At 40.5% G+C, this 57671-nt stretch carries 56 protein-coding genes, 1 tRNA gene, 1 pseudogene and 1 other annotated feature (2 of these 59 cut by a window edge); of the genes and pseudogenes, 23 read left to right on the forward strand and 35 right to left on the reverse strand.

The features are described from left to right. From DVW06_RS07450 to rplU, 11 genes are all read right to left on the reverse strand, one after another. Positions 1-2166, reverse strand: partial view of a sigma-54-dependent transcriptional regulator gene (locus DVW06_RS07450; protein ID WP_005471136.1) — the 5' portion only. The gene continues 660 nt to the left of window position 1, outside the view; the window shows 2166 of its 2826 coding nt (coding positions 1-2166); the start codon lies at positions 2164-2166; its stop codon lies off the left edge, out of view. Positions 2167-2397: 231 nt separating this feature from the next. Further along, positions 2398-2934, reverse strand: coding sequence for a GNAT family N-acetyltransferase (locus DVW06_RS07455; RefSeq protein ID WP_005471134.1), 537 nt, complete (start codon positions 2932-2934; stop codon positions 2398-2400). A gap of 95 nt (positions 2935-3029) precedes the next feature. Beyond that, positions 3030-3938 (reverse strand): diacylglycerol/lipid kinase family protein, encoded by a 909-nt coding sequence (locus DVW06_RS07460; RefSeq protein ID WP_003126187.1) that lies wholly within the window; start codon positions 3936-3938, stop codon positions 3030-3032. A 151-nt stretch (positions 3939-4089) separates the two neighbouring features. Beyond that, positions 4090-4875, reverse strand: a complete 786-nt coding sequence (phnE, locus tag DVW06_RS07465; RefSeq protein WP_003126186.1) for a phosphonate ABC transporter, permease protein PhnE — start codon at positions 4873-4875, stop codon at positions 4090-4092. Then, positions 4872-5654, reverse strand: a complete 783-nt coding sequence (phnE, locus tag DVW06_RS07470; protein ID WP_003126185.1) for a phosphonate ABC transporter, permease protein PhnE — start codon at positions 5652-5654, stop codon at positions 4872-4874. Before phnE (DVW06_RS07470) ends, phnE (DVW06_RS07465) begins: the two co-directional genes overlap by 4 nt. After that, complete coding sequence (phnC, locus tag DVW06_RS07475; protein ID WP_005471132.1) at positions 5651-6439, reverse strand: phosphonate ABC transporter ATP-binding protein; 789 nt, start codon at positions 6437-6439, stop codon at positions 5651-5653. The genes phnE (DVW06_RS07470) and phnC overlap by 4 nt, the downstream gene beginning before the upstream one ends. Positions 6440-6520: 81 nt before the next feature. Further along, positions 6521-7447, reverse strand: coding sequence for a phosphate/phosphite/phosphonate ABC transporter substrate-binding protein (locus DVW06_RS07480; RefSeq protein ID WP_003126183.1), 927 nt, complete (start codon positions 7445-7447; stop codon positions 6521-6523). A gap of 524 nt (positions 7448-7971) precedes the next feature. Further along, complete coding sequence (locus DVW06_RS07485) at positions 7972-8424, reverse strand: GNAT family N-acetyltransferase (RefSeq protein ID WP_003126182.1); 453 nt, start codon at positions 8422-8424, stop codon at positions 7972-7974. Positions 8425-8514: 90 nt separating this feature from the next. Further along, positions 8515-8808 (reverse strand): 50S ribosomal protein L27, encoded by a 294-nt coding sequence (gene rpmA / locus DVW06_RS07490; RefSeq protein ID WP_003126181.1) that lies wholly within the window; start codon positions 8806-8808, stop codon positions 8515-8517. Between the two features lie 12 nt (positions 8809-8820). Further along, entirely contained in the window at positions 8821-9165 is a 345-nt protein-coding gene (locus DVW06_RS07495) for a ribosomal-processing cysteine protease Prp (protein WP_003126178.1), read from the reverse strand. A gap of 26 nt (positions 9166-9191) precedes the next feature. Beyond that, positions 9192-9500 (reverse strand): 50S ribosomal protein L21, encoded by a 309-nt coding sequence (gene rplU / locus DVW06_RS07500; RefSeq protein WP_003126177.1) that lies wholly within the window; start codon positions 9498-9500, stop codon positions 9192-9194. Between the two features lie 19 nt (positions 9501-9519). Continuing rightward, positions 9520-9591 (reverse strand) — a sequence feature (ribosomal protein L21 leader region). Between the two features lie 145 nt (positions 9592-9736). Between rplU and DVW06_RS07505 the strand changes: the two genes are divergently transcribed. Beyond that, positions 9737-10384 (forward strand): uracil-DNA glycosylase, encoded by a 648-nt coding sequence (locus DVW06_RS07505; RefSeq protein ID WP_003126176.1) that lies wholly within the window; start codon positions 9737-9739, stop codon positions 10382-10384. A gap of 19 nt (positions 10385-10403) precedes the next feature. On the opposite strand, the gene leuD is transcribed toward DVW06_RS07505, so the two are convergent. From leuD to DVW06_RS07525, 4 genes are read right to left on the reverse strand one after another with little or no spacing between them, the layout of a single operon-like run. Beyond that, positions 10404-10994, reverse strand: coding sequence for a 3-isopropylmalate dehydratase small subunit (leuD, locus tag DVW06_RS07510; protein ID WP_005471126.1), 591 nt, complete (start codon positions 10992-10994; stop codon positions 10404-10406). Beyond that, positions 10994-12373: a 3-isopropylmalate dehydratase large subunit gene (leuC, locus tag DVW06_RS07515; protein WP_003126173.1), complete on the reverse strand. Its 1380-nt coding sequence runs from the start codon at positions 12371-12373 to the stop codon at positions 10994-10996. Before leuC ends, leuD begins: the two co-directional genes overlap by 1 nt. Next, entirely contained in the window at positions 12374-13411 is a 1038-nt protein-coding gene (leuB, locus tag DVW06_RS07520; RefSeq protein ID WP_005471123.1) for a 3-isopropylmalate dehydrogenase, read from the reverse strand. It abuts the gene before it with no gap. Beyond that, a complete protein-coding gene (locus DVW06_RS07525; RefSeq protein WP_137264530.1) occupies positions 13408-14928 on the reverse strand; it encodes a 2-isopropylmalate synthase in 1521 nt (506 codons plus the stop codon). The genes leuB and DVW06_RS07525 overlap by 4 nt, the downstream gene beginning before the upstream one ends. Before the next feature lie 618 nt (positions 14929-15546). Here DVW06_RS07525 and DVW06_RS07530 point away from each other — a divergent pair. The 4 genes from DVW06_RS07530 to DVW06_RS07545 all read left to right on the forward strand — a co-directional run bounded on the left by DVW06_RS07530 (position 15547) and on the right by DVW06_RS07545 (position 18655). Continuing rightward, positions 15547-16242 (forward strand): O-methyltransferase, encoded by a 696-nt coding sequence (locus tag DVW06_RS07530; RefSeq protein ID WP_003126170.1) that lies wholly within the window; start codon positions 15547-15549, stop codon positions 16240-16242. Between the two features lie 89 nt (positions 16243-16331). After that, positions 16332-16405, forward strand: a tRNA-Arg gene (locus DVW06_RS07535). 213 nt (positions 16406-16618) lie between these two features. Further along, positions 16619-17221: a hypothetical protein gene (locus DVW06_RS07540; protein WP_005471120.1), complete on the forward strand. Its 603-nt coding sequence runs from the start codon at positions 16619-16621 to the stop codon at positions 17219-17221. 153 nt (positions 17222-17374) lie between these two features. Beyond that, positions 17375-18655, forward strand: coding sequence for a Y-family DNA polymerase (locus tag DVW06_RS07545; RefSeq protein WP_005471119.1), 1281 nt, complete (start codon positions 17375-17377; stop codon positions 18653-18655). Between the two features lie 693 nt (positions 18656-19348). Here the strand turns inward: DVW06_RS07545 and bsh are convergent. Beyond that, positions 19349-20323, reverse strand: a complete 975-nt coding sequence (gene bsh / locus DVW06_RS07555; RefSeq protein WP_003126166.1) for a choloylglycine hydrolase — start codon at positions 20321-20323, stop codon at positions 19349-19351. A gap of 269 nt (positions 20324-20592) precedes the next feature. On the opposite strand from bsh, the gene DVW06_RS07560 reads away from it, so the two are divergent. Both DVW06_RS07560 and DVW06_RS07565 read left to right on the forward strand, forming a co-directional pair. After that, entirely contained in the window at positions 20593-21465 is an 873-nt protein-coding gene (locus DVW06_RS07560; protein WP_005471117.1) for a helix-turn-helix domain-containing protein, read from the forward strand. 204 nt (positions 21466-21669) lie between these two features. Then, positions 21670-23124: a helix-turn-helix domain-containing protein gene (locus DVW06_RS07565; protein WP_021149954.1), complete on the forward strand. Its 1455-nt coding sequence runs from the start codon at positions 21670-21672 to the stop codon at positions 23122-23124. A 1-nt stretch (position 23125) separates the two neighbouring features. On the opposite strand, the gene DVW06_RS07570 is transcribed toward DVW06_RS07565, so the two are convergent. Continuing rightward, positions 23126-25690, reverse strand: a complete 2565-nt coding sequence (locus tag DVW06_RS07570; RefSeq protein WP_137264531.1) for an HAD-IC family P-type ATPase — start codon at positions 25688-25690, stop codon at positions 23126-23128. A gap of 123 nt (positions 25691-25813) precedes the next feature. After that, entirely contained in the window at positions 25814-26974 is a 1161-nt protein-coding gene (locus DVW06_RS07575) for a glycerate kinase family protein (protein ID WP_003126161.1), read from the reverse strand. Positions 26975-27158: 184 nt separating this feature from the next. Here DVW06_RS07575 and DVW06_RS07580 point away from each other — a divergent pair, with 184 nt between their 5' ends. From DVW06_RS07580 to DVW06_RS07595, 4 genes are read left to right on the forward strand one after another with little or no spacing between them, the layout of a single operon-like run. Further along, positions 27159-28352 carry a helix-turn-helix domain-containing protein gene (locus DVW06_RS07580; protein ID WP_041119647.1) on the forward strand — a complete coding sequence of 398 codons (1194 nt, stop codon included), beginning with the start codon at positions 27159-27161 and terminating at the stop codon, positions 28350-28352. Then, the gene (locus DVW06_RS07585) at positions 28349-28570 is read left to right on the forward strand and encodes a PLD nuclease N-terminal domain-containing protein (protein ID WP_003126159.1); all 222 of its coding nucleotides are present in this window, start codon (positions 28349-28351) and stop codon (positions 28568-28570) included. Before DVW06_RS07580 ends, DVW06_RS07585 begins: the two co-directional genes overlap by 4 nt. Continuing rightward, on the forward strand, positions 28567-29475 hold the full coding sequence (locus DVW06_RS07590) for an ABC transporter ATP-binding protein (protein WP_029486674.1): 909 nt from the start codon (positions 28567-28569) through the stop codon (positions 29473-29475). Before DVW06_RS07585 ends, DVW06_RS07590 begins: the two co-directional genes overlap by 4 nt. Beyond that, the gene (locus tag DVW06_RS07595; RefSeq protein ID WP_003126156.1) at positions 29472-30236 is read left to right on the forward strand and encodes an ABC transporter permease subunit; all 765 of its coding nucleotides are present in this window, start codon (positions 29472-29474) and stop codon (positions 30234-30236) included. The genes DVW06_RS07590 and DVW06_RS07595 overlap by 4 nt, the downstream gene beginning before the upstream one ends. A gap of 163 nt (positions 30237-30399) precedes the next feature. Here DVW06_RS07595 and DVW06_RS07600 read toward each other — a convergent pair whose 3' ends face one another. The 5 genes from DVW06_RS07600 to DVW06_RS07620 all read right to left on the reverse strand — a co-directional run bounded on the left by DVW06_RS07600 (position 30400) and on the right by DVW06_RS07620 (position 34245). Then, the gene (locus tag DVW06_RS07600) at positions 30400-31041 is read right to left on the reverse strand and encodes a YitT family protein (protein ID WP_003126154.1); all 642 of its coding nucleotides are present in this window, start codon (positions 31039-31041) and stop codon (positions 30400-30402) included. 316 nt (positions 31042-31357) lie between these two features. Then, complete coding sequence (locus DVW06_RS07605) at positions 31358-31714, reverse strand: hypothetical protein (RefSeq protein ID WP_161569478.1); 357 nt, start codon at positions 31712-31714, stop codon at positions 31358-31360. Between the two features lie 145 nt (positions 31715-31859). After that, a complete protein-coding gene (locus tag DVW06_RS07610; protein WP_021149964.1) occupies positions 31860-32252 on the reverse strand; it encodes a MerR family transcriptional regulator in 393 nt (130 codons plus the stop codon). Between the two features lie 42 nt (positions 32253-32294). Then, positions 32295-33275, reverse strand: a complete 981-nt coding sequence (locus tag DVW06_RS07615) for an aldo/keto reductase (RefSeq protein WP_003126150.1) — start codon at positions 33273-33275, stop codon at positions 32295-32297. Positions 33276-33342: 67 nt separating this feature from the next. Further along, positions 33343-34245 (reverse strand): Rgg/GadR/MutR family transcriptional regulator, encoded by a 903-nt coding sequence (locus DVW06_RS07620; RefSeq protein WP_003126149.1) that lies wholly within the window; start codon positions 34243-34245, stop codon positions 33343-33345. Positions 34246-34346: 101 nt separating this feature from the next. Here DVW06_RS07620 and DVW06_RS07625 point away from each other — a divergent pair, with 101 nt between their 5' ends. Together DVW06_RS07625 and DVW06_RS07630 are read left to right on the forward strand one after the other, a co-directional pair. After that, positions 34347-35960, forward strand: coding sequence for an ABC transporter ATP-binding protein (locus DVW06_RS07625; protein WP_003126148.1), 1614 nt, complete (start codon positions 34347-34349; stop codon positions 35958-35960). Between the two features lie 160 nt (positions 35961-36120). After that, positions 36121-36756: an HD domain-containing protein gene (locus tag DVW06_RS07630; protein WP_096710638.1), complete on the forward strand. Its 636-nt coding sequence runs from the start codon at positions 36121-36123 to the stop codon at positions 36754-36756. A 27-nt stretch (positions 36757-36783) separates the two neighbouring features. Here the strand turns inward: DVW06_RS07630 and DVW06_RS07635 are convergent, their stop codons facing one another. Then, entirely contained in the window at positions 36784-37230 is a 447-nt protein-coding gene (locus DVW06_RS07635) for a DUF305 domain-containing protein (RefSeq protein WP_137264532.1), read from the reverse strand. 310 nt (positions 37231-37540) lie between these two features. Between DVW06_RS07635 and DVW06_RS07640 the strand changes: the two genes are divergently transcribed. The 7 genes and pseudogenes from DVW06_RS07640 (at position 37541) to DVW06_RS07670 (ending at position 43320) form a co-directional block, all read left to right on the forward strand. Beyond that, positions 37541-38605, forward strand: a complete 1065-nt coding sequence (locus DVW06_RS07640) for an ABC transporter permease (RefSeq protein WP_029486668.1) — start codon at positions 37541-37543, stop codon at positions 38603-38605. 10 nt (positions 38606-38615) lie between these two features. Then, positions 38616-39305, forward strand: coding sequence for an ABC transporter ATP-binding protein (locus DVW06_RS07645; RefSeq protein ID WP_029486667.1), 690 nt, complete (start codon positions 38616-38618; stop codon positions 39303-39305). Between the two features lie 34 nt (positions 39306-39339). Next, the gene (locus DVW06_RS07650) at positions 39340-40827 is read left to right on the forward strand and encodes a phytoene desaturase family protein (protein ID WP_137264533.1); all 1488 of its coding nucleotides are present in this window, start codon (positions 39340-39342) and stop codon (positions 40825-40827) included. Then, on the forward strand, positions 40817-41707 hold the full coding sequence (locus DVW06_RS07655; protein ID WP_096710641.1) for a phytoene/squalene synthase family protein: 891 nt from the start codon (positions 40817-40819) through the stop codon (positions 41705-41707). The genes DVW06_RS07650 and DVW06_RS07655 overlap by 11 nt, the downstream gene beginning before the upstream one ends. Further along, positions 41697-42245, forward strand: coding sequence for a TetR/AcrR family transcriptional regulator (locus tag DVW06_RS07660; protein WP_137264534.1), 549 nt, complete (start codon positions 41697-41699; stop codon positions 42243-42245). Before DVW06_RS07655 ends, DVW06_RS07660 begins: the two co-directional genes overlap by 11 nt. Before the next feature lie 46 nt (positions 42246-42291). Continuing rightward, positions 42292-42540 carry a hypothetical protein gene (locus DVW06_RS07665; protein WP_005471087.1) on the forward strand — a complete coding sequence of 83 codons (249 nt, stop codon included), beginning with the start codon at positions 42292-42294 and terminating at the stop codon, positions 42538-42540. Between the two features lie 201 nt (positions 42541-42741). Continuing rightward, positions 42742-43320: pseudogene (locus DVW06_RS07670) on the forward strand (TMEM175 family protein). Between the two features lie 194 nt (positions 43321-43514). Here the strand turns inward: DVW06_RS07670 and DVW06_RS07675 are convergent. The 8 genes from DVW06_RS07675 to DVW06_RS07710 all read right to left on the reverse strand — a co-directional run bounded on the left by DVW06_RS07675 (position 43515) and on the right by DVW06_RS07710 (position 51031). Further along, positions 43515-44528, reverse strand: a complete 1014-nt coding sequence (locus tag DVW06_RS07675; RefSeq protein ID WP_034704280.1) for a sugar kinase — start codon at positions 44526-44528, stop codon at positions 43515-43517. Between the two features lie 16 nt (positions 44529-44544). Continuing rightward, entirely contained in the window at positions 44545-45285 is a 741-nt protein-coding gene (dagF, locus tag DVW06_RS07680) for a 2-dehydro-3-deoxy-phosphogluconate aldolase (RefSeq protein ID WP_021149981.1), read from the reverse strand. Beyond that, the gene (locus DVW06_RS07685) at positions 45282-46394 is read right to left on the reverse strand and encodes a DgaE family pyridoxal phosphate-dependent ammonia lyase (protein WP_117474395.1); all 1113 of its coding nucleotides are present in this window, start codon (positions 46392-46394) and stop codon (positions 45282-45284) included. The genes dagF and DVW06_RS07685 overlap by 4 nt, the downstream gene beginning before the upstream one ends. After that, a complete protein-coding gene (locus tag DVW06_RS07690; protein ID WP_137264535.1) occupies positions 46375-47490 on the reverse strand; it encodes an amidohydrolase/deacetylase family metallohydrolase in 1116 nt (371 codons plus the stop codon). The genes DVW06_RS07685 and DVW06_RS07690 overlap by 20 nt, the downstream gene beginning before the upstream one ends. A gap of 1 nt (position 47491) precedes the next feature. Continuing rightward, a complete protein-coding gene (locus DVW06_RS07695) occupies positions 47492-48586 on the reverse strand; it encodes a DUF871 domain-containing protein (protein WP_137264536.1) in 1095 nt (364 codons plus the stop codon). Then, positions 48583-48834, reverse strand: coding sequence for a hypothetical protein (locus DVW06_RS07700; protein WP_205943876.1), 252 nt, complete (start codon positions 48832-48834; stop codon positions 48583-48585). Before DVW06_RS07700 ends, DVW06_RS07695 begins: the two co-directional genes overlap by 4 nt. A gap of 271 nt (positions 48835-49105) precedes the next feature. Next, positions 49106-50404 (reverse strand): PTS sugar transporter subunit IIC, encoded by a 1299-nt coding sequence (locus DVW06_RS07705; protein WP_003126130.1) that lies wholly within the window; start codon positions 50402-50404, stop codon positions 49106-49108. A gap of 135 nt (positions 50405-50539) precedes the next feature. Then, positions 50540-51031, reverse strand: coding sequence for a GNAT family N-acetyltransferase (locus DVW06_RS07710; RefSeq protein WP_005471077.1), 492 nt, complete (start codon positions 51029-51031; stop codon positions 50540-50542). Positions 51032-51470: 439 nt separating this feature from the next. Here DVW06_RS07710 and DVW06_RS07715 point away from each other — a divergent pair, with 439 nt between their 5' ends. Next, positions 51471-51791 (forward strand): DMT family transporter, encoded by a 321-nt coding sequence (locus DVW06_RS07715; RefSeq protein ID WP_029486660.1) that lies wholly within the window; start codon positions 51471-51473, stop codon positions 51789-51791. A gap of 251 nt (positions 51792-52042) precedes the next feature. Here DVW06_RS07715 and DVW06_RS17195 read toward each other — a convergent pair whose 3' ends face one another. Beyond that, complete coding sequence (locus DVW06_RS17195) at positions 52043-52207, reverse strand: hypothetical protein (protein WP_003126127.1); 165 nt, start codon at positions 52205-52207, stop codon at positions 52043-52045. Between the two features lie 152 nt (positions 52208-52359). Beyond that, positions 52360-53229: a cation diffusion facilitator family transporter gene (locus DVW06_RS07720; RefSeq protein WP_003126126.1), complete on the reverse strand. Its 870-nt coding sequence runs from the start codon at positions 53227-53229 to the stop codon at positions 52360-52362. 663 nt (positions 53230-53892) lie between these two features. On the opposite strand from DVW06_RS07720, the gene DVW06_RS07725 reads away from it, so the two are divergent. Then, the gene (locus DVW06_RS07725) at positions 53893-54618 is read left to right on the forward strand and encodes an alpha/beta fold hydrolase (protein ID WP_003126124.1); all 726 of its coding nucleotides are present in this window, start codon (positions 53893-53895) and stop codon (positions 54616-54618) included. Between the two features lies 1 nt (position 54619). Beyond that, a complete protein-coding gene (gene mprF, locus DVW06_RS07730) occupies positions 54620-57166 on the forward strand; it encodes a bifunctional lysylphosphatidylglycerol flippase/synthetase MprF (protein ID WP_137264537.1) in 2547 nt (848 codons plus the stop codon). 146 nt (positions 57167-57312) lie between these two features. Here the strand turns inward: mprF and DVW06_RS07735 are convergent, their stop codons facing one another. Continuing rightward, positions 57313-57671 carry the 3' portion of an SPFH domain-containing protein gene (locus DVW06_RS07735; protein ID WP_029486658.1) on the reverse strand. The gene runs 598 nt beyond the window's last position, so only the last 359 of its 957 coding nucleotides appear in the window; the start codon falls outside the window, past its right edge; the stop codon is at positions 57313-57315.

Consider the following 57671-nt stretch of genomic DNA (forward strand, 5'->3'; position numbering starts at 1 on the left):
TCCTTTACCCGAGGCACAGATGGCTAAGATGGCTTTGCGATGATGATTGCTTAAGTGACCCTCCGGCTGTTCAACGGAACCATAGCCGCGAAATTTTCTAAGCGATTCATACAAACTATCGATGTCCGTGCCGATAACTGAGGCTTTTCGGACTGTTTCCAAAACGATTGATGTCGTCACCATATCGACAGTCCGTACAATCACACCTGTTTCCCTCTGAATCTCATTGTTGAAGGTAGCTAAAGATCCCATATCTACTAATAAAATCACGCCGCTACCATCATTAACTGCTTGAACACTTTCTTCGATCTTTTTCAATGCAACGGTAGGCGGCATGTCCAAAGGCATGTCTACTGCTGCCACTTGATCCACTTCTAAAAGTTGTTGAACCACTTGAACCATACTGCTTGCCGTGCTGTTCCCATGGGCTGCTACAACTACACCAATTTTTCCAGAGGAATGGGCAGTCCGCAAAGATACGAGTAAAACAGCCAAATAATAGGTTTCACTTTCAGGAATCGATACTTTGAAACTATCACCAATAAATGTACGAATTTCTTTAGCAACTTCAAACTCTTTCGGATAGTCGGCGACCATTTGACGAATATTGTCATTGGTATGCCGTTCTTCTCCCAGATGAATTTTTTTCAAAAAAGAACTAATGTGTAAGCTCATCGCATACACAAAATTTTGCTGAAATTCATAGTTCAGCCTTGTGCGTACCAGATCATAAATACGATTTGTCACTGTGATCACTTTTTGATCCACAAACTCGCTCAATTTGTTTTCTGAATTGAAAGAAAAGCCGTGATCTTTGTAAAATGATTTCAAATGAACATTGATATCTGTAGATATGAAATGATTGATGGCTTCTTGATCCAGCCCATCCGCTTTTAATAAAGCAGCTTTATCGCCGATAATATCGTAAAGATTATACGGTAATTCATAAGAATCGGATTGAATATTATTAAGATTTTGGTTTGGTTGAACACGCACAGTCGGCTCAAGAATTTTGGACAGCTCTGCTAACTCATCTCGGCGATTCCCCAAGACCATTAATCCTGAGCGGATTCCTTCGGGAAGTTCGTCCAAATCAATCTCGATTTCATCTTGTTGCATATGATTCAAGAACCCTCGTGCACAGACCAACTGAACGTTGGACTTCAATTGACCAATATTTCCGAAGCTGACACTGCCAATCAACGCTTTAACGACATCTTCAGTCAATGTGATCGTGCGTTGGATTCGTGTTGCTTCTTGTCCTACAAGTACCCGAACAAGATCCACTTTTTCTGAGGCAGGTCGTTTTTCAAAAAACGGCAGTTGGATATTGATCGGAATTCTCCGAGTAAAAGTGTCCAACAATGTCGAATTGGGATCCTCAGTAGTTGCTCCGACGATGCGAACATTGGCTTGATGATTTTTACCAGTCTCACCTAATCGACTAAAGGTTCCATGATCCATAAAGTAAAAAATCATTTCTTGTCCTTCAGGCGGCAATCGATGTATTTCATCTAGAAATAGCATACTTTCATCCGCCTGATCAATGATTCCGGTTTTCTCCTGATCCGCTCCGGTAAAAGCACCGCGAACATAACCGAACAAATGGCTCATAAGCAACTCTGGATTATTGGCATAATCGGCACAGTTGAAAACGATCAACTCTTTTTCCTCTTCGATCACCTGATTGCTTTTCGCAAACTGAAACATGGCGTGAGCAAAATACGTCTTCCCTGAACCTGTTGGTCCAGTGATCAAACAATTTAGCCCCTTAGGAGGATACAGAATTGCCGCTTTGGCTTGTTCGACAGCATTTTTCATGCTGCCGTTCACACCAATGATCGTTGAAAAAATATCACGGTTTCCCAATTTGACATCCACTCGCTGCGGCGTAGCTTTCTCTCTTTGGGGGCGGTTCTCTTTATAACTTGGAACATATTTCTCAGGCCCAGACCGTGCATCTTGAGCTACCCAATACCTCACTGGCCGGGTATCACTCTTTTGAACGCGGCCTTCTTTGACAAGTTGATTCAAATCTTTGCTGGCATTGCTTCGTTGGATCATCAATTGATCAGCGACCTCTGATGTCGTCGTTCCCTTTTCATTCAAGCCATTTTCTGTATTTTCCAATAAAAATTGATAAATACGCTCAATCCGTTTCCCCAACAGCTCCGCCTCCTTGAAAGTTTTATCCTTGAATACTTTAATGGGTTTGAATAAAAATTGCAAATCTTTTCTGAATACTTTCCCTACTCAAACCAGCCAATAACCTAGCCACCCTTAAACACGCCCCTTGAAAAATCTTGCAGCATACAGCACTAACCATTTTTTCATAGCACCTTTTGATTAACTTAAGAATAAAGCATTTAGCAAAAAAAAGACAATCTAATGCTATGATTATTGTGTCAATGGGTAGGGAATAAATTTTGGCACGTCACCATCAAACTGCTGCAACTCTTTTTGCATCCATAAAACATCGTGCCACTGCTCAAACTTATAGCCAATTTGTGGGAAATATGCAACTTCTTTGTAACCAAATTTTTGATGGAACCTCACACTGCTTTTATTCCCAGCCGTGATACAAGCGGTCAAATTTACGATATTTTGTTTTTTCAACTCTGACTCCAAATGATGATAAAGCATCGTTCCTATCCCTTTTGCTTTTACTTCTCGATCGATGTAAACCGTCACTTCCGCCGTCCAGTCATAGGCAGCTCGTGTTTTGTAAGCGGTGGCATAAGCATAGCCAAGAATGACACCATTTTCTTCAGCAATCAAGTATGGATAATGCTGAAGCGTTTGAGTGATCCGGTGCGCAAACTCTTCCTCAGTTGGTATCTCTGTTTCAAAAGTAATAGCCGTATGATCTACATAAGGCGCATAAATTTTTAACAATGATTTGGTATCTGCAACAGCAGCCTTTCGAATGTTCATATATTCCCTTCTTTCTTCAAATTTTTATCAGTATACCTTTCTAATAAAAAAAGACAATCCTTGTCTAAAAACAAGGATCATCTTTACCCACTAGCTTACGCTTGATTTTTTTCTTGCCCGCAAAACACAGTAATATGTTGTGGTAATACTTGGATCTCAACCGGCAGACTTGGACCAGGGTCTCCATCGACATTGGTTTCGATCGTTGTATCATCCAGTAGTTTGATCTGCGCTTTCTCAAACGTTAGATATCCAAGGGATTCGTTGGATTCCGTTACTCCTTTTAGCAGTTCGGGAATACTCTTGATGGTTTCCCAAAGATTGCTGTCTTTAATGTAGATAAGATGCAATTTCCCATCATTCGTACTCGCTTCTGGTAACAGCGATTCAAAACCACCGATCGTATTCGACGATCCTACGATCAGTGTGCTGCTTTCAATTTTGGTTTCTGTTGCTTCCTGACCACTAGTGATAATTTCAAATTGATGACTTTCATTTTTGCGTACTTCCCGCAACCCGGAAAGGAAATAAGCCATTTTTCCAAGTTTCGTTTTTTCTTCAACTTCAACATTGTTGATAGCTGCTGGAATGATGCCGATCGCCACTACATTCATGAAATAGTCGTCATTGATTTTCCCAATGTCGATTTTGCGAGAATGATTCAACGAAAATGATTCGATTGCTTCTTCAGGATCAAGAGGAATGGCCAATGCACGAGCCAAATCATTGACTGTACCTAGAGGGAAAAAGCCAAAACGCGGACGCTCCTCATGACTAGCAATTCCGCTGATCGCCTCATTAACTGTACCATCACCTCCCATTGCAAACACGCTATCCACGGAGCCGACAGCTTCAGATGCGAACCGCTCGGCATCACCCGCTTTTTCTGTGTGTGCAACAGCCACTTCATCAAATAGTTCCTGCAATTTTTTTGTTGCTAATTCCTCGTATCCTGCAGCTTTTTCGCCTCCTGAACTAGGATTGACGATCAATAGTGCTTTCATCTCCTCTGCCTCCTTAATGCTACTTCGTTTCACATTTTAGTATAACAAAGAGCCACCAGATTTGTCTTTTGTGCAAACCACCGCGAATAACTCTGACCGAATCTCCAATTGAATCGAATAGAGCTGTGTGTAATTGCCCTATTTCTTATTCTTAGACCAATCGTTTGCGTAAACGCCCCGAAATAAAATCAATACAGGTAACTGTCAAAATAATACCAAGCAAAATGATGCCCACACGACTCCAAGATCGTGCATTGATAGCAAAAATCATCGGTGTACCAATCCCTCCTGCTCCCACTATTCCCAGAATCGATGCAGAGCGAACAGCTAATTCAAAACGATATAAAGTAAACGACAAAAACTCTGGAATCAACTGCGGTAAAGTCGCAAATCCTAAAACCGCCCAGCGATTTCCGCCAGCACTCACAACAGATTCAGAAGGTCCCTGATCCATATTTTCGATCGCTTCACTATATAACTTGGCCAACATACCTATGGAATGGACACTGACGGCTAAAACGCCCGCAAAAGATCCTGGACCAACAGTTTTAATAAACATGATGGCTAGAACAATCTCAGGAAACGTGCGAATCGCTGTTAAGACGACTTTTCCTGTGCCCGACAAGAATCTAGGTGTATTTTTGCTTCGAGCTGCCCAAAACGCAAAAGGAATACTTAATAAAGAAGAAATAAATGTACCAACAAAAGCGATGGCTACCGTTTCAATCATTAAACTGAACAAATCTTCGCCATCCCCGGTATAGACATAACTCCAATCCGGATGGATCAATCCGTAGAAAATTGCCCCTAAGATTTGACCAACGTTTTCTTTGATAGTAGCTAAGGGGATTCCTGCAAATGCCCAAATATAAATAGCAACCAGAACGAGCACGAAAAGCCATTTTCTTTTTTTCTGGGGTTCCGTTGGCAACATCATAGCAATCGCTCCCTTACTCTATTACTGATGGTATCTATAAGAAGAACAACGATAAAAATCGCCAAAACGATAATTGCCGTTTGGTCGTAGCGAAATTGACTCAATGATCGTTGCAAAAAGACACCGATTCCTCCCGCGCCGATATACCCTAAGATCGTTGAGGCGCGAACATTGATTTCAAAGGCATACAAAAGATAACTTAAAAAATGACTCGTTACCTGCGGAAGTACCGCGTAACGGATAATCGCCAGTTTTGATCCCCCTGAAGCGGTGACAGCCTCGATCGGTCCCGCTTCAATTGTTTCGATCGACTCATAAAATAATTTCGTAATCATCCCAAAAGAAAAGATGGAAATTGAAGTCACACCAGCTACCGGACCAATACCGACAACTGCTACGAACAGCGCCGCCAACATCAAATCAGGAATCGTTCGTACGATATTCAAAAGAAAGCGAAAAATCCCCGATAACCAAGGAATTGTTAGGATATTTCTGGCTGCCAGCAAAGAAAAAGGCAAAGCAATGAGCGCCCCAAACGTTGTTCCGACAATTGCCATTTGAATGGTTTGAAGAAGAGGCTCCACAATGATCGTACTATACGACCAATCTGGTCGCAGCATTTTTATCAGTATCACGTTCATTTGATCCGCATTTTCAAAAAAACGGCGAAGATCGACTCCCGTAATCGATCCACTCAAAATCAAGACGAGCAAAAAAAGCACCAACCAAAGAATATTCTTCCATAGTCCGCTTCGTTTAGGCAACAATTGAGTGGTCATTTTTCTGTGCCTCCTTGCTCTTCGATAATCTCACTGCCGTAGATTTCTTTTAATTTTCGGTCAGTGGCTTCGCTAACTGGTCCATCAAAAACAAGGCAACCATCACGTAACCCAATGATCCGTGTACCATACTCTCGCGCTAATTGCACGGAATGCAAATTGACAACGATCGTAATACCTAACTCTTGATTGATCCGCTTTAAATCACTCATGACCTTCTCCGTTGTCATAGGATCCAGAGAAGCTACCGGCTCATCCGCTAAAATGATTTTTGGTTCCTGAGTCAATGCCCGTGCAATCGAGACCCGTTGTTGCTGCCCACCAGACAATTGATCGGCTCTTGAATAAACTTTTTCGGCTAGATTCACTCTTTGTAGCGATTGATAAGCTAGTTCCTTATCCGCTTGTGGAAACAATCCCAAAAGCATCTGAAGAGTGGGGTGATAAGCGACTCTTCCAGTGAGAACATTCCTTAAGACACTCGAACGTTTTACCAAATTGAAGCTTTGGAAAATCATGCCAATGTCTCGGCGAATCAAACGTAATTCTTTGCCCTTTGCCTTTGTAATGGAGCGATTATCGATCAAAATTTCGCCACTGGTGATTTCGTGCAAGCGGTTGATGGAACGCAGCATGGTTGATTTCCCCGCACCAGACAACCCAACAACGATCACAAACTCCCCTTGATCGATGTCAATATTCAAATCTTTTAACCCCAGCACACCGTTTGGATATTCTTTTGTCACATTTCTAAACGAAATGATCTTTTTATTTGCTAACGCCATGGTTCTCCTACTTTCTCTCATTAAACTACTTTTATAAAATTGAAAAGGGTATCTGTTGATACGATACCCTTTCTCTGCCGCTTATTGTCCTACTTGTTCTGCATATTCACGAACGATATCAAAATTACTGTCTTGGGAGACTACATAGCCTTCATGAGAGTAGATATCTGAAATGATTTGATGACCTTCTTCATCTTTACCAATTTCGATAAAGGCATCTTGGATTTTTTTGTCCCATTCCTCACTCATATCACTGCGAACACTAATGGTGTCATTCGGGATTGGTTCTGTGAAATACATAGGTTCCACGTCATTCATGATTTTAGGATAATCTTTTTTCACTGTATTTCGCGCATCTTCAAAAACGAAAGCCGCATCTACATCTCCGTTCAAGACAGCCAAAACTGCTTGGTCATGACCTTTGACTTGAACTGTCGTTACATCTTTATTGATGTCTATCCCTTCTTTTTGAAGTTCCGCAACTGGCCAAACATACCCAGCCGAAGAGGTTACATCTTGTGTAGCGATCGTTTTCCCTTTCAAATCAGCTAATTCCTTGATATCGCTGCCGCTCTTGACCACAACCATTGATCGATAGCTATCCACCAATTCATCTGTCGCTTCACCACCAGGCTGCTTGATTCCATATCGCTGTGCCTGCAGTAATACTTTTACATTGCTTTGTTCATGAGCCAAAACATAAGCATTTGGAGGCAAAAAGCCCACATCCACTTGCTTAGAAGCCATTGCTTCGACGATCGTATTGTAATCTGTTGAAACACTTACGGTAACTGGAATTCCTAATTTATCACTTAGCAGCTTTTCAAGCGGTTTCGCTTTAGCCTCTAACGTTTCTGCTGCTTGCGAGGGCACAAATTGAACTGTCAACTTTTCTGGAACATATTGTTCCTCTGCACTCGAACTAGATTCTCCCGCTCCGCAAGCTGCTAATGCCAATCCAGTTGCTAACCCTAATCCAACGATTCCTACCTTTTTCCAAAGCTTCATTCTTCTTCTCCTTTGTGTTAAAAATCAGAACAACCAATTAACGAACTTTACCTTTTTGATTATAGAAAAACGTACATTTAATTACAACTATTTTTTCACTATAAATGGATATTTTTTAGTAAAACCAATCTAATCACGAACATTAACTTGTGTACCTTTTCTCAATCAAAGAGTATTTCACAGTCTGTCAATTGCTTTGCTCTACTTTAAAAAGAGTACCAAAGCAATTTATTGTTTGTATTTACAACACGTAAAGTTTCTGTTAATCCTCTCGAAGATAGTTGTGATCTATTGGACATGTCATCAATCAGGAAATTCTCTACTTTTGAGGCTATAATTCTCTCTTCACATCTACCGGTAACTAGTTTGACCAAGATTACCAAAACAAAAGTTTGAAGAGACAGATCGAAAAGACGATCGCCTATTCTTCCCCGGACTTACAACAGCAGTCTTTCAAGTGCAAAAAAACTCATGGCTGTCGGCTCCTCACATCCAACACCACCATGAGTTTATTTTCAACCAGATTATCTCCATTCTTTCAACAACACGGTCTCATCATTTACAAACTCTCCAGTTGCAACAAATCCAAAACCTTCGTACATTTGTTTAGCGATCGTATTTTCTTTAACGGAAGAAATTCGTAGTTCTTTTGCTTGGATCGCCTGCCGGAACCATTCAATCGCTGCTTCCATTGCCTGTGATCCATATCCTTTTTGCTGAAAGCGATGATCAATCATAAAACGCTCGATCCACCATGATTCTTTTGCATAATCTTCATCCGCTTCGTAATAACTAAACAATAAGAAACCGATCATTTCTTCTTGATGATAAATCGCAAAAGCCTGCCGAGCTTCTTCATATACAGCTTCCAGCAAAGAATACCAATTAGGCGCAACAAATTTTTCTTGTTCTTTGGTTGTTTTTAGTTCAATACAGCCACGATAATTCTCTTTTGTGATTGGTTTTAGCCGGATCATTTCAGACCTCCTCTAATTAAATCGCTTTCAAACAAACCGAATAAAAAAAGATGACTTACTAAGGATATAGTAAATCATCTAACTGTATTATTAAGCTTCTTGCGCTACTGGGTATACAGAAACTTGCTTTTTGTCGCGGCCTTTACGTTCGAAACGAACAACACCGTCAACTTTTGCAAATAATGTATCATCTCCACCGATACCTACGTTTACTCCTGGGTAAATTTTAGTACCGCGTTGGCGATAAAGGATTGATCCACCTGAAACAGTTTGACCATCAGCACGTTTAGCACCTAAACGTTTTGATTGAGAGTCGCGTCCGTTAGAAGTAGAACCGCCACCTTTTTTGTGAGCGAAGAATTGCAAATTCATTTTCATCAACATGAGATGCACCTCCTAGTTTTCTTTGATTGTTTTAATTTGGATATAATCGCTGTATTCTTCTTGAACAGATTGCAGACCAATCAATAGATTCTCTAAAAGAATCTGAGAGATATTCGACTGCTCTTGGGTCAAACGAGGAACAAGTTTAACAAGAAGGTAGCCACCTTCTTCATTGTTCGCTTCAACGATTGGTGTTACACCAGCCAAAGCATCGATCCCATTTACCGCACTGATCGCTAATGCTGAAGCAGCTGCGCAGACGATGTCTTTGCCATATTCTCCTGCTTGCGCGTGACCGGTAAGTTCAAAAGAAACAATCCGACCAGAGTCATTACGCTTGAATGTCCCTTTGATCATATTCGTTACCCTACTTTTCGTAAGAATTATGCATTGATTGCGTCAATAACAACTTTTGTGTAAGGTTGACGGTGACCTTGTTTGCGGTGTGAATGTTTTTTAGGTTTGTATTTGAAAGTTACGACTTTCTTTTGTTTGCCGTGTTTTTCTACAGTTCCTTCAACAGTTGCACCAGCAATGATTGGGGCACCTACTTTTGTTGATTCGCCACCTACTAAGATCACTTCATCAAAAGTAACTTTTTGTCCAGCTTCTACATCTAATTTTTCAACATAGATTGCTTGACCCACTTCAACTTTTACTTGTTTACCACCAGTTTTGATAATTGCGTACATGCTCTAAAGCACCTCCTTCTATTATACTTAGACTCGCCATCCCAAGTGACTTTCGTACTTAATAACTTGTTCTGTGCGGTTGTAGCTGTGGAGTCCACAATTACAACAGATTAACTTTATCAAAATGTTTCCGTAAAGTCAATGAAAAATAATGATTTATTTTTGTCATGCCGCTTTACTATTTTTTTTAAGTAAGTTGTTTTACTATAGAAGAAAGAAACAAATGAGGTGTTAAAATGAACTACCCAAAAAAACTAGCTGAGCCAATCATTGAACAATCAAAAGCCTATCAGCTTGAAGGTTTTGTTCCTGGTCAAGGACCGCTTCATCCCAAATTAATGATCGTTGGTGAAGCACCTGGACGGACCGAAATCGAGAATTTTATTCCTTTCAGTGGCCAAGCAGGCAAAGAACTGATGGCCTCTTTGGCGTTAGTCGGACTGACACGTGAAGAGGTATATATCACGAGTGCAGTACGGAGCCGTCCCTATTCGATCAAAGAACGAATCAACAAACGAAGTGGCGCACATGAAGTAGTGCACCCCAATCGAACGCCAACAAAAAAAGAAGTCTTGTTGCATGCGCCTTTATTGGATTACGAAATCCAAAAGGTGGATCCGCCTTTGATTGCTACGGTTGGAAACATCGGGTTACAAAGATTATTAGGCAATCGCTATTCCATTACAAATGTTCATGGGCAGCCAATCAGAAGTGCGATCCAACAGTTGAATGCTGAAAAAAATGGTTATACGTGGTCTGACAAACAATACCTGATTGTTCCAATGTATCATCCCGCTGCCATTTTTTATAATCGAACATTGGCTGAACGGATCCATCAAGATTGGTCTGGCTTGAATCGCATCAGAGAGCATGGCTTGCACTAGCATCTCGCAATTCTGTCTTTTAGTTGCGGCGATAATGAGGGATTGTTTTTTCATAAGCAGTGATTTTTTCTTCTTCTTGCAACGTGATGCCAATCTCATCTAATCCATTGACCAGTTTATGCTTCCATGTTGCATCGATCTCAAAAGGATAGACCGTTTGTTTGACAGTTACGTGCTGTTTGGGAAGATCAATAGCGATCCTCTCATCAGGAGCCAATGCTGCCAATACTTGACGAGCAGAAAGCGATAAAACGATAGGCAGCAAGCCGTTTTTCGTTGCATTCATATAAAAAATATCGCTAAAACTGCCGGCAATCACTGCACGAAAGCCGTAGTCCATCAGCGCCCAAGCCGCATGTTCACGCGAAGAACCAGAACCAAAATTATCTCCAGAAATGAGGATAGATGCTTCTTTGTATTCTGGAAAGTTCAAAATAAATTCAGGATTTGAACGGCGATTTGATAAATAGCGCCAGTCATCAAAAAGGTATTGACCAAATCCTGTCTTTTCAACCCGTTTTAAATAATTTTTCGGTAAAATTTGATCCGTATCAATATTATCATTCATTAATGGGATCGTTTTCCCTTGATAGTAAGTGAAGGCTTCCATTAATTTTTCCTCCCGACGATTTCTCGAACATCTACAAAGCGTCCATAAACAGCGGCAGCCGCAGCCATTGCTGGACTGCATAAATGGGTACGGGCATTCTTACCTTGACGTCCAACGAAGTTCCGATTTGATGTAGAAGCACAATGGACGCCCGCTGGTACTTTATCTGGATTCATGCCTAGGCACATGGAACAACCAGGCTCTCGCCATTCGAAACCTGCATCTTTAAAGATCTGATCTAACCCCAGTTTTTCTGCCGCTTTTCTAACTGGACGTGATCCTGGAACCACGATGCCTGTGACCCCATCTTTGATTTTTTTTCCTTCCAAAATAGTTGCGGCTTCTTGCAAGTCAGAGAGTCGACCATTTGTGCAGGAACCGATAAAAATATATTCAATTGGAATATCTTCGGCTCGCTGTCCAGGGTGCAATGCCATATATTGATAAGCTTGTTCATCATTATGGTCACGAATTTCAGGAAAGACTCCACTGATAGGCACTCCCATCTCAGGATTGGTTCCCCACGTAATATAAGGTTCCAGCTGAGAGGCATCAAGAGTCAGTTGGGTATCAAAAACAGCATCTTCGTCGGTTTTTAGCGTTTGCCAGTCTGCAATTGCGTCAGCGAGCTCTTTGGGTGCATATTCCCGACCCGCGACATAAGCAAAGGTTGTTTCATCAGGGGCAATCAGCCCTATCTTCGCCCCACCTTCAATCGACATATTACAAATCGTCATGCGCTCCTCCATTGACAGATTCCGGATTGTTTCTCCATAAAATTCAATGGCATGACCTACTCCAAAATCCGTACCGTGAGTGGCGATCAGGGCAAGAATGATATCTTTAGCGTAGACGCCTGGTTGCAAAGTTCCCTTGATCTCAATCCCCATACGTTTTGGTTTCGTTTGCCAAATCGTTTGAGTTGCAAAAACATGCTCCACCTCACTTGTGCCAATACCAAAAGCGATAGCTCCAAACGCGCCATGTGTGGCTGTATGTGAGTCTCCACAAACGATCGTCTTCCCCGGTTGTGTCAGACCGGTTTCCGGGCCAACCATGTGTACGATTCCTTGTCGGGCTGAGCCATTGTCACATAACTGTATCCCAAATGCTTGGCAGTTGTTGCGCAGTGTATCTATCTGTTTCTTTGCAACCAAATCCGTGATCGTAAAAATATCTTTAGTCGGGACATTGTGGTCCATCGTTGCAAAGGTCTTTTCAGGGCAACGAACACGCCGGCCAGCTTGCCTCAGTCCTTCAAAAGCTTGAGGAGAAGTCACTTCATGGATCAGATGCAGATCGATATATAACAGCTGTGCCTCACCTTCTTCCAGCACTACATGACGTTCCCAGAGTTTGTCAAATAATGTTTTCCCCATTCAGTAGCCCCCTAATTTTTTGATTACCGCATTCGTAAATTCTGTTGTAGTAGTATTCCCTCCAAGATCACAAGTCACGACCCCATCTTCCATCACTTGATAGCACGCCTGCTCCATCTGATCAGCAATTGATTTCATCCCAAAAGAAGTTAGCATCATCCCCACAGACAGAATCATTGAAATGGGATTAGCAATATCTTTGCCGGCAATATCCGGTGCTGAACCGTGAATCGGTTCATACAGTGAAACCCCAGAAAGACTATGACTTGCACTAGCCAAAACACCTAATGATCCTGGTAGGACTGACGCCTCATCGCTGAGAATATCGCCAAAAAGATTTTCAGTCACAATCACATCGAATACAGTTGGCTGTTGCAAGATCTTCATAGCGGCAGAATCAACATATTGATGTGTTAACTGACAATCGGGAAATTCTTGCGCTACTTCATTCGCCACCTTTCGCCATAATTTGCTTGTTGCCAAAACATTGGCCTTGTCCACGGACACTACTCGCCGTTGTCTAGTTCGTGCGATCTGAAACGCCTTTCGTAAGATACGGCGAATCTCTTCCCTATGGTAATAATTCAGATCCGAAGCCTCTGTTGTCGATAGCTTTTTTTCTCCAAAATAAATGCCGCTCGTCAATTCTCTTACCAGTACCAGATCGGTTCCTTTAACGATCTGCTCTTTCAAAGGAGAAAAGGGTAAAAAAGCATCCGTTACTTTGATGGGGCGAATGTTGGCATAAAGATCAAGCGCGCGCCGCAAGTCCAATAAACCTTTTTCCGGTGTATAAGCTGCATTTTCCCACTTGGGATCCCCAATGGCTCCGAGCAAAATGGCATCCGCTTGCTGACAAGCTTGCAATGTTTTTTTTGGCAGTGGTGTGCCATACTGCTCAATGGCTTGTCCGCCAAATGCATAAGACTCAAAAGAGAAATACGGGTTGCTTGGCAAACACGCCTTTACAATTTGCAATGCACTGGTCATGATCTCCGGTCCGATGCCATCACCAGCAAGAACGACGATTTTCTTCATTTATTCTCGCCTCGATTCTTCAAAGCAGCGCTGGCTTGTACATAGGCTTTTGCAGAAGCTTGCAACACATCAAAATCAACACCGATCCCACTGATTTGTCGGTTTGTCTCTGCGCATTCGATAGCTACATGAACTTCTGCTTGCGCATCTTCTCCACTCGTAAGAGCCGTGATTTCATAATTTAGCAGTCGCGGTTGCTGATCAAAAATCTGGTCGATCGAATTATAGATTGCTTGAATGCTCCCAGCGCCAATTGCTGAGGCAACATAAGATTGATGATCTTTTGTGATCGATACCACGGCACCTTGATGACCATTGGAGACATATTGTAGCTGAACAGCCTCTAATTCAACGCCCTCTGTTTGCGTGCGACCTTGATCCGCTGCTAACGCCAGCAAATCCTGCTCCGTTACTTGTTTCTTTTTGTCTGCCAGTTCTTTGAATCGTTTGAACAATGCATTTGTTTCCTCAGAGTCAAACTGATAGCCTAATTGATTCATCTTTTCTATAAACGCATGCCGACCAGATAATTTTCCCAGCGGTAGCGAATTTGTTTGAACACCGACTAATTGCGGCGTAATGATCTCGTATGTCTCAGGATTCTTCAAGACGCCGTCTTGATGGATGCCCGATTCATGTGCATAGGCGTTTCCTCCAACGATCGCTTTATTCTTAGGAACAGCGATCCCTGATAGTCGAGCGACTAGGTCACTGGTTCGTTTGGTTTCGCCTAACTGGATATTCGTTGTGCAGTCATAGAAATCTTGACGCACATGCAATGCTAATGCCACCTCTTCCAACGCCGTGTTTCCGGCCCGTTCACCAATGCCATTGATCGTTCCTTCCACACGAGTGGCTCCGTTCTCAATAGCTGCCAGAGCATTCGCCGTTGCCATTCCCAGATCATCGTGACAGTGGGAGGAAAACATAATCGGTTCCTTGCTTTTGGTATTGGCAATCAAATAGGCAAATAATTCGCCATAGGCAGTGGGATTACTATAGCCAACGGTATCTGGAATATTGATGATGGTCGCCCCGGCATCGATCGCTGTTTGAACCGCTTCTAACAGAAAATCTTTTTCTGTGCGGGTCGCATCTTCTGGAGAAAATTGAACCTTGTCAAATAAGGTTCTAGCATAGGTAACATGTTCTTTGATTGCTCGGATTACTTCTTCTTTAGTCATGGCTAATTTATAACGGCGATGGACTTCACTGGTTGCCAAAAACACATGGATCTGGGGACTTACTGCTTGCTTTAATGCCTCATAAGCGCGATCAATATCTTTAATTTGACAGCGTGCCAGACCTGCCACTGTCATCGTGGCTACAGCAGTTGCGATTGCTTGAACCGCTGCAAAGTCTCCTTCCGAAGCAATTGGAAAACCTGCCTCAATTGTATCAATTCCCCATTTTTCCAGCTGTAAAGCAAGCTGTACCTTTTCTTTCGTATTGAAATTCACTCCTGGAGTCTGTTCTCCATCTCGAAGGGTGGTGTCAAAAAACTGGATCTGTCTCAAACTGATTCCTCCTCTGGCTCATTTGTTCTTTTAGGGTATAAAAAAAGCACTCCATAAAGGTCTTCCCTTTATGCAATGCAAATAGGACTCTTCTGTTTCACGTCATCAGATCATGAAATACAAAAAAGAGTCCTCACGGTAATAATAAGTTGCTAGTGTTCATCGGCCTATTTCTATTCATTTTATTCACCTGTCACTTTCTGCTTCTCGTTACCTTATATAAGAAGATACCGAAAGACACTGCATCTGTCAATGCTTTTAATTGAATTTTCTGAATATTTAGATAGATAATATTAGAGAAAAAGAAATAAAAGTGTCCTTTTCTCTCTTCATATCTCTTAGAAGTAAGAAATTATTTTGAAATACGTTCCTTTAAAACAGATTTTTTTCAGCGAATACTGGTTATATCTTCACAGACTCTTAACACAATTTAAACATTGCTCTGTTAGTATCATTGTATACCAAAAATTATTTTTCAACCTTTCTCCCCTACCAGTCATTCGACTGGTTTTTTTGTCTTACTGAGCAAAAGATCTGTTCTTTTCCCAAGTAGAAAGGATTGAACTCAAAGAGAGTTATCCGTATAATAAGTAACAGAAATTATTTAGGAGGATCAGGATGCGTAACGAAATGATGCATCGTCCAGTAGTAAAAAAAGAACTAGTGGCGTTTATGCGGGAAAAACAAAAGCAATTAACTGGGAAATTAGGTCAAATCGAACAGGCAGCTCATGAAAAAGAAGTTCCTATTATTCCGCATGAGACAGTGGTGTTCCTGCAATTTTTATTAGGACAAATGAAGCCCAAGCAAATATTAGAAATCGGTACAGCAATCGGCTTTTCTTCAAGTTTGATGGCACAGTATGTAGGTGATGGTCACGTAACTACCATCGATCGCTATGATGTCATGATCAAAAAAGCCAGAGAAACTTACAAACAATTGGGCCTTGAGGATAAAGTCACTCTTTTAGAGGGACAGGCAGCAGACGTTTTGCCGACACTTGATGGCCCTTACGATTTTATTTTCATGGATAGTGCAAAGTCTAAATACATCGAATTTTTACCGGAATGCTTACGACTTTTACGTAAAGGCGGCGTGTTAATGGTCGATGACGTCTTTCAGGCAGGAACGATTTTAGATCCTATAGAAGACATTCCACGAGGACAACGGGCCATCCACCGTAAACTAAACCTTTTCCTCAATACAGTGATGGATCATCCCCAACTGACTTCTAGCTTAATTCCCTTAGGAGATGGCGTTATCCTTATTACGAAAGAAGCAGATCATGTGGACGTGGCTACAACTAGCGAGTAACGAGTCATTTTAAAGAAAGTTGGCAAAAATAGCGAAAAGCGATTGACATTAGGCGCTCCTTTTTCTATAATGTTATTTGTTGCTGACTTGTCATAGTAGCTCAGCTGGATAGAGCATCCGCCTTCTAAGCGGACGGTCGGGGGTTCGAATCCCTCCTGTGACGTTATTTAACCGTCGAGAACCCTTGTTCTTGGCGGTTTTTGTTTGTTCTTGTGCCAAATGTGTGCCAAATTGATTTAGTTTTTTTGAAATTAGGCTAACTAGAAAGTTGAATTATATATATAAGCGCCAAATAAGTTATAGATTCTTTACCTCTTTTTCTGATACAATTAAGAAAAAAGAAGAGGAGTTTATAACGAACATGAAAAAAGTTTAATTGGGTGTTTTTATTGGTATCAATTTATTATTCTTATCGGCTTGCTCAAGTCCCGAAGATAAGAAAACAGTTACTCAAGGTTCTGCCACTGCTCAAACCGAATCAATTGTTGAATCTTCTGCTGAAAATACTACTGAAAGTAGCACCGTAGAAAGCAATAGTGCCACCGTGGACCGTGCCGAATATTCAGCGAATTTTTCAGAAGATTGGAATGGCCTGACCACGAACATCAATAAAGTAGTGATTGTAGAACTATCCGATGATGAGATTGAAATGCAAGGTCTAGAAAATAAATACGCTGTTCAAGTATATTTCGAAATTACCAACAATTCGGACATGGATTTTGATACTTATCCAGACCAAGCAACAATGGTTGTGGAAGGTCAGCAAATCGAAGCTGAGATGTTTTTAAGTGATAGTATTGGTGGAGAAATCTTAAGCGGTGTAACAAAAGAAGGAATTGTGACATTTTCAGTACCTAAAATAGAAGATGTTAGCAACGTTTCTAATATTCGATTGAAATGGTCTGCTAGCTACGACACCGAAAATTATGACGAGGATAATTATAAAGATTTTGATGTTACATTCGATTTAACTAAATAATCGATGAGTGGCAGAACTTATACTAAGGTTGTTTGATATGAATAAAATCATTAAAATTGCTCCTACCTTATTTGGTAGAGAGCTTTTTTTATTTTCTGTTCGCTTTACAAAACGAACGTAAGTTCGTATACTTTCCGTAAGGAGTGAGCTATTATGGGAAGTTTTCGATACGAACTTGAGCCCAAACGTGACATTCTTTTTATTGATGTAAAATCATTTTATGCTTCAGTTGAATGTGTTCAACGTGGATTTCACCCAATGAAGACCATGTTGGTTGTCATGTCCCAATCTGATAATACAGGAAACGGACTGGTTCTTGCTGCTTCTCCATTGGCAAAAAAGAAATTGGGAATCTCAAACGTTACTCGTGCTGATAATTTACCGAACCATCCGCTCCTATTCAAGGTCCCTCCACGCATGAACTTATATATAAAAGAAAATCTGAAAGTAAACAATGTATTTAGAAAATATGTAGCCGATGAGGATCTACTCCTCTACTCTATTGATGAATCAATGATGGACGTAACTAAATCGCTGAACTTGTTTGTGCCAGACAAAAGCTTGTCTCGAAGCGAAAGACGATGGCGACTAGCTAAGATGATTCAACGTGATGTCTATGACACGACAAAGCTATACGTGACGGTTGGGATTGGAGACAATCCTCTTTTGGCCAAACTAGCATTAGACAACGAATCGAAGCATAATAAATCACTTATTGCGGAATGGACCTATCAAGACGTGGAAAGCAAGGTTTGGAACATCTCTCCTATCACAGAATTTTGGGGCATTGGATCACGCACACAAAAACGACTTGAGCGAATGGGTATAGAAACGATTGAGCAACTTGCGAAGGCTAATCCTGATTTGTTGCGAAGTCGAATGGGAATTATTGGTGAGCAGTTATATCATCACGCTAATGGAATTGATCGAACAATAATCTCTGAGCCAGCTCCTCAGACGAGAGACAAGAGTTATGGTAATAGCCAAGTACTAAACAGAAATTATTATCTCCAAGATGAAATCGAGATTGTTGTTAAAGAGATGGCTGAACAGGTTGCTGCACGTATTCGTAGACATCACTGCCAAACTTCTTGTGTTTCCATTTACATTGGTGTTGCTTTTGGAGAAACACAAAAAGGGTTCTCACGACAGATGACGGTCCCACCTACTGATAACACAAAGAAGCTAGTTGAACATTGCCTTTTTTTATTTCGTAAATATTATACTGGTCAAGTCGTCCGTCATGTAGGTATCACCTATTCAAAGTTAATTTACACATCAAGTATTCAGCTTGATTTATTTGCTGATGCTGAGGAGCAGATAAAGCAGATTAAACTGGATAAAATCATCGATAAAATACGTGAAAAGTACGGATTTACTTCTAGTTTTGATAACTTCTCATTTTTTGTTAACCCATCACCAATATCTAAATAATGTAAAATTCCTTGTTGTTTTTTCGATGTATCTTTAACCAAAATAACTATTGTTACTCCCGTCATGATATCAAAAATATTTCCTCCTTCAATTTTTGATTGTTCTTTAGTTTTCCCTCTAATGGCTCCTTTTAGGTTCAAAATATAAATAGCAGAAAATTCGTCTATCAAAGATTTACGCATTCCATCCATGGCATTTCCATCTATAAATGAATTATTAGTAATGAAACCAATAACCCCATTTTCTTTGATTTGGTTGCTAGCCCAACGAATTGCACGAATATACGAATCAATTATCCAGAAGGATAAAACTCATGAACTTCCTTAATTGAAATTACTTAGGTGAACCCGTATTCAAAAAACGTTGTTTTACCGCTAAGGACCCTTGGCCTTAGCGGTTTTTGTTTTGCTTTGTGCCCAATATAAATCAAAGATGCACTCTTTGTTCAACCAAAAAGTGCATCTTATCAAACTAGCAAGTTCTTTTATTTTTTCATCTCACGAATGTCCGAGTTATCACGAAAAAACTGTAACACACGGATTCATAAATCAATTATCTAAAGACGTTGGTCATTGCTGCTAGTCATCAATCATCTTCTGTCGTATTTCTTAGCAATAAAAACCAACTTCTCTTTCGATCACGTCATCCAAGCGATACGTACGCTACCGTTGTTCTCTGAAAGTTATTTACCGATTAATTAGCAACGTGTATTTGCTGTTGTTCAACTAACGGATAACTAATCAGTTTTTCACTGTCTAGGTCTTCTTTATGCATATCTACGGCGACGATTTGACTATTTTCATAGGTCCGATAGTAATAAATCCCTTTGTCGACATTGCAGCAAGAAGAATAAATGGTATATTCATATTTCCCGTCTCCCACATCACATAATCCTTTTTGCTGTTCGACAGACCCTAAAATATGGAAAAATTGGCTGATACTTTCTGATTCTGAATCACCAGATACAGAATTCAGTTTTGTGAATGCAGCCTTCACAAATCGAGACATCGAGGACAAATCCCCAGGCAACCCAATTCCGCCCATTCCTCGACTATACTCATTCAATTCGATTGCATCTGAGAAGGTATTGGTTGGCGTTTTACTAGATAAAGAACGATAGTTATTTAAATTAAACAAATGATAGTCAAAAGAAGGATTGTTCGTTAGGACACCAACAGGATTATCATAGATATGAAGTCCGTCTTTCATACTTTCTACAACGATTGAAGACTCTTTATCCGCTAATAACCAGTGTAAAGGCGACAGCGGAAGATTTTCGCTAAAATTGATATTAACCAAATTGATTTTATTCAACAATTCTTTTGCTTCAGCTACTGTGCTGCATTGCCCTAATATCCAGGGAATGAATTCAAATGGTGTGACATTGTCTTTATTCTCAACCGGTTCTTTGTAATCTGCAAAACCAGCAAAATTTAACCCAGCCATGCTTAAACCTTTTTCATTGGTAGCATCATAATACAGCGGATAATCCGCTATACCAGCAGCAATCCCGATCATCGCATAATGCTGTGATAACTCACCAACTTTTCGAAAAGACAGCTTATAGTTCCTAGGAGTAATCGTGACTACTTCTTCATAAGACAGCTCATAATCAAAGTTTCTACCAAAATAGTGATCTCGCGTTGAATAAGTAATTGATGTACACATATTTTTTCCTCCTAATGTTCTTTTTTTCACTTATATTTTACTCCTATTCACTTTTTTTTCAAAAGAAATGATTGTGTCTCGAACTCAGTTCTTTTATTGGTTATAATCATCTCTAGGAAAATGAACGTTAACAAGTACTCTATTCGTACTTTTCAATAAAACTTATCGTTGTTACACTAGATTTCATACCTATCGTAAAAAAGCATTAATTATCAAAAAACCTTCCAATAAAAGATGTATTCTACATACAAGGAGGCAGTGAGGTGATTATGGATTATACAAAAGACATTCAACTGGCATTACTCTACATTGAAAATAATTTGACTGGCGATCTCTCCTCAAAAGAAATTGCAAAAAAAGCCGGCATGTCAGAATTTCATTTTCAGCGTGTATTTAAAAAACAACTGGGCATGGGAGTATATAAATATCTTCAAAAAAGACGTATGGCCCATGCTTCCCTACTACTTTTGAAGAGCGAATTGAAGATTATCGAAATTGCTCTGATCAGCGGTTTTTCCTCACAAGAGGCGTTTTCCAGAGTTTTTAAGTCCTATTATCAACTCCCTCCTCGACAATATAGAATCCAATTTAAAAACTTTTTTAGGGGGAATCAAAAAATGTGTGAGACAAAAATAAATGGCTGGTTGCTTTCTGGAAATAATTTTGACAAATATGAAGTGACAATTGATCAAATGAATTTTCATAGTGGAAATCAGTCAGTAAAAATGAGCCAAACAGAGAGCTTATACACAGAGAATTTTGCAACTGTTATGCAACAAGTGAGTGCAAAAAATTACATTAATCAACGTGTGCGATTAAGCGCATACCTAAAATCAGAATCAATTGAAGGTTGGGGAGGAATTTGGTTGAGAATTGATGGCAAAAATTTTGAACAATTAGCGTTCGATAATATGCAGAATCGTCCAGTAACAGGCACAAATGATTGGAATTATTATTCTTCTGTCTTAGATGTCTCACAGGAAGCTGAAGTTTTAAATTTTGGGTTTTTGTTGCAGGGAAAAGGCACTTTGTGGGCTGATGATTTTTGTTTAGAAATCGTTCCCAATGATATTCAAACAACCGAATTTAATAGTGAACAGTATTACCCAACGGAACCCCAAAACTTGTCGTTTTCGGAATAAGAATAGTTAATAAATGAGCTACAGTAGAATTCAAGATGCCACAAGACCTTATGGAATACTACTGTGCTTGAAGGATCCAAGCAAAAATCCTGCTCCCCTCCTTTTCTTATACGAAAAAGAAATAGCATTCTGAATCAATGCGAGGTAAAATAAAAGAAAACTTTTTACCAATCAGCTTATTCTGAATCGGAGAGGAAGCTTTCTATGGATACAATGATGAAAAGTATCATTACAGAAAAAGATTTATTACGGCAGATCCTGCTTCTCGAAGAGTTATCCAATCACAAAACGATTACGGCAAAGGCATTGGCTGCTTCGATTCAAACTACAGAGCGGACTGTCTTTACAGATATTCAGTATATTCGAGAGCATTTGCCTGACGGATGGGAAATCGAAGCGACAAGTAATGGCTTTTCTTTACTTAAAAAAGATTCCCAACTAACCAATCAATTATGGGAAAGCTTCTTGCCGCTTTCAATTGGCGCTATGTTGATCAAACAGTTATTCTTTGCAAAAGGAATCTCAACACAATCTTTCTTGCATGACAGTGGTATCTCTTTTGAAACATTGAAACGTCATGTTACAAAAATCAACCGTGGCATTAAACCATACAATATTCGAATTCAGTTGAACGCCAAGCAAGTCAAACTGTCAGGTAGTGAGATCAGCATTCGAGTTTTCTTCCATCGTCTGCTGCTGCCTTTTACCCACAATAATTATTTCTTTGAAGATTATGCTATTCATGAATCACATTATCTTATCTTTTTACAGTCACTGAAACGTCAAGAGTTGGACGTTCTTTCTGAAGAAATTTTTGGCACTTGCTGGTTCTTCATCAATACAATCCGAATCAAAGCCAATTGTCGGGTCAATGCACTCGCTTTTGATCCTTTAGATCCGCTTTTTTTACAATATCATCAGTCGCTCCAGCAAGTTTATCAAAAAGAAGGCGTCTATTTGAATCAGGAGGAGTGTTTCTTTAGTTTCTATTGTTTTCTGGAAAGTTGGAATTACAACAATCAGTGGACAAGCAAAATTGCTGTCACACTAGATGCCTATCAGGAAATCAAACAATCCGTCCAGCGATTTGTTCAAGAACTTGGGCAAGAATTGGCGATTCCCCTACTTTCTGAAACCCAGTTAGCGGACAATTTGCTGCTTTTGGTCTTAAAATTCAATGAATCCGCAAAACTGTCTGAACAATTTCAATTAGAGTATCAAGAAATGATGCACATTCGTCAACACAACTATCAAGCAATTTTTGAACGATTACGGAAATTTATCTTAGATCCAAAATTTGCCATTGTAACCGATGAACCTAAGTATATCTTGAATATGGCTTCACTCCTCGTACAACAAGCTGTGCTTCAGGCACGACCAGTAACGACCCGAGCTTTCTTCTTCTTTCAAGGAGAACCAGCATGGAAAGTTTTCTTGCAACAGGAAATAAGTGATTATTTGGGTTCTAGGATCGAATTAGTCCCAGTCGAACCAGCTGAATTCGCAGGGATGACTACTCGAAATGACGACTTCATTATTTCGAACGTCCCTTTGGATGATCCCAAATTACCAGTCTTCTATCTTTCAATGCTGCCAACTAAAAATGAGCTCAATCAATTGACTGAGCTCATCCAAACCTATTATCTGATCAACCAATGACTTAGCTTAATTCATTGGTTGTTTTTGTATTTTGCCGATTGGCGCGCCGCTTCATTAGATGCTTTTCAACTTCAACCACCGCAAAGAGTAAGAAGCCATTTACCGCGATACTAAGATGCTGTACAAGCGTCAATGTAGTTGTCCCAATCAGTTGCTGCGCAACTGGCAACACCAGAACCATTCCTTGCAAGATCACCAAGATTCCTAGAGAAATGAACAGTGCCCGATTTTGGAACATACTCTTGTTCAATGCTGGCTCTAAAAGCTCCCGACAATTCAACATGTATACTGCTTGTCCTAATACGATGTTCTGCAGGAGAATCGTTTGCTGGACTGCTTGCCCTTCAAATTGCATGGACAAAAAGTAAGCAGGAATCATGATCAGTAGAGAAACATAGACGATTCGGAACATGCTGTACATGGAAAGAATTCCTTCATTGACTGGACGTGGCGGCCGATCCATCACATCTTTACTCGCTTTTTCGAATCCTAGTGCATAAGACAATGTAATTGTTGTTACCATATTGACCCAGAGGATCTGAACTGGAGTCAAAGGTAATGGGCGATTTAACAAGAGAGCAAAAATGACAATCAATCCTTGCGCTAATGCTGTTGGCAAAAAGAAGTTGATGGTTTTTTTCAGATTGTCAAAGATCCGTCGCCCTTCTTTGACTGCATTCGCGATTGTATGGAAGTTATCATCTGCCAAAACCATATCGGCTGCTTGCTTGCTTACTTCACTTCCTTTGATCCCCATAGCGATCCCGATATCTGCTTTTTTCAAGGCGGGAGCATCATTGACACCGTCTCCGGTCATACCTACGATCTCACCATTATTTTGTAGAGCGGTCACAATTCGTAGCTTGTGCTCTGGCGTCGTCCGAGCAAAAACATCCACGTGATTGACTTGCTGTGCCAACTCCTCATCGGTCATTTGGTCGATATCTAATCCTTCAAGAACTTTCTTCGTATGTTTCAACCCGACTTGCTCGCCGATGGCTTGCGCCGTTTCTTTGTGGTCTCCTGTGATCATTTTGACTCTGATCCCCGCTTGTAAGGACTCTCTCACTGCTTTGATTGCACTGTCTTTTGGCGGATCAATGATTCCTGCAAGACCTATGAAGACTAAATCAGTGACTTCTTCATGAGCAACTTGACTGGATGCTGGAACTGTCTTGTATGCGAACCCTAAGACCCGCTGTCCTTTCTGTGCTAGCTCAGAAGCCGCTTGCTGCCAATAGGATACTTGATCTTCTGATAGCTGACTTTTATTTAGCAAAACTTCTGGAGCGCCTTTTACATATAAGATTGATTGATCCTCTTGCAAAGGATGCAAAGTTGCCATGTACTTGTAAGTAGAGCTAAAAGGAATTTTTGCTGCAACTTGTTGCAAGGGTAATTCCTGAGTCTCCACAAACTGCAGCAGCGCCCGCTCAGTAGGATTACCTTGCAAATCTGCTGCCCGCTGAGAACTATCTTGTTTCAGATCTTGACAATTTGCCATGATATCGTACATGAGCGCTTGCTCTTTTTCGGTTACAGTGACAGTATCTACAACGGTCATTTCATTTTTTGTCAACGTTCCTGTTTTGTCCGAACAAATGACTGTCATTGCACCAAGCGTTTCCACCGACGGCATCGTCTTGATGATTGCTTGCTGATCTGCCATTTCTTTGACACCCATTGACAAAATCATGGTTAAAACAGCTGGTAATCCTTCCGGAACCATTGCTACGATTAACGCGATCACTGAGGAAAACAACACGTTTAGTTCTAGACCATACCGGAATGCGGTAAAGAAAATTAAGAAGAGAATCAGCGCGACAATACCGCGAAAAATCTGCTTGTTCAACTGATGCATTTTCTTTACCAACGGTGTCTCTTGTGATTTCACTGACTGCAAAGCTTGATTGATCTTACCGATTTCTGTCTCGTCGCCAGTTGCTACTACCACACCGATAGCTGACCCACTTTGAACACGTGTACCAGAGAAGACCATGTTCTTTTGATCTCCAATAATACTGTTTTCTGTGATGACGTGTTCTGTTTTCTTGACTGGCTCAGATTCTCCAGTTAAGATCGACTCTTCTACGACCAATCCATGATTTTCGATCAATCGCATATCCGCTGGTACGACATCGCCCGCCTTCAATGAGACTAAATCTCCTTGAACGATCGACTCTGCGGCAACAGTTTGCTGCAGTCCTTCCACAATGACTACGGCTTCTTGGCCCATCATTTGTTTTAAGCCGTCCAAAGATTCTTCCGCTTTTCGTTCCTGCCAGTAACCCACAATGCCGTTGATGATAACAACTAGAAGAATGATACCACTTTCTACATAATCACCTGTAACAGCCTTTAAAGCTGCAGCAACCATCAACACGATCATCAACAAATCCGTAAAATGTTTTGCGATTTTTTGCCAAGTTTTGATTTGAACTTTTTCTGCAATGCGATTTGCATCATCTGCTTCTAACCGTGCCTGACGTTCTTTATTTGAAAGTCCCTGACGATCGGACTGTAGCTGCTTCATCAATTGTTCTTTTGAAATTTGATACCACTTCATTGTCATTCCCCCTAATGTCTTTTTAGCTTTCGCTTGTCTATAAGTATAGGGGGGATTCTTAAAAATAAACGGTCGATTATTTCAGTCTAATATGAAAAAAATGCCCATTAAAAAAATGCTCTATTAGAAAGATCCATTTCCTCCACCATCACCATGATTCGCTCTTGTGATTTTTTCATGAAACATCGCGATAGCCTGTGCGGTTTCTGCCATATTTGCGAGCGTTACACTTTTTTTCATTGCTTCATCAAGAAGAAGTGGGCCTGGTTGAATACTGAAAATACCAGCAAAATACTGACCGATCTCTCCTAGATCAGGCTCCCTTTGCCCACACAATGCAACAACTGGAATAGCATGGGGCTGTGCGATTTTGGCCACACCTAATGGCACTTTTCCGGCTGCAGTTTGACGGTCAAAACGGCCTTCACCGGTGATGATCAACGTAGCATCACTGATTCTAGTCTCTAATTTCAACAGTTTCGCAATGGTCATAAATCCAGGACAGATCTGTCCCCCTAGTAAGACCGTCGCACCGCCGATACCTCCAGCAGCACCCGTTCCAGCGATCCCATTTAAATCAATTTGGTATTCTTGCTGCACGAAATACGCTACTTTTTTTGCTTGCTGCTCCAATACCTGTACCGTTTGAGGTAAAGCACCTTTCTGAGGTCCGAAAGTAGTTGCAAATCCTTCAGCTCCAGTATAAGGATTAGTTACATCTGCTAAAACCAACAGTTCGATACCAGAAAGCAGTTTCTGCACTGCTGTTATCGAAAAATAATTTATGGTCAACAAAGGATTGCGCGCATCTGCCGCAGGTTGATACATTAGTTCCGCACCTAATGCTTCCAGTAAACCCAGTCCGCCATCTGTTGTTGCACTGCCACCTAACGTTACATAGATCTGTGCTACTTTTTCATTGATTGCATCTGCGATCAAAAGACCTAGCCCGTAGGAACTAGCCTGTCTGGTTGTTTGATCTGAAGGATCAAGTAATTGGATACCGATGATTGCTGCACATTCAATAATCGCTATTCGCTTTTGATTGATTGTTGTCAGTAAATACGAAACTACTCGTTCTTCTCCTAGGGGACCGACACTTGTTACGGATTTATACTGTCCTCCATAGGCAGCAAATAACGCAGCCATTGTTCCTTCTCCACCATCTGCGATGGGGATTGATTCTTTTTCCCATTGTACTGGAAACCCTTTAAGTGCTGCCTGATTTAATTCTTCCGAGGTAGCACTCCCTTTAAATGAGTCAATCATTGCTATCACTTTCATATCGAACCCTCACCTCGTTTTCTTTCATTAAACACTGAAATACGTCTTACAACAAGAAAAAAGAGTGTTGCTACTCTTTATCAACCCATGGTTAACTTTATCAATCAAAAGTTAACTTGTTCTCCATTGTGCTCCTCTCTTTCCTGTTCTACAATAAAGTTAGCCAATTCAATGGAGGTGCGTCATGGAATTACCAATTGGACAGGAAATAGCTAAGAGAAGAAAGGACAAACAAATCACTCAAACAGAGCTAGCTGATTTTATGAGTGTTTCTAAGGCCTCGGTTTCTAAATGGGAGACGGGCCAATCTTATCCAGATATTACATTGTTGCCACTCTTGGCTGCTTTCTTTGATTGCAGCGTCGATGATCTTTTAGTGATCAATTCTCAGCTAACAACTCAAGAAATCAAGCGGATTTACCAGTTGTTGAAAGACTCGTTTGAAACTAAATCCGCTGATGACGTGTTACTTATGCTGAGAGGATTCATTCGCCGTTATTATTCCTGCTATCCATTTCTGATGCAGATGGGACTTTTTTATCTGAATCATTGGGATCTGTTGCCTATTCCAGCTCAAGTTACTAGGACAGAACAAGTACCAAATAATGAGAAAACTGTTGAGGATCAACGAAAGTATTACTTACAAGAGGCGGTTAAATTATTTGAATTAGTCAAAACTAACGGTTCCGCTGACCTCCTGCAACAAGCTAGCTATTATGAAGCCTATTCAATGCTTATGCTTGGTCAGGCAGAGGACATTTTAGGTGTATTAGGAAATAAGACACCCGTTTTCTTGCCAGTGGAATCTTTGATTGCAGCTGCGCACCAACAAATGGCAGATGGCTCAGCCGCAGAAACTGTTCTTCAAAGTGCCATTTATCAATATGTCACAGTTTTACTCAGTCTGTTGACTAACTACACGCTTTTGCTGACCAAAAAACCCCAAGCTATGGAAGCAACTTACCAACGAGGGCTGGCCTTTTGTGAAACATTTGACTTATCCAGACTACATCCAGTCATTATGCTCAATTTTTTGGCTGCCTGTTTGACCACTTTTGCTGTACAAGGCAATAGTGCCCGCTTGCTTTGCGCTTTGACTCGTTATGTCTCATTGCTGGAAAAAACAGAAGATCCTTATCTCCTTCATGGTGATGCGTACTTTGATCAGATCGAAAGTTGGATTGATGAGTTGGAACTTGGAAATCAGATGCCCCGTAGTTCTAATATGGTAAAAAAACAATTGACAGGGCTGATTCTTGAATCACCCCTATTGCAGCCCTTCAAAGATCAACAATCATTTACAGAATTATTCCAGCGCTTGCAAGCAGTAGCCGCCCATACTGCAGATGACACTCATGGAAAGGAGGAAACACGATGATGACCACGAGCATTCCAGAAAATATTGGTGACTATCTACCCATTCTGATCCCATTAGCACTTTTGCAATTCGGGTTGATACTTGTTGCTGTTTTAGATATCGTTAAACAGAAACACTTTAAATTCGGCAACCGCACGTTATGGATACTTGTTTCTTGTTTGATTAGTATTATTGGACCAATTTTGTATTTCACTTTTGGGAAAGGAGAAAAAGAATGAACGTCATTGAGATCAATCAATTATCTAAGTCTTTTGGCGAAAGAAAAATTCTAGATGCCATTTCTTTTGTCGTTCCCAAAGGGAGTGTTGTCGGCTTTGTCGGGGAAAATGGTGCTGGTAAAACAACAACGATGAAGCTGATTTTAGGCTTGCTAAAGTCAGATAGTGGGCAGATCACGGTCTGCGATGAGCCAGTTGTCTATGGAAATGCTCAAACAAACCGTAAGATAGGCTACTTACCGGATGTTCCCCAATTCTATTCTTTCATGACCGCAACAGAATACCTGAATTTTTGCGGAAAAATAAGCGGTCTTGGCAAACAGCTGACTAGCCGAATCGATGAGATTCTTCAGCTGGTCAATCTTGAAAAAAACACCAAAAAAATCAGCAGCTACTCACGGGGGATGAGGCAACGGCTGGGTCTTGCACAAGCTTTATTGTCAAAACCAGAAATATTGATTTGTGATGAGCCGACTTCTGCGCTGGACCCGCTGGGACGCAAAGCCTTTCTAGATCTTTTACTTGCCATCAAACAAGAAACGACAGTTCTTTTTTCTTCACATATTTTATCGGATGTTGAACAAATTTCGGATTACGTGGCGATTTTACATCAGGGAAAGATCAAACTCTTTGGTGAAATGGAAGAATTAAAGACACAATTTCGCCAAGAAGATTATCTTCTTCAATTTGCCAGCTCACAAGAAACAGAGCACTTCTGTCAGCTCGCGAAAGGTGCGGCGATTAATTGGACGAGGGAAAAACATCAACTGATTATTCCAGAAAATCAAACTTTTCAACAAGGCCAAAAAGTGCTGCAACTCATGGCTGAAAATGAATTGGTCCCCTTACTCTTCCAAAAAAATGAATCCTCGCTAGAAAAAATCTATTTGGAGGTAGTTAAATGACGCAGCTAACAGTTTTTTTAAGAAAAGAAGTATTAGGCGGCTGGCGGAATAAAAAGATCATCATTTGTGGAGTGATTTTTCTGATGGTGGGCATGCTCTCGCCTTTTCTGGCAAAAATAATGCCGGATATCTTTTCTTCCATGGTGACAGATGGGATCCAAATCACTGTTTCCACGCCGACATCTGTCGATTCGTGGATGCAATTTTATGGCAATATCGGTTCATTGGGTCTCTTGGTTTTTGTGATACTCTTTGCGGATACGATTTGTGCGGAAATTGAGCAAGGAACTCTGATCAATCTAATCACAAAGGGATTGCCAAGACAAACGATTCTTTTAGCAAAAACACTTTATCTTTATTTCCTTTGGACACTTTTCTATGCTGCCGCTTTTCTCATTTGTCTTCTTTATACAAGAATTTATTTCAATGACTCTTTGACCCATCATCTTATCAGTGCGGGTTTTAGTTATTGGTTATTTGGGCTATTGTCAATCAGCTTACTGCTGTTAAGCTCCGCATTTGCTAAAAATGTTTACCAAGTCTTACTCTTTTTAGCTGCTTTTTATGGTATTGGCGTATTGGGCAGTCTCTTTGAATCTCTCCAAAAGATCAATCCTTATTCATTGTCCAGCCAGACAATTGCTTATATTCAAGGAAATTCAGAGCTGATGGACTTCTTACCAGCTGTTCTGATAGCTGTAGTCGGATCGTTTTTGTCATTAATCATTAGTCGTTCGATTTTTCAAAAAAGAAAGCTTTAGACTAATTTGATTATTTCTGGGAAGTAGTAAATAACAGCCTCTCTGACAATTGATGTCAGAGAGGCTGTTATTTTGAATAAGTGATATTTTTTAGTCCCGACAGTAATCTCAATCTCTCTTCGCGAACGCGATTATCAACAAAGGGAATCGAAGAGAGGTTCCCTCATCCAGCCGTTCTTTTTTCTTTGACAGGAGCGGATGCAAGTGTGGACTCCTTTGCTTCCTTTCTTTTGACAAATTGACGCTGCCCTTTGAGCAAGATATTCATAAAGAAAGCAATGAGATAGATCGAGCAAGCAGAAATGATCGCTTCTCTCAGTCCAAAGACCAGAAAGTTCAAAACAATGATCGTTGTATTGGTCAAGAAGATCCCGACTGCTTTTTTTATGCCGAAATATTTTTCAAAAATCAACGGTGGGATCGTGACTCCCCCATTGGATGCACCGATACAGTAAAGGGTAAATATCCCTAAGCTAAAGAAGAAGCTTCCTAGAATCAAAGAGGCTGGGTAAAATTCCCAAACCATCCATTCAGGAATCCATGCTAATATGACAGGAAACAACAGGCTTCCAAAGACGGTATTGATAAAGACTTTCCGCTCTAAAAAAAGAAACGCTAGTCCTAACATAATCAAGTTGATTCCCCAGACAATCAGATGGCGATCAATGGCTAATCCTGTTTCTATAAGATACCCGATTGAGCCCACCCCGGCCGAGGCAATGCTGTGAGGTAAAAGAAAGAAGTTCAATGCAATACAGATCCATAACACCCCTAATGAAATCAAGCCTATTCGTTTGATAGTCATCCACCTGTTTCCTTTCTGTATTTCAATCTATTGATCTTCTTGATATTGCTGCCATTTTAACAAAAAAAGCAGCAGAAAGAAGAGTCAAATTTTTCATGTCGCTATGAAAAATTTGACTCTTCTGGTAATCGCTAAAACGACAACCTTTATTTAATTCAACGGATTTTTTTATAACAAATGATTCGAAATAAACAAAGTTCTCTTAGCCAAGAAGGTTGGCTGCTCACTGATTTGCGCAAGTAGATCTGCTACTTGTAATTCGACTTCTCTTATCTGATTGTCCTTGCTCGTTTGCAGATCAGATTCAGGTGAACACTCATGCAAAAAAAGCAGGAAGATGCAAAATCGTATAGTCACACATCGCTTCTTCAATCATCCGAATAGATAATGTCATTTGACTGCTTCGAGCTTTCTTGTGCGTCGTTTTTGTTTCCGGGATTTGATCTGACAGGAAGCTTTCCTCTGGTTTCACCAGGCAAATGATTCGGGTTAAGTCAAGTAGTTTCATCGCTTCTATGATTCGCCAGGTGACTTGTGGCTCAGGCATCTCACAAAGGTAAACGATTTCACAACTAATCATTCCTCGCAAGATCCTGCCTAGATCTAGTAAATCACCTTGAAACATGCTTTCTCGTTGAGGATCAAGCAATGTCGTCTGATTCTTTTTTGGCACGTACAAAACAAGCGTCTCGTCTCTCGCTAATAATTGTTTTCTGATAACAGAAGAAGATCTTGGGTACCGAAAATCATTACTTTTGTCATACGATTTCTTTCCTATTTCGGCTGTATCCTAAAAGGGATTACGTGTAATTGCAAAATTAATTCGTAAACGTTTCTTTGCGTAACCGAGCTTCAGCAGGAATGATGTGGTCATCATAATGTTCCAATTTGTATTCCAATCGTTCTACCGCTTCTGTCATGGTTGCAATTCGTTCATGCAACGCTGCGATTTGCTCTGCTAGCAATTGTTTTCTTTGAGGAACTGTCTGACTCCCTTCACGAAATAACGCCAAATAGGTTGACAAAGACTCAATCGAAAGTCCTGCTTTTCTCATCTTACTGGTAAACTCGATCCACTTGAGATCTTCTTCATCAAAGACTCGAACACCATGAGCATTGCGTTTGACTGGTGGTAGAAGGGCAATCTTTTCATAGTAGCGGATCGTATCTGCAGAAAGACCGCTAAGTTCACTTATTTTTTTGATATTCACATAGATTCCTCCTGCTATTCCTACGATATTTCTCTAGTAAAATCAATTGGCGCCTACAACCGCATGCGGAAGATAAGGTTCTTCTAAGTAAGCAACTTCTTCTGTGGATAGCTTCAACTCAATGGCTGGCAAAGCATCCAGTAAATGACTTTCTTTTGTCGCCCCAATGATTGGTGCCACGACTGATTCTTTTTGCAATAGCCATGCCAAGGCCACTTGTGCTCGTTTGACTTGACGTGTCTCAGCAATCTCTGCCACACGGCGAACGATCAATTGATCTTGTTCTTTAGTCTGATCATATTTTGATTGTGCTGTTTTATCTGTCGCAAAACGTTTCGTTTGTGCATCCCAATCACGAGTCAAACGACCGGCAGCTAATGGACTGTAGGGTGTGATCGCAATTTTTTGATCATCACAAAGGGGGAGCATTTCCCGCTCTTCTTCTCGATACAATAAATTCAAATGATTTTGCATGGAAACAAATTTGGTCCAGCCATGTTTATCTGCAACCGCCTGTGCTTTGGCAAATTGCCAAGCGTACATTGCTGAGGCACCAATATAGCGAACTTTCCCTGTTTTCACTAAATCGTGAAGTGCTTCCATCGTTTCTTCGATCGGTGTTGTATAATCCCAGCGATGAATAATGTAGAGGTCTACATAGTCCATTTGTAATCGTTCTAAACTTTGTTCAATTTCAAAAAAGATCGCTTTGCGTGAAAGCCCACCGCTATTGGGGGCTTTTTTCATTTTAGAATAGAGCTTGGTTGCGACGACGATTTCATCTCGTGGGGCAAAATCATTCAACGCTTTTCCCAATATTTCTTCGCTGGCACCATAGGAATAGATATTCGCTGTGTCAAAAAAATTGATTCCTAGATCAAGGGCTTTTTTGATGACTTCTCGACTTTCCGTTTCTTCCAATACCCATTCATGAAAGCCGCTTTTCGGATCACCAAAGCCCATTGCCCCTAAACAAAGGGGGGAGACTTCTAATCCAGTATGTCCAAACTTTACATAATCCATTGTCGTTCCTCCTTAAGATTGATACTTCTAGCATACGCCTTCGAGTGAACTCCAAGTCAACCCCTTTTTAATAATTAAAAAAATTCAGATTGATCGTCAGCTCACGATAATTCGTATCTTGATAATTTTCCCGCCAATTCTTGGCCCGCTTCTCAAAATAGTGTTCGGTTTCCTTCTGATAAAAAATTCTCGCTAAAGAAATTGCTTGGTCAAAGCATCCATTGCCCTGTTCTGGTTGTTTTTCCAGATAAAAAAGAATTCCTTGGTTAAAAATATAGGTGATTCTGGGGCGCAATAAAATTGTGCGTTCGTCCAGACTCTGCCGATACAGTTTCTGGATCTTTCTGGCTGCTGGAAGATTGCGGTGAAACACATATTTAGAAAAAAAGTTCTCCAACAGATCATAATAAAGGGCATTGGTTTGCGGAACACTTTGGTACAGCTTGGCTTTTTTCAAAATGCTTTTCAGTAATAGATCCATCTGTTCTGTGTCCAATGCAAAGGTAAAAATACTGATCAAACGCAACTCCATCTCACCCCAATTATTGACTTGCTGGAGATAGCTGAGTACTTTTTGAGAATGAATGAATGGACGATTATTTCCTGCATTGAGTACATCTTCAATGAAACAGCCTAAAAACTGCGGCCAATCATACGGACTCTGACTTTCAGCAAAAAAACGTTGTGCCAACGAACGAGCCGACTCTTCTTGATTCGTATTAAGATACTCCTGCATCTGCTCGATAGACTTTTCAAAACGGTCTTTAAAAGTCTGTTTCCCAACAAATTGAAACTCCTCGATCGTCACATTGATATTTTGCAAGCATGTAAAAAACTGATCGACCGTCAACATTGATTTTCCATTTTCAAAACGTGAAAGTTGTGCACTTGATATCCCTTGCTGACATGCTTCCTTCAAAGTAATCCCTTTTTCTAAACGCAGTTTCTTAAATGTCGCTCCATAGTCCATTCACAGCACCTCTTTACATATATGTAATTATTCCTTCGCTTTTACTTTACCCTTTTACAATAAAGGTATCAAGAAAGGTAATAAGAAAGGAGCAAAAAATAATGAAAAAGGTGTTATTGGTACATTGGAAAAATCAGGGAGTCGTCCTGCTTTTAATGGCAGGAGTCGCACTTTCACAAACGATAGCCAGCTTGCAAAATGTGCAGGTTCTAAACAGTCTCATCCAATTCGATCAAAAAGGATTTATCCAAGGTGTTGTAGGGATGGTCTTAGCCTATAGTTGTTTCCTGATGTTTATTTATTTGCAAATCCGTTATACAGCCTATACATCTCAGAAGATGTCCCTTTATTTGCGAGATCAATTATTGACTCGGCTACGATACAGTGATTATCAGACATTCCACAAAGTTACCGTAGGCAACTATGCATCAAAATTGAGTAACGATATAACCATGATCGAAACAGATGGCTTCGCCAATATCTATCAGGTCATGCAAGGTGTATTGTCTTCACTATTTGCCGTTATCGCATTAGCCCAATTTCATTGGTCATTGATCGTGCTCACCTTAGGTCAGTCCTGTTTGTTGCTTTTGTTGCCGAAAATCTTCCAAAAAAAGATGAAACAATCAGCTGTCGCTACCGCCCAGGCAAATGAAGCTTTTTTGAGTAAAACCAACGAACTGTTAGCTGGATTTGATACTTTCCTAAATTTCCAGCGTCTTGATTTTCTTAAAAATAAACTCTTGGGTTCCGCACAAAGAATCCAGTCTGCAAAGCTAAAACAAGCACAAGTGATGGCTGCTGTCTCTGTAACTGGCGGAATTGGCAATGTGACTGGTCAATTGAGTGTCTTAGGTTTTACTGGCTACTTGGCTTTTCTGCAAATCGTTCCCATCGGAGCGATTACAGCAACAGGAAATCTTGCTTCGACAATTTTTAATACATTAGGAAATATCAGTTCCTATCTGTCAAAAATACAAGGCACATTCCCTTTATTCGATGCATTTGCTTATGAGAAGCCAGCGCATGAGATTTCGCTACCCAGCAAAAAAACAAACGATGCAAAAGATCTTGTGTTGGCACAAGCTTCTTATTGTTATCAAACGACCGATGGAAAACCGCAACGAATGTTGTTCAATCTCTCAACCACTTTTAAAGCTGGACAAAAGTATGCCATCGTGGGGGAAAGCGGCTCAGGCAAGTCAACATTATTCAGTTTGTTGACTGGACGGCGCAAAGACTATAGCGGATCGATCCGCTTGGGAGAAACGGAAATAAAAGAATTCCCTTTAGAAGAATTGCAAGACAATGTGACAGTTATTGATCAACGTCCCTTTGTCTATCAAGCATCGATTCGCGAGAATCTGACATTAGGACAATTTTTTCCCGATGAAGAAATCGAGCAAGCGCTAAAAAAAGCGGAACTCTTTGCAGTTATTGAACAACTACCTGAGCAGTTAGACACAGTTCTTACCGAAACAGGTGGTAATCTTTCAGGGGGACAATTGCAGCGTCTTGCACTAGCTAGAGGCTTCCTATGGAAAAAACCTATTTTGTTAGTTGATGAAGGAACCTCTAATCTTGATCAAGAAAATGCTAAAAAGATCGAGAAATTACTGTTGCAACAACCGCAAACCGTCCTGTTTATTACCCACCACCTTCGAGACGAAATCGTCCAAAAGTTAGATGGTGTTCTCTCACTTACCCCCTCCTAGCAAATTGATCGCGATGACTCTTTTATCAATAGGTCCTATTTGCTAAACTGAAAGTAGCTGATTCAACAAAAATCAATGCTTTGATTCTTAATAAAGCATTGACTTTTGTTGTGATGACTTTTTGTCTGCTAAACAAGAAATGAGCCAATGGAGGTTTTTGATGGTCAACCCACAGCTAATGCATTATTTAGAAACAACAATCATTCCACAATACAAGCAATTTGACACAAGTCACTCCCCTGAGCACGTCTATCAAGTGCTCGAAAACAGTATAGAAATCGCTGCCCCATTATCGGTTGACTTAGACATTGCCTCTACTGTTGCTGTCTTTCATGATCTTGGTCTATTAAAAGGACGAAAAAATCATGAACGCGCTTCAAGATCTATGGTAGAATCAGATGCTTTTTTGGCGGATTACTTTACCAAAGAACAGCGTAAAATAATCGGAGAAGCCGTCGAAGATCATCGTGCTTCCCTCTCCTATGAGCCACGATCCATCTATGGCAAAATCATTTCAGAAGCTGATCGTGATCTTGATTTTTATCGGATTCTCGAACGCACGATTTACTTTGCCATCGAAAAAAAGAGTCTTTCTGATCCTGATAATCTTTGCCAAGAGGCATTTGAATACATTCAGCAAAAATACGGTCCCCACCATCACTTGACCTTTTGGCTCGGCTATTCAAAAAATATCGCAGGCTTAGCAGAGATCCATGAAATGCTCACAGATCCGATCAAATTTAACAGCGCTTTTTCTGATTGCTATGAACAACGAATGAAAAAGCCGACTTCTTGAGCTAAGACGTCAAGATCCGGCTTTGTTTCATTTTTCTAGTCGTTCGATCATTTCTTTCATCTTTTCAATTTCTTCTTTTTGAGTTTGGATAATATCATCCGCTAGTTCTTTGACCTCAGGATCTTTGATGGCCGCATTGGTACTGGTTAAAATGGCAATCGAATGATGAGGAATCATTGCTTTCATCCATTTCACATCATCAACAGCCGTTTGGGAGCGCACCATGAAAAGTGAACCACAGAATACGAGTACACTGACAGCTAAAATCGCTAGATTCCATTTCTTATTTTCGTACATTTTCCACATAAATAAGAGCATGATCATCGCCATCACGGCCCCCATCATCAACGCCATAAATAATCGAGTCTGACTATAAAAGACATGATCCCATTGAAAAACATTCAGGTACATCATCCCAAACATCACGACCGTCGATACTAAAATCATCACACCAAAACGCACATACTGTTTCATTTCTATCTCCTCTTTCCATAAAAATATCCACTATTAGTCTATCAGGATTGATTGTTCCTACTCAAACGAAACGCTTAATTGTGATTAGGAGACGAAGCATTGTTCACTCTTGCAAGTTTTTTCCTGGTTCCTCTATGGATTGCCAGGTATCAGGATTTTTGTTCTATCGCTTTTCCTAGGCTTTTTTTCAGCTTTTCTGTCAGATCTTTGCAGGAAGGAAGAATCCATGCCAAAGCAATAAATTTTGCAGCTGAATAAGAATGTGGTAACTTGATTTTATCACATGATAAAATTTCTAGGAGGAAGTTGTATGTTTTTAGCAATAAATGAAATCCGCCATTCTAAATTGCGGTATGCACTGGTTACCGGTGTCATGTTTTTGATCGCTTACTTAGTTTTTTTCTTGACCGGGCTAGCCTATGGTCTTGCCCAAGAAAACCGAACTGCTGTCGATAAATGGTCGGCATCAGAGATTTTATTAGCCGAGGAAGCGAATAACAATTTGAATATGTCCATGATCCCTCGTAATCTCTATGATGAAGTCAAAGCAGATGAGAAAGCTGTATTGGCTCAAACTGCGGGTGTGATCACCAGGGAATCCGGTGGTGAAAAAGTTGATGTCAGCTTTTTTGGGATCGAACCAGATCAATTCTTGGCTCCTAAACTCACGGAAGGCGAACTTTTCGCGAACGACGATGAGGCAGTTGCTGACAGCAGTTTGAAAGAGGAATACGACATTAAGATCGGCGATACCGTCAAATTAGCCGGCAATGAAAAGAAACTGAAGATCGTCGGCTTTACAGAAAATGCTCGCTTCAATGTCGCACCTGTTCTCTACACGACGATTGGTGCCTATCAAGAAATTCGCTTTGAAACAAAAGATACCAGCGATAAAGCCCGCATCAATGCCATCGTTACGCGAGGAACAGTTGAAGAAGTACCGGATGAATTAACAGCAACCAAAATTAGTGATTTCATCAATGAATTGCCTGGTTATAGTGCTCAAGTGCTAACCTTTGGGTTTATGATCGGCTTCTTGATCGTCATTGCTGCCATCGTTATCGGGATCTTTATTTATGTCTTGACTATGCAGAAATCTGATATTTTTGGTGTCATGAAGGCACAAGGAATTTCTAGTCGTTACATCGCATTTTCTGTCATCGCACAAACTTTCCTTTTAGCAACGGTGGGCGTATTGGTAGGATTAGCGGCGACGATCGGAACGGCGTTGGTCTTGCCGCAAGCTGTGCCCTTTCAAGTAAACAGCCTCTTTTTTGCAGGTATTAGTGTGTTGATGATTTTGATTGCGATTGTCGGTGCTTTCTTCTCAGTAAGAACGATTGTTAAGATTGACCCATTGAAAGCTATTGGATAGGAGGATAAAAATGAGTGCCATTGAATTTAAAGATGTGAAGAAAACCTTCAAAGATGGAGATACGATGATTGAGGCTTTGAAAGAGACAAACTTTTCCGTTGAAAAAGGAGAATTTGTCGCCATCATTGGACCCTCTGGTTCAGGTAAAAGTACTTTTTTAACTATTGCGGGAGGATTACAAGCACCTACAGCTGGTGAAGTTTTGATCAACGATCAGCCTTTTAGTGACCAGAAAGAAAAAATTCGGGCCAAATTACGATTCAAAGAGATCGGTTTTATTCTTCAAGCTTCCAATCTTGTCCCATTCTTGACCGTTAAAAAGCAACTGAAACTAGTCGACAAAGTCAGCAAAGAGAATAAAACCCAATCTGCCCAAGATTTATTTACCCAATTAGGAATCGATAAATTGCAAAACAAATACCCCGAAGATCTCTCCGGTGGTGAACGTCAACGGGTGGCGATCGCTAGAGCTTTGTATCATGACCCAACAATTATTTTGGCGGATGAACCAACAGCCAGTCTGGATTCCGAAAAAGCCTATGAAGTAGTCAAAATTCTTGCGCAAGAAACAAAGGAAAAAAATAAAGCGACGATTATGGTGACCCATGATACCCGACTAACTGATTATTGTGATCGGGTGCTTGTAATGGAAGACGGTGTCTTAAAGGAAAAAGAACACACAAAAACACAACACGATTAATCTGAAGCCAAGAAATATTTGATAAGGAGTTCTCATGAAAAAAATTATCGTTGTCGGCGGCGGTGTCGCAGGACTATCCGCCGCTGTCAGATTGCAACAAGCAGGTTATGCGGTCACACTATACGAAAAAGAAAGCCAGCCCGGTGGCAAAATGAACCAAATCAAGCAAGCTGGTTTTACATTTGATGTCGGCCCGACCATTGTTATGATGCCGGAGATTTATCGCGAGATTTTTGAACTATGCGGTGTCGATCCAGATGACTATATCCCGATGGAAAAGGTTGATCCTATGCTGCAGCTCTACTTTGCTGATGAAGCACCTCTCACCTTTTCCAATGATCTGATTGAACTCACTAAAACATTAGAAGGGATTTCTGAAGAAGATGCCCAAGGTTATTTCGCCTTTCTGGCAGATATTTATAAACGCTACGTGATTGCAAAAAAAGCTTTCATCACTAAATCGTTTCGAGGATTCTGGGATTTTTATAATCCTCAATCCCTTTGGGCAGGAATGAAATTGAAAACATTCAACGATGCCTACACTTCGATCTCAAAGTTTGTTAAAGATGACCGCTTGCGCAAGTCGCTAGCCTTTCAAACATTGTATATCGGGGTTTCTCCCTATCAAGGGCCCTCTCTTTATACGATCATCCCTATGATCGAGTTGTTCTATGGCGTCTATTTCATCAAAGGCGGTATATATACATTAGCGACTTCGCTGGCTCGCTTATTTGAAGAATTAGGCGGCGTGATTCATTATGACTCACCGATCGAAGAATTGATCATTGAAAACAAGCGAGCAACAGGGATTCGTCTAAATGGGCACATCCATTCAGCAGATGCGATTGTCTGTGCGGCTGATTTTCCTTATGCGATGCAAGAATTGATTCCTAATGAAAAAAATCGGGGCAAATACACCAATAAAAAAATCAGCCGAATGGCCTATTCTTGTTCGTGTTTTCTCTTGTACCTAGGGCTGGATAAAAAATATGAAGCCAATGGCTTGCATAGCATCTACTTTGCCGAAGACTTCAAAAAAAATGTCGATGACCTTTTTGAGTTTGGTGTTTTGCCAGAAGATCCTTCCTTTTATCTCTATCGTCCCACATTGAAAGATGCCTCACTAGCACCCGAGGGTCACGAAGGCTTGTATGTGTTGGTGCCAGTTCCCGAGCTGTCCAAGTTTAATGATTGGCAACCTAATACAATCACGAATTACCGCAACAAAATTATCCACACGCTAAAAGAAAAAACGATTTTCAATGATATCGATGAGCATATCGTTTTTGAAACCTACTATACACCACAAGATTTCAAAGACCACTACAACGCTTATAACGGGGCGACTTTCGGATTGAAACCGACATTATCTCAAAGCAATTACTATCGTCCTCATAATAAGTTTTCTTACGCAGAAGGTTTGTATTTTTGTGGCAGCAGCACTCACCCAGGAGCCGGTGTCCCAATCGTGATGCAAAGTGCAAAGCTTGCCGTAGAGGAGTTACTAAAAGATGATCAATAAGGAAAGCACGCTTTTTGAACGATATAAGGAAGACTTTGCTTATTGCGAGCAAATCATCAAAAAACATTCGAAAAGTTTCTACAGTGCTTTTTCGCAATTACCCCCAGAAAAAGCACGTTCCGTGTTTGCCGTCTATGCCTTTTGTCGGCAAGCAGATGATGCCATCGATCGTTATCAAGACATCGTTAAATTAAATGAACTAGAACACGGATTACGACAAATGGCTTGCGGAAAGGTTCTGGATACCCCTTTATGGCGGGCTCTTTCTGTTGTCTTTGCGAAATATGATTTAAAGTTCCAGCCATTTTATGATATGCTCGCAGGACAGAGGATGGATCTAAATTTTCAGCCACCTGAAACGGAGGCTGATTTGAGTAGCTACAGCTACTTTGTTGCTGGAAGTGTCGGGTTGATGTTGCTGCCGATTTTATCTAGTCAGGCAGGCAAGATCCAAGAACCGGCCAAGAAGCTAGGGGAAGCTATGCAGCGAACGAATATTCTCCGGGATATTGGGGAAGATCTTGCGATGAATCGAATTTATTTACCAAAAGAAACGATGCAGCGGTTTGAGATTACCATTCAACACCTCAGACAAAAAAAGGTCACTGAATCCTTTATCCAGCTTTGGGAGTTTGAAGCTCTGCTAGCAGAAAAACTGTACGATGAAGCCTTGTCCATGATGCCTCAGATCGATGAAGACTGCCAGGAAGCGCTTATGGCTGCTTTATTGATCTATCGCGAACTATTGACGGTCATTCGTGAGAAAAATTACCAGGTTTTTCTCAAAAAAAATGCTGTCTCTATCCAAAGAAAAGCTTTTTTATTACGTTCTGTAAAACAGCAGATAAAAACCAACCGGAGTGAAAATAATGCAAGATGAGATTTTAGACGTGGCTGAACAGTTGTTCATGCAACAAGGGTATAAAGGAACTTCAACAAGACAAATCGCGGAGTTGTTAGGCATTACTCAGCCTAATTTGTATTATCATTTCAAAAGAAAAGAAGATATTTATTACGGTGTTCTTGCGCGGTTAGCGATAGATGTATCTGAAAACTTATATCAGATCGTTAATGATCCCAATGACTCCTTAGCAGAGAAACTGCAACGGATGGCTCGATTTCTGCAAAAACGTCACCCTTTCAATTTCTACTTAATGATGGATGATATCAAACATACCGTCTCTGAAGAAACCGCCAGAAAACTCTACTTGATTTGGAAAGAAAACTATCAGCAACCATTTATTCGCCTTTTTCAAACAAGTGAACTACGATTACGAAACGAACTTTCCTACCAGTTTATTGTCAGCCAAATGTTTATTCTCATTGCTTCATACTTAGATTCAGCAGAGAAAAAAACTGAACTCTATCAGGCCATTGATTTATTTTTATATGGTGTTTTAGATAAAGAGTCTAACTAGACAAACGTATCCACTCATTCCTGATTACTAAATAAGGAGGAAGAATATGCCAGAATATACTGACTTGACTGCGTCTGCTGCTATCGTCAACGCCTTTATCACAAAATACAATCAGCTCAAATCAATTTATCCAGAAGCGGTGATTGAGCTTTGTGACGACCAAGGGCATCAAATCACTGAGGTCAAAAAAATCAACAGCGAATTGATCGAATTGATCATCGACGATAGCCAAGGACCAAAATTTCGTTACATCCATCCTTCTCAATTTGATTTGACATTCACTGTCAAACAATAATCCATTAGGACGATGAAATAAGATACTGCTAATGCTTCTCGCAATGAGAAGTTTCAGACACAAAGGCATACTCACCGTTGCCTTTTGAGTTAGCTTTGATCTTATATCACTGTCCTTTTTTTATTGCAATTCTCTTTGATAGACGAATCGTATCTATTGACGTAAACTAACACTGATTTACTATTCTGAAAGGAGCATGTTATGTCAAAGAACCGAATCGAGGCCTTTACAGATGCAGTGATTGCTATCGTGATGACTTTGCTGGTCTTAGAACTTCACCAACCAAAAAACGATACCTTTCAAGCGTTTCTAGGCATCGAACATCAGTTTATCATTTATTTGATCAGTTTTGTGATGCTGGCCATTTATTGGAACAATCATCATCATCTCTTTTAAGTTGCAGAAGATATTGATGGATGGACATTATGGGCCAATCATTTGCTGATACTCTCGTTGTCGCTTTTTCCTTTTGTTACTTCATGGGTCAGTCAATACCCGCTGTCCCTCGCTCCTCAAATGCTCTATGGTGCTGTGATTTTCTTGACTGATTTTAGCTATTATTTGTTAGGACGGGCATTAAGCCGGGAAAGCCAAAATAATCCAACCATTAGGAAACTATTTCAACGCTATCAGAAATTAACCTTTACTCTTTTTGTCAACATTGTGGCATTGCTCCTTGGCTGGTTGATTCATCCGCTTTTTGTGATCAGTCTCGATAGTCTCGTTCTACTTCTTTGGGTGATTCCTGAGAAGAAAGCCGAACGCTACCTGAATCAATAATCAATGAAAACGACTGCTTGATATCCCCCTCGACAATCCATTCACTTGTTGTTCGTCTTCTTACCTGTCGAATAAAACAAAAATCATCCAACAAAGAGCCCTTTTGACGGCAGTCACTGATTCGCCATCAAACGCACTTTGTTGGATGATTTATTATTGTTTACGCGTGCTTTGTATATCCTAGCGAATAATACTCAACGAAATAAATCTACCCCAGGATTCTTTAGCACTTGCTCTACTTGTTCCCGTGTAATCAAGGGAACATCTCCTAACATCGTATGGGCCAATACAGCATTGGTGATAGCAAAATCCGCGGTTTTTTTTAGTGGCCATTTCTCGGCATATCCTAAAAGAATACCTGCTGCATATGCATCCCCTGCACCGATTCGATCTAGCACTTGTAACAATTGAGGTGCAGTTTCAACAGTTTCTTCTTTAGTGTAGATCATCCCGCTGATAAACTGTTTGTCTTCACTGGCTATCCGTCTGGTTCCTGTAAACCATTCAATCCCGTACTGCGCCATAAAGGCCTGAACGATTTGCTGTTCCTCTAGTCCATCAATAGGCAGCTGCTCACCAAATCCCAAAAGACCGTGCAAATCTCGTACAGACCCAAATACCAAATCACAATAAGGCAGAATCGCTTCGTAACGTTTTTTTAAGATTTCTCGCTGTCCTTCTTCCAAATTCAGACTGGGACGAAAATTAAAATCGAAACAAACTTTGATGTTCTTCAAAGTAGCTTGTTTTGCCAATGTTATCGCGGTTTGCCACGTTTCTTCGGTCAAGCTCAACGAAATACCACAAATATGTAAAAGATCGATCGTTTCTAAATATTCAGCGATGGGATAAGTTGCAGGTCCGGAAACCCCAAATGAACTACCGCGGCGGTTCTGATACGTCACATAGGTGGGGCGAGCGCCAAAACCAACTTCAGCAAAATAACTGCCGATATGATTGTGTGCCTGACCAATAAATTCTGTCTTGATACCATAAGTTCGCAAATTCGCTTTGGCCGCATCACCCAAACGGTTTTTTGGTACTTTCGTCAATAGGGATGCTGAAAGATTGAAGTGCGCCAGATTTCCTAAAATATTTACGCCCGTTCCTGTAAAATCCATCCGCAGCGAATGGGTTTGTTCTAATGTCCGATATTCAGGCGGTGTCAAGCGCAGCATGACTTCACCGTATGCACCGATTCGCATCACAATTCCTCCTTCACTCTTACTTCAATGAATCTTTCATCATCTTCAGTAATCGTCTCACATCTTCCGGACGGGTATCGCCCGTCTCTGAATCAATGATCGAGCTATACACGTGAGGAATGATTTTCTTGACTCCTGCATCCACAGCAATCTGCAAGATTTCTGCAAAGTTATCCAAATCAATCCCACCGGTCGGTTCAAGATAAAAGTCATGAGCTGCACAAGCTTTTGCTACCGCTTGATATTCTTCTTTGTGCGCCAATCCTTTCATAGGGAAATATTTGATTGAACTAGCGCCCATATCCTTGAGTAATGCAATCGCCGTTTCAAGAGGAACCTCAGTGGGTTCTTCCTGTGAACTTAACGGGCCAGTGGCAATATTGACAAAGCCGACTTTGCCTGTCGGAGAAACTAATGCATTAACAATAGTTTCTTCTTGTCCTAACAACGCCCGAGATGTTGCAGCTCCCGTGAATACTTGATTGACATGTTGCGGCTGCAACACAGCAGAAATTCGAGAGACCATCTCGCTCTGATTCGGATCACCGGCACCGAGACCAACTGATAACGCATTTTCTATTTCTGCTTGGTATTTTTTCATGTCTTCAATCGCTGCTTCATCCGTGGAATAATTTTTGGAAAGAACGCCTAATAAGATTTTCCCTTCGGCTGCTTCAAAACATTCTTTGGCGTTTTCCACTGAGTTAGCTAAAACGTTTAAACAAATTCGATCTTCTAAATAAGTCGGGGATTTTTTCATTCTTTTGGTTCCTCCGGATTCATGATTTCTTTTAATCGATTGACAATCACATGCATTTCAGTTTCTGTGACTGCCCGAATATCAAATTCAATAATGCCGTGATTTGCTTGATATTCTCTCGTGTAGATGGCTGGTTCTTCTACTTTTAATTTCTGGATCACTTCCATCGCCGATGGCCCATTTTGGACCCGAACCCGGGCGCGATAAATGTCTCGCCCTGCACCATCTTGGACGATATCTGCAGACAAGCCAATAATTTGATTGAGCGCTGAGATGAAGGGTTCCAAACGATGCTTCATGGAAGCGCCAGACTCGCTTCCTTCAGCCAGATACTCTTCTACTGCTTGTGTAAGCCCCATCATATTTTCTTTACCGATCTTCATGGAACGCCCGATGCCTTTGGATTGCAGTCTCACCCATTCTATTAGTTCTTTACGACCGATCACTAAACCAGCACTTGGCCCAGACAAAGCCTTGGCTCCGGAGTAGATCACTAAATCGGCACCCTCCTGGATGTACCTGAAAAGATCCTCTTCCGCTGCCGCATCCACGATCAAAGGGATGCCCGACTGTTTTGCGACTTGAGCAGCTTCCTTTACTGAAAGCATACTTTTTTGTACTGTATGATGACTTTTGATATAGAGAATCGCAGCTGTCTGGGGACTGATCATCTGAGCAATATGGTCAACAGAGCACATATTGGCATAGCCTGCCTCAACAACTTGGCCTCCACCTTGTTGAACCATCACTTCAACAGGTGTGCCATAATCCACATTGTGTCCCTTCGGCAAGATGATCTCTCGACGCTGAATCTTTTCTGAATAAGGATGGTAAAGATGGAATGATGAGCCTTGTCCAATGACTGCTGCCACAGATTGAGCAATTCCAGCAGAAGCTGAAGAGACGATTTGAGCATCTTCAACTTGAAGTAGTTTGGCCAAATAGGCCCCTGTTTTGACTGCTAACTCGCTCATCTCAAAAAAGTGTTCCCCACCAAAGCGTTGGGCTGTTAAGACACCTTCGCTCACTTTAGAAACACCGAGAATCGTCATTTTACCAGAAGCATTGATGACTTGCTTCAAGCCAAGTTTAGTCAGGTTCAATGTCATATACTTGTCCTCCAATTATAGTCTTTAGCGGAATGATCTGTCGATCAATACTTCGCTTGTTCCCATTTGAATCAATCAGTACTTTGGCTGCTTCTTTGAATTCAAAGATCGTGAAATCAGCATCCATTTCTTCTTCGATCGCACCTTTTCCTTTTAGTTGAAACTGACGAGCTGGTGCCAATGTTACTTTCTCGATGATTTCTTGCCAACTATAACCGACAACGGCTAATTTCTCCATAGTAGTAGCCAAATCATATACCGGACCCTTCATACGGTTACGTATATAAATATCGGTGCTGATAGAAGCAGCTTTCAAATTGGCGGCATAGGCTTTTTCTGCCACCGAAAAATTGAAACTATCTGTACCATGACCAATATCAAAAGCAACACCTTTGCCATAAGCATCAAAAACAAACGATTTGATGGTATTTGACTGACGATCTAAAATACCATTTTCCTTGCCATTGAAACAGTGGGTCAGAACGTCACCTTTCTCTAAACAAGACAAAATGTCAGCTAAATCTGGTGGTGCTGAACCAATATGAACCATCAATGGTAGGCCTGGGTGTTCTTTTTGGATATTTTTGGCTAATTTCAATGGAGTGATGCCATTTTCACCAATCACCGTCCTGCTCATTCTCGCTTTTAACCCCACGATGAAGTCAGGAAATTCATTTAGGGCCTTTGTGATCAGATCCCCCTTGATCTTAGAAAGATCGGCTAATTCATCTTGTTCGACGATGCCCCATTTTGAAATATTGATAAGCGCAAAGACATTCGTTTTGGCTGCTTGTGCAAATTCGTAGAAACGATGGCTATTTTCGGCGCCAGTAGTCCCCGCATCGATTACTGTCGTTACACCTTTTGCCACACCGATCTGATCGGGATAATCATAGTACAAGCTCATTTCTTCAAAACAATGGACATGATCATCAATCCAGCCTGCCGAAAGATACTGATTCGGAAGAAGTGTCCACTCCTTTTGTGCGGATTCTTCGATCGTTTTTGCGATCTGGCAAATTTTCCCTTGCTGGATACCGATATCGAAAATCTCTTCATTGAGTGTACGTGCCTGGCGGATAATCATATCCAACATGTTAATCATTCCTCTCGGTAAATTTAAATTTGGTCCACGGATGAATATACGACAACAACAGCCGTTCTTCTTCGACAATTGATCCAACTTTATTTTTTCGCGGATCGCAATGAGGGGTCAACACCACCTGTAATTCGTTTTTGTACTTGCCAAAATCATCGTTGCCGATCACAATATCTCCAGGTTGGAATTCCTCCAGATTATCGTGGACTGGGTTATCAAATTGCTTGTATTTTTTTCGGACTTCTGTTGATCGAATCATCCGATCAGTAATGTCCCCTCGACGGTAATGCTGCTCTTTCAGAACGATCTTTCGTTCGCATGAAGTGCTCTCCGGTGTAAAAGTCACCGAAAATTCTGTTTGGTAACGATTGATTGCGCCAAGTGCTGCAAGTTCTGCTTCTGAGGCATAGGCATTCCCAATGATTACATCATCGATCAATCCTGTTGCAAAAAGATGTTTTGCTGCGATCTCTACAAGTAAATGCCGATGCATTTCTAATGTCGGTAATCCGTCATTGATATCCCATGGACCGATCGTTCCAGACTGTGAAGTGATAAAAGCGGCAGTTCGAATTCCTTTGGCTTTAAAACGCTGGCTGCATTTTTCGAAGAACTCATACGGTAATGCGGTGCCTTCCTGAGGATAAAAATTGTGACAGCCATATAAGAAAGGCAAGTTTGCTTGATACGTCAAAATATTGTCTAAATAAGCGACGTCGTTGCTCATATTTAGCTCGATCGCCAATCCAAACGGATTATAAGTCAGCATTGCTTCTTTGCTGCCGTCAAAACCTAAATCCAAGCGGATGCCATCCGCACCCAATTCGTGGAAAAACGTCAAATCATCATAAGAAATTTCCAGCTCTTCAAAAATTGCCGGTGCAACATCCAAAATCGTTTCGTAGCCAAGTGATTTGGCAAATCTTAATAATTCTGTGAATTTCTTGCGAACAATTTCTTTCCCTTCTGTCACTTCTAACATGCTCATAAAAATTCGACTAAATCCATAGCGTTGAGCCAATTCTAAATAAGCTTTGTCTTCGTCATTACTGCTGTGGTCTGGATAAATAGAGATTCCTAGTTGTCTTTTCATTTTGTCCACTCCTTCTGCGCACCAATTTGAGAAAATTTTGTGATCAGCAACGTACTGCAACCAACAGTCAGTGTTGTCAAGATCACCGGGGCAATTGTTGTCCTGCCAAATAGCATAACGGCAATGACTAATACTAATAAGGATTCGGCTATCAGTGTGCGGAAGCGAATCTGCTGGATAAATGCTCCATGTCTGGTTAGCCAAATTTGTAATCCGATAAATAATAAACATGCATACATCAGCATCATTTTATGCACTTAGTCTCCTTTCGATCATCAAACGCGGATCCTCGCGCATGCACCACTGTTTAAGCAACAAATGAACCCTAATTGCTTCACTCAAAAGAACCATCTAGAAAGCACTCTGGGATTGAGGTGTTTACTGGGATGACCCCGTAGAATTGTTTCTGTTCACCTAGAAGAACTCGGTATTTCCCAGAGAGCTCATTTGGTTGTCATTTATGGATCGTTCTTTGCTCCTATCCCATCGTCTCGTTTGACTTCTTGATAAAGAGACCCTTCATTCTTGAGTCGCTTGTCCTTCTTCACGTTCTAATTGCTGTTTTTCAAAGACTTTAAAGAATGGGTAATAGATCGCCAATGTAATCAAAAAGTTCACCACAACTAAGATTCCAGCGGCAACACTCCAATTTGTACTCATCCAAGCAGCAATGGGTGCTGGAATGGCAAATCCTAGACGGGCAGCCATCATTGGAACGATCCCTGTCGTCGTAGCAAAGTACGAAATTGTCGTTGTAATCAAAGGTGCTACAAGAAACGGAATCCCAAGAATCGGATTCATCACAATCGGAGCCCCAAAGATGACCGGTTCATTGATATTGAAAATACCTGGCAAAATCGAAAGACGTCCTAATTGTTTCAAATAGTTTGATTTTGAGAATAAAAACAAGACAACCAGCGCAAGCGTCGTTCCTGCCCCACCAATCCAAACAAACCATTGCAGAAATTGTTCTGTAAAGATGTTTGGTAATTCATGCGCATTGCCGGTTGATTGAAAAACTTCCATATTTTCTGCAATCGAGATATCCCAGAAAGGACGGATCACCGGACCCATGATTGCTGGTCCATGAATTCCAAGAACCCAGAAGAAACAAATCAAGAAAACTGTCAATAAGCCGCCAAACAAACTGTTTCCTGCTAAAACATCTTTCAGCGGCATCAAAAGGTTACTTAAGAAGCCATTGATATCAAAACCGATGATATGACGAATGACCCAAAACAAAACAAGAATCGCTCCCCCGGGAATCAATGCCATGAAGGAATTGGTCACTTCAGGGGGTACACCATCAGGCATTTTGATCGTGATATTTTTGACAATAAAGAAGCGATAGATTTCCACTGACAAAATAGCTGTGACAATTGCACCAAATAGTGATCCAGAACCAAGGTTAGCAACATTGATGAAACGTCCAGCATCGATCACACCTTCTACCGATTCAAGAACCCGAATTGGTGGTGCTGCCGTGATCAAAAAGGACATTGTTGCCAAAATACCTGCTGTCAATGAGTCTAGTTTGTAACTTTTTGCCAATGAAGATGCGATACCAAAGGTCGCATAAAGTGCAAGCAGACCAACAGTATAGCGAAACGGAATGTCTAGAACTTCACGATATGGTTCAATAAATGCTGCAACTGACTCAATAGGAAAATTCAATAATATCGTGAAAAAGGAACCGACGATCGTCAATGGTAATGTGGCAATGATTCCTTTACGTATGGCCACCATATGTCGCTGCATACCTACCTTATTTGCCACTGGCATTAACTTTTGTTCAATAAACCCTACAAATCCATTCATTTTAGCGCTCCTAATTATAACATTATAATCTTTACAAGGACAATATAACACAGTTAAAAAGGTGTGTAAACGTTTTTTTTATAGGAAATAAGCTTTCTTCCCACAAACTGAGCGATGGAAAAAAGCTTATGTCTTTCATTGTTTGAATGTTTTTTCGTAGATATAGTCATCCATTACAAAACCTTGACCGATATCAACCTTTCGTTCCCCGACCCGGACAAAACCCCGGTGTTCGTAGACGGCAATCGCTTGTTGATTGCCGTTATTGACGTTCAAAAAGAGTGTTTTGCCAGCGGCTAAAGATTCAACCCAATCAAATACTTTGCTGGAGACGCCTTTTCCTCGCATAGCAGGTGTTAAATAAAGTTTACTCAAATACAGACGGTCTGCCTCTTCTTCGTAAGCTGTGTAGCCAATAATCTCATCTTCTAATCGAAGAATAAAATAAGCGGCGCCTTCTTTGATTTCTTGTTGGATCGTTTCTGGAGATTGATAAGTTTCTAGCATATAGCTGACTTGAGCAGACCCGATGATAGGTGTAAAGACTTCTGACCAAATCTCCTTAACGACAAGCTCTAATTCTTGAATCTCCTCTAAAGATCGGACTGGTTGAAATGTAATTTTCATGGTGGACTCCTTTCAAAGATGTATCCCTACATATCTTTATTATATCGGAATGTTTTTTAAATAAATAGAAAAGTCTTTCTTTGTCTTAACTATTGATAATGTTGTCTATCCGCAATTGAAAGAAAGATTTAGCACCATCAGAAAGTTCTGCTGATCGCATCAAGTTTGTTAGGAAAAATTAGATGCGATGACGAGAAACAGGACCAGCTCATTTTCTGGAACAGTTTCTCTTTCTTTCAATTTTTATCCGAAAGTGCTACCCCTCATTTTTTCGATAAGTTTTTTTCATTCCCCAAAAAAATCCGAGTGTGCTATACTGGTTACAAGAAAATAGAGACTGCCACCGGGTAGTTAAAAGAGGACGATCATTCCAGTAGGTCTTAGAAGGAATGGTCTTCCTCTTTTTGTTTTCTAAATAATCAAAAAGGAGGGAAATAGAATGGCTTGGCTCGAACTATTATTAGCTGGCGTACTGGAAGTATTCTGGTCCACAACGATGAAATGGAGTGAAGGATTTACAAAAATCAATTTTACGATTTACACCATTATTGGTATGATCGCCAGTTTTTTCTTTTTGTCGCAAGCAATCAAACAACTGCCAATGAGTTTCTCCTACCCTATCTGGACTGGGATCGGTGCGGTGGGTTCAGTCATCATTGGTGTGGTATTGTTCCATGACAAGATAAACCCAGCCACTTGGCTTTTTGTTGGATTATTATTGATCAGTATTGTAGGCATTAAAATGACTAGCGGTCACTAACCTCAAAAAAGTTTTTTGAAGTCTTTTAAAAGACTTTTATAAAATCGAATCACTTCTTTCTACCGAAATCTTTCTTATTTCTACTTTTGCTTTCCTCTAGGATATCATCAGACTACTGATCTTCTCTTACAAAAGAAAAGTTGGATTACCTTCATTCTTTCTTTTCTCAAAGGCTAAAAAAGCAGCAGTTTGATCATTGATGGATCAAACTGCTGCTTTTCTTTTTGTACTTGACTAAAACGAGTTGAATCTCAAACGAGTTCAGCTTTTTTTTCTGTAATTTGTTTCTGAAGAAGAGCTAGTATCTGTCTATCTTCTACTGATAAAATATAATTTTTACAAATTTCTAAAAGGACAGGTTGTCCCACTTCATTAATTTTCTTTGCTTGAAGGTCAGTGATATTTATCGTCTCCATACGATCCCTACTTTCTTTTTCTGATAAGAATAGTTTGCCATTCTTTCAATAAAAAAAGAAGCAACGGGATGTTTACATGCTAGAAACGTGGTGTTTACACTGTTTTTTTTAACTTACACAACACAAAATGACCCTTAAAAATAAATCGGCGATTAATCTGGTTCAATATGAATATCTGTATCATAGACATTGAAACGATCAGACAGCAATGCTTCTATGGCATCAGCTACTGCATGACTTTTTTCAACTGTCAAATATTTGTCCATCGTAATAACAATATCAAGAAACACATTTGCGCCATACATTCTGCCGCGAATACTCTTGACAGATTTTACTTCCGGAAAATCGGCTACGACTTGTTCGTACTCGTTGACCAATGTTTGATCAAAACCATCTGACAATGAGAAGGCACTTTCTTTGAAAATATCAATGGCCGTTTTTAGGATCAGAACAGCGACAACGATCGCTGTTAGACTATCAAGCCACCCCCAGCCAAAAGAAGCGGCAAAAATGGCAATGGCGGTTCCGATGCTGGTCCAAGCATCGCTGCGATTGTCTTTGGCAGCAGCAAGCAGTGCGGAACTTTTTACTTGTGCAGCCAATCTTCGATTAAAGGTATACACACCATACATGAGAATAGCCGAGACCACACCTATAATTGCCGCAAGCACATCAGGACTTTCTGTCTCCCCTTGAATCAAGGACCAGACAGAGGAATAAAGTACTTGCAGCCCTACAGCAAGCATGATCAATGACGTAATCAAACTTGCTACATTCTCTGCTTTCCAATGTCCATACTTATGTTCTTCATCAGCCGGTTTTTGAGCTAAGCGTAGACCTATCAAAACAGCCACTGAAGCGATTATATCGGTGGCATTATTTAAACCATCTGCCCATAAAGCTTCCGACCCAGCTATTTTACCGATCAATAATTTAACGAATGAAATCAATAGATAGGCGATGATACTAAGCAGAGCGCCCTTTTCTGCTCGCTTCAATTCTTCATATCTAGTCTCTCTCATTTATTTCCCTCCAGCATCAAGATAACAACTTGAAAATAATAACTGAATTCCTGAAACTTTGCAGTAATTATTGGAGAGATATAATCTTTTAGGAATAACAAACATTTGCTTTCTGCGCCACGAATGCATCTTGCAGGTCAAACTGAATGAAAAAAAATCAGAAGGCACCTTGTTGATTTCCTTTAGACATATTAAACAAGCTTTAAATCATTCATTGTTCCCCCGTTTAATGAAAACCATTGTCACTGAATGGGAGACACTATGGGGTATCCTTGCTGCTTTGCTTAGTTCTCTTCTATAGTTCTCTTCTATAGTTCTCTTCTATGGTTTTCTTCTATGGTTTTCTTCTATGGTTTTCTTCTATGGTTTTCTTCTATAGTTCTCTTCTATAGTTTCCTTCTAAAGAAATAAGAGGGAAAAATACGGGGGAAAATGTGAAAATTTTCTATTTTGGCAAAGTTTTCTGTTCCATTTCGAAGTGATCTCCTAAGATATGGCTAGAAATGAATCTAAAGAGCAGCATCTGTCTGATTTCTTAATATAATAAGATAGCAGTTTTCTAAGACAAAAATGAATAAACGATGATTATTTCTAGTGAAAAATCACCATTTGATTTTATCAATCGCGGGCTTCAAGGTATACTCAAAGAAAGTAGGTGAAAAAATGGAATCTGAAAAGTGTTATGCCAAAATGCAAGATGGCTCGGTCCTTTACTATGAGAAAATTGGAAAAGGCAAGCCATTATTCTTATTGCATGGCAATGGCGGGAGCAGTGCTTACTTTGCTAATCAGATAGCTGAATTAAGTCAGAAACATCAGCTGTACTTGATAGACAGCCGTGGGCATGGCAAATCAACGAATACCCGCAAAAAAATTGATTTTTTCTTGATGGCTGATGACTTGTATGCCATTATTCAAAAAGAACACCTGTCAAAGGTAGCTCTTCTAGGCTTTAGTGATGGCGCAAATTTAGCTATGGTGTTTTGTTTTAAATATCCGGAATTAGTGAGTTGTCTGATTTTAAATTCCGGCAATACGGATCCTAAAGGGGTTCGGCTGTTTGCACGGATCGGCAGTCTGATCCAATATGCAGTCGTTTGGCTTTGCGCGCCTTTCGATAAAGGCATGCGTGGTTTTTTACCGATTCTTGCACTACTCTTTCGTAACATCGGTTTATCAGCCACCGATTTAAAAAAAATTACTGTCCCAACACTGATTTTGGTAGGAAAAAGAGATTCAATCAAATTGTCTCATTCATTTTATCTAGCCAATCATATTCCGAATGCCAATTTCATGGTAGTAAAGGGACAAGGACATAGTTTTGCTCGCAAAAATCCAAATATATTCAATCAGAAAGTTCTTTCTTTCTTAGATAAGGTGGGACAATAAAATGAAACTTTTTACATGGATTCGTAACCATCTCTCCTTGTTCAAAGGACTCTTTTTGATCGCTGTAGCAGTGATCGTTTTAGGTGAATTGCTTTCCTTAAGCAAGACGATTTCCGTCGATCAATTGACGACACTGTTTTCCGAATTAGCGGTTTGGCGTGTTGCATTGATGCTTTTGATTAGTTTGCTTTGTATTGCGCCAATGATTGGTTATGACATTATCTTAAATCGGCTCTTAGGACAAAAGCTTTCTGCCCGTTATTTAAGTGAAACAAGCTGGATCATCAATACCATGAATAATCTTGTAGGATTCGGCGGTTTTATCAGCATTGGTCTTCGCTCCGAATTCTATGGCAAAGAAAAAAATGACAAAGATGTTGCTCAAGCAATTTCGAAAATTTTTATTTATCTGATGTCTGGGTTATCGCTTTTATCATTACTGGCATTAGGGTTCGTCGTCTTTGGGCCAACAACTGATTATCTGCAGCAATATTGGATTTGGCTATTGGGAGGAAGTTTGTACTTTCCAGTGGTCTATGTCTTAAGTTTGTCGAAGAAGAATGGCTATTTAGGCGGTCTGACCCCTTCTGACCGCGGTCAACTGATTTTGGTTTCATTATTGGAATGGGTAGGGGTATTTACGGCCTTTATCACCACCGGTATGCTGATGGGGATCTCTGTGGATATTTTTCAAATACTGCCATTATTTATTGCTGCATCTGTGATAGGGATCGTATCAATGATTCCCGGAGAATTAGGAACCTTTGATGTCATGATGATCATGGGAATGGGTTCATTGAATATTCCCCGAGAAAGCGTCGTAGCGTGGCTTCTGCTATTCCGGCTATTCTATTACATCATTCCGTTTTTGATTGGGGTGCTTTTGTTCTCTAAAAATGTCAGTGTAACGCTCAACACACGCTTTTCTGGTATTCCTAAAGGATTGCTTTTAGAAGTATTCCATAAGATTGAAGTACTGTTGCTCTATTTGACTGGTACGATGCTGGTTTTGTCAGCAACGATTCCGGAAGCATTTGACCACATTCAATGGTTAGCCCATCTTAATCCGATACGGTTGAATTTTGTCATGCAATACCCAAGTATTTTCTTAGGCTATCTTTTCATCATTGCTGGTCGTGGGGTTTCAGCTCGTGTTTCGCGCGCTTATTTTCCAACATTGCTGTTGATTGCAGCAACGATCGGCTATGCGGTCTTAGCCGGTTTCCGCTTTTCAACCATGTGTTTCTTGCTCTTCTTATTGGCGATTATGGTCCTTTCCAAAAGTGAACTATTTCGTAAGCAACTGGTTTATTCTTGGGAATGGCTGACGATCGATGGCCTTTTGATGGGATCTTTGACTGTCCTTTATGTGATTATTGGGGTCTATAACATGCCCCATTTAAATCGTCATCCCGCCCATCGTTCCATTGATTTTCTTTTGTTTCCTTCTGAAAAGTTATGGTTGCAAGGCTTTCTGGCTATCATGATCGTCGCTATCGCGGTCTTGCTTTTCTCACGCTATTTAATGGGACCCAAACATCAAATTGGACAGAGACCTGAGAATGAAAAAATCTTGACTCTTTTAGAGACCTACGGTGGTACTAGTGATAGCCATCTTGTCTTTTTGAAAGATAAAGAAGTCTATTTCTATCCGAACGAGACCGATCCTACCGTCTTTTTCCAGTTTACGACCTATAACAATAAATGTTTGGTCATGGGGGACCCAGCTGGTAAGCAAGAGGATTTTGCTGCTGCACTAGAAGCCTTTATCACAGAAATGGATCAGTGGAATTATTTGCCTGTCTTCTATGAAAGCAGTGAAGAAATGGTCATGCTGCTTCATGAATTCGGCTATGACTTCATCAAATTTGGTGAGAAAGCCTTCGTGGACCTACAGAATTTCACCTTGTCTGGCAAAAAAATGAAGGGTCAACGGGCATTAAACAACAAAATCAATAAAGAAGGCTTTACTTTCGATGTCCTACAACCACCGTACAATGCGGAAACATTTGCCAAGCTACGAGATATTTCTGATCGCTGGCTAGATGGTCGCAAAGAGAAAGGTTTCTCATTAGGATTTTTCTCTGAAGATTACTTGAGCACCGTCCCAATCGCTGTCGTCAAGAACCAACAGCAAGAAATTGTGGCATTTGCTTCTTTTATGCCTACTTATCAGACAGGTTGTGGGTCAATCGACTTAATGCGTCATGATCCTGAAAAAGCACCTAATGGCACAATGGACTTTTTGTTCATCAATCTCTTCGATTATTTTAAAAACCAAGGATTCGAACAGTTCGACTTAGGGATGGCCCCGCTGGCGAATGTAGGGACGTTCAGAAGCAGTTTCATTCAAGAACGGATCGCCTATTTGATCTATAACTTTGGTTCTCACTTTTATTCCTTTGAGGGATTGCGGGAGTACAAGAGCAAGTATGCAGCTTATTGGTCTCCTCGTTATATTCTCTATTCCAGAGATAGTTGGATCGGTTATGTGATGATCGCATTGTTGATAGTAGACAATCGAACTATTACTACGTCTTCTCTTTAGGATAAAAAAAGACTGCGCCACAAGTACCAATAAGACAACAACTATCCAGTAATCAAACTATTGTTCAACAAATCAAAAACGAGCTCCACCCATGTTTATCAAACAATGGGTGAAGCTCATTTATGTTGGTTGATTCAGTTAGTTTGTTATTCGCTGGTTTTGTCTGTTTGTTCCCAGAGTTGTTTCACAACTGGAATATTGCCTAATTCTGTCATGTTTGATGGTAGAATGACTGTATTCGTCTTACTGTTGACAATATCTTTAAAGGCTTCAATGCCCAAGTAAGAGAGTGAACGTTCGTCTAATTGACTTTCTTTGATTGCTTCATTGATGGCTAAGATCCGTTTACGTTCTGCTTCAGTAATTTTAGCAATTCGTTCTGCTTCGGCGTCTGCATCGATCCGTACACGTTTAGCACGAGCTTCCGCATCAATCTGAGTTTGTTCCGCTCGGGCTTGGGCATCGATCGTCATTTGAGAAGCTTTGGCTTCCGCACTTAAGACAG

The organism is Enterococcus sp. ARL09-542, from assembly GCF_005234805.1.
Taxonomy (GTDB): domain Bacteria; phylum Bacillota; class Bacilli; order Lactobacillales; family Enterococcaceae; genus Enterococcus_D; species Enterococcus_D gallinarum.

Coding starts and splice junctions, on each gene's coding strand:
- DVW06_RS07455 (WP_005471134.1), bottom strand. CDS start 2,934: ATGAACATTCGAAAGGCTGCTGTTGCAGATACCAAATCATTGTTAAAA.
- DVW06_RS07460 (WP_003126187.1), bottom strand. CDS start 3,938: ATGAAAGCACTATTGATCGTCAATCCTAGTTCAGGAGGCGAAAAAGCT.
- phnE (WP_003126186.1), bottom strand. CDS start 4,875: ATGATGTTGCCAACGGAACCCCAGAAAAAAAGAAAATGGCTTTTCGTG.
- phnE (WP_003126185.1), bottom strand. CDS start 5,654: ATGACCACTCAATTGTTGCCTAAACGAAGCGGACTATGGAAGAATATT.
- phnC (WP_005471132.1), bottom strand. CDS start 6,439: ATGGCGTTAGCAAATAAAAAGATCATTTCGTTTAGAAATGTGACAAAA.
- DVW06_RS07480 (WP_003126183.1), bottom strand. CDS start 7,447: ATGAAGCTTTGGAAAAAGGTAGGAATCGTTGGATTAGGGTTAGCAACT.
- DVW06_RS07485 (WP_003126182.1), bottom strand. CDS start 8,424: ATGATCCGGCTAAAACCAATCACAAAAGAGAATTATCGTGGCTGTATT.
- rpmA (WP_003126181.1), bottom strand. CDS start 8,808: ATGTTGATGAAAATGAATTTGCAATTCTTCGCTCACAAAAAAGGTGGC.
- DVW06_RS07495 (WP_003126178.1), bottom strand. CDS start 9,165: ATGATCAAAGGGACATTCAAGCGTAATGACTCTGGTCGGATTGTTTCT.
- rplU (WP_003126177.1), bottom strand. CDS start 9,500: ATGTACGCAATTATCAAAACTGGTGGTAAACAAGTAAAAGTTGAAGTG.
- DVW06_RS07505 (WP_003126176.1), top strand. CDS start 9,737: ATGAACTACCCAAAAAAACTAGCTGAGCCAATCATTGAACAATCAAAA.
- leuD (WP_005471126.1), bottom strand. CDS start 10,994: ATGGAAGCCTTCACTTACTATCAAGGGAAAACGATCCCATTAATGAAT.
- leuC (WP_003126173.1), bottom strand. CDS start 12,373: ATGGGGAAAACATTATTTGACAAACTCTGGGAACGTCATGTAGTGCTG.
- leuB (WP_005471123.1), bottom strand. CDS start 13,411: ATGAAGAAAATCGTCGTTCTTGCTGGTGATGGCATCGGACCGGAGATC.
- DVW06_RS07530 (WP_003126170.1), top strand. CDS start 15,547: ATGCGTAACGAAATGATGCATCGTCCAGTAGTAAAAAAAGAACTAGTG.
- DVW06_RS07545 (WP_005471119.1), top strand. CDS start 17,375: ATGGGAAGTTTTCGATACGAACTTGAGCCCAAACGTGACATTCTTTTT.
- bsh (WP_003126166.1), bottom strand. CDS start 20,323: ATGTGTACATCAATTACTTATTCAACGCGAGATCACTATTTTGGTAGA.
- DVW06_RS07560 (WP_005471117.1), top strand. CDS start 20,593: ATGGATTATACAAAAGACATTCAACTGGCATTACTCTACATTGAAAAT.
- DVW06_RS07565 (WP_021149954.1), top strand. CDS start 21,670: ATGGATACAATGATGAAAAGTATCATTACAGAAAAAGATTTATTACGG.
- DVW06_RS07570 (WP_137264531.1), bottom strand. CDS start 25,690: ATGAAGTGGTATCAAATTTCAAAAGAACAATTGATGAAGCAGCTACAG.
- DVW06_RS07575 (WP_003126161.1), bottom strand. CDS start 26,974: ATGAAAGTGATAGCAATGATTGACTCATTTAAAGGGAGTGCTACCTCG.
- DVW06_RS07580 (WP_041119647.1), top strand. CDS start 27,159: ATGGAATTACCAATTGGACAGGAAATAGCTAAGAGAAGAAAGGACAAA.
- DVW06_RS07585 (WP_003126159.1), top strand. CDS start 28,349: ATGATGACCACGAGCATTCCAGAAAATATTGGTGACTATCTACCCATT.
- DVW06_RS07590 (WP_029486674.1), top strand. CDS start 28,567: ATGAACGTCATTGAGATCAATCAATTATCTAAGTCTTTTGGCGAAAGA.
- DVW06_RS07595 (WP_003126156.1), top strand. CDS start 29,472: ATGACGCAGCTAACAGTTTTTTTAAGAAAAGAAGTATTAGGCGGCTGG.
- DVW06_RS07600 (WP_003126154.1), bottom strand. CDS start 31,041: ATGACTATCAAACGAATAGGCTTGATTTCATTAGGGGTGTTATGGATC.
- DVW06_RS07615 (WP_003126150.1), bottom strand. CDS start 33,275: ATGGATTATGTAAAGTTTGGACATACTGGATTAGAAGTCTCCCCCCTT.
- DVW06_RS07620 (WP_003126149.1), bottom strand. CDS start 34,245: ATGGACTATGGAGCGACATTTAAGAAACTGCGTTTAGAAAAAGGGATT.
- DVW06_RS07625 (WP_003126148.1), top strand. CDS start 34,347: ATGAAAAAGGTGTTATTGGTACATTGGAAAAATCAGGGAGTCGTCCTG.
- DVW06_RS07630 (WP_096710638.1), top strand. CDS start 36,121: ATGGTCAACCCACAGCTAATGCATTATTTAGAAACAACAATCATTCCA.
- DVW06_RS07635 (WP_137264532.1), bottom strand. CDS start 37,230: ATGAAACAGTATGTGCGTTTTGGTGTGATGATTTTAGTATCGACGGTC.
- DVW06_RS07640 (WP_029486668.1), top strand. CDS start 37,541: ATGTTTTTAGCAATAAATGAAATCCGCCATTCTAAATTGCGGTATGCA.
- DVW06_RS07645 (WP_029486667.1), top strand. CDS start 38,616: ATGAGTGCCATTGAATTTAAAGATGTGAAGAAAACCTTCAAAGATGGA.
- DVW06_RS07650 (WP_137264533.1), top strand. CDS start 39,340: ATGAAAAAAATTATCGTTGTCGGCGGCGGTGTCGCAGGACTATCCGCC.
- DVW06_RS07655 (WP_096710641.1), top strand. CDS start 40,817: ATGATCAATAAGGAAAGCACGCTTTTTGAACGATATAAGGAAGACTTT.
- DVW06_RS07660 (WP_137264534.1), top strand. CDS start 41,697: ATGCAAGATGAGATTTTAGACGTGGCTGAACAGTTGTTCATGCAACAA.
- DVW06_RS07665 (WP_005471087.1), top strand. CDS start 42,292: ATGCCAGAATATACTGACTTGACTGCGTCTGCTGCTATCGTCAACGCC.
- dagF (WP_021149981.1), bottom strand. CDS start 45,285: ATGAAAAAATCCCCGACTTATTTAGAAGATCGAATTTGTTTAAACGTT.
- DVW06_RS07685 (WP_117474395.1), bottom strand. CDS start 46,394: ATGACATTGAACCTGACTAAACTTGGCTTGAAGCAAGTCATCAATGCT.
- DVW06_RS07690 (WP_137264535.1), bottom strand. CDS start 47,490: ATGTTGGATATGATTATCCGCCAGGCACGTACACTCAATGAAGAGATT.
- DVW06_RS07695 (WP_137264536.1), bottom strand. CDS start 48,586: ATGAAAAGACAACTAGGAATCTCTATTTATCCAGACCACAGCAGTAAT.
- DVW06_RS07700 (WP_205943876.1), bottom strand. CDS start 48,834: ATGATGCTGATGTATGCATGTTTATTATTTATCGGATTACAAATTTGG.
- DVW06_RS07705 (WP_003126130.1), bottom strand. CDS start 50,404: ATGAATGGATTTGTAGGGTTTATTGAACAAAAGTTAATGCCAGTGGCA.
- DVW06_RS07710 (WP_005471077.1), bottom strand. CDS start 51,031: ATGAAAATTACATTTCAACCAGTCCGATCTTTAGAGGAGATTCAAGAA.
- DVW06_RS07715 (WP_029486660.1), top strand. CDS start 51,471: ATGGCTTGGCTCGAACTATTATTAGCTGGCGTACTGGAAGTATTCTGG.
- DVW06_RS17195 (WP_003126127.1), bottom strand. CDS start 52,207: ATGGAGACGATAAATATCACTGACCTTCAAGCAAAGAAAATTAATGAA.
- DVW06_RS07720 (WP_003126126.1), bottom strand. CDS start 53,229: ATGAGAGAGACTAGATATGAAGAATTGAAGCGAGCAGAAAAGGGCGCT.
- DVW06_RS07725 (WP_003126124.1), top strand. CDS start 53,893: ATGGAATCTGAAAAGTGTTATGCCAAAATGCAAGATGGCTCGGTCCTT.
- mprF (WP_137264537.1), top strand. CDS start 54,620: ATGAAACTTTTTACATGGATTCGTAACCATCTCTCCTTGTTCAAAGGA.